This is a genomic window from Acidovorax sp. K2F (assembly GCF_025246485.1).
Lineage (GTDB): Bacteria > Pseudomonadota > Gammaproteobacteria > Burkholderiales > Burkholderiaceae_C > Acidovorax > Acidovorax delafieldii.
Window position 1 is genome coordinate 112384 of record NZ_JAOBSQ010000032.1, and the last position, 57671, is coordinate 170054.

Annotated in this window: 47 protein-coding genes (2 of these 47 only partly in view); 19 read left to right on the forward strand and 28 right to left on the reverse strand. The window is 65.1% G+C overall.

What is annotated here, in order from left to right; translation table 11 throughout:
• Positions 1–812, reverse strand: the 5' portion of a protein-coding gene (locus tag N4G42_RS11195) for a quinone-dependent dihydroorotate dehydrogenase (protein ID WP_108499209.1). Its footprint begins 241 nt before the window's first position; only the first 812 of its 1053 coding nucleotides appear in the window; the start codon lies at positions 810–812; the stop codon falls past the left edge of the window.
• A gap of 36 nt (positions 813–848) precedes the next feature.
• On the opposite strand from N4G42_RS11195, the gene rpiA reads away from it, so the two are divergent.
• Entirely contained in the window at positions 849–1538 is a 690-nt protein-coding gene (gene rpiA, locus N4G42_RS11200; RefSeq protein WP_260667200.1) for a ribose-5-phosphate isomerase RpiA, read from the forward strand.
• Positions 1539–1673: 135 nt separating this feature from the next.
• Here the strand turns inward: rpiA and N4G42_RS11205 are convergent, their stop codons facing one another.
• The 5 genes from N4G42_RS11205 to N4G42_RS11225 form a co-directional block, all read right to left on the reverse strand.
• The gene (locus tag N4G42_RS11205; RefSeq protein ID WP_260667202.1) at positions 1674–2330 is read right to left on the reverse strand and encodes a glutaredoxin family protein; all 657 of its coding nucleotides are present in this window, start codon (positions 2328–2330) and stop codon (positions 1674–1676) included.
• Positions 2331–2389: 59 nt separating this feature from the next.
• A complete protein-coding gene (locus N4G42_RS11210) occupies positions 2390–4435 on the reverse strand; it encodes a M3 family metallopeptidase (RefSeq protein ID WP_260667203.1) in 2046 nt (681 codons plus the stop codon).
• Between the two features lie 69 nt (positions 4436–4504).
• A complete protein-coding gene (gene folD / locus N4G42_RS11215; RefSeq protein WP_056062998.1) occupies positions 4505–5359 on the reverse strand; it encodes a bifunctional methylenetetrahydrofolate dehydrogenase/methenyltetrahydrofolate cyclohydrolase FolD in 855 nt (284 codons plus the stop codon).
• 73 nt (positions 5360–5432) lie between these two features.
• Positions 5433–6059 (reverse strand): response regulator transcription factor, encoded by a 627-nt coding sequence (locus N4G42_RS11220; RefSeq protein WP_007848524.1) that lies wholly within the window; start codon positions 6057–6059, stop codon positions 5433–5435.
• Complete coding sequence (locus tag N4G42_RS11225) at positions 6056–8617, reverse strand: PAS domain S-box protein (RefSeq protein ID WP_056062995.1); 2562 nt, start codon at positions 8615–8617, stop codon at positions 6056–6058. Before N4G42_RS11225 ends, N4G42_RS11220 begins: the two co-directional genes overlap by 4 nt.
• A 167-nt stretch (positions 8618–8784) precedes the next feature.
• On the opposite strand from N4G42_RS11225, the gene aceE reads away from it, so the two are divergent.
• The 6 genes from aceE to N4G42_RS11255 all read left to right on the forward strand — a co-directional run bounded on the left by aceE (position 8785) and on the right by N4G42_RS11255 (position 20577).
• Positions 8785–11493 carry a pyruvate dehydrogenase (acetyl-transferring), homodimeric type gene (gene aceE, locus N4G42_RS11230; protein WP_056744702.1) on the forward strand — a complete coding sequence of 903 codons (2709 nt, stop codon included), beginning with the start codon at positions 8785–8787 and terminating at the stop codon, positions 11491–11493.
• Between the two features lie 19 nt (positions 11494–11512).
• Positions 11513–13195, forward strand: a complete 1683-nt coding sequence (gene aceF, locus N4G42_RS11235) for a dihydrolipoyllysine-residue acetyltransferase (protein WP_260667204.1) — start codon at positions 11513–11515, stop codon at positions 13193–13195.
• Positions 13196–13214: 19 nt separating this feature from the next.
• The gene (lpdA, locus tag N4G42_RS11240; protein ID WP_260667205.1) at positions 13215–15065 is read left to right on the forward strand and encodes a dihydrolipoyl dehydrogenase; all 1851 of its coding nucleotides are present in this window, start codon (positions 13215–13217) and stop codon (positions 15063–15065) included.
• 385 nt (positions 15066–15450) lie between these two features.
• A complete protein-coding gene (locus N4G42_RS11245) occupies positions 15451–16407 on the forward strand; it encodes a substrate-binding domain-containing protein (RefSeq protein ID WP_260667207.1) in 957 nt (318 codons plus the stop codon).
• 56 nt (positions 16408–16463) lie between these two features.
• Positions 16464–18842 carry a putative bifunctional diguanylate cyclase/phosphodiesterase gene (locus N4G42_RS11250; RefSeq protein ID WP_260667208.1) on the forward strand — a complete coding sequence of 793 codons (2379 nt, stop codon included), beginning with the start codon at positions 16464–16466 and terminating at the stop codon, positions 18840–18842.
• Between the two features lie 313 nt (positions 18843–19155).
• Positions 19156–20577, forward strand: coding sequence for an aspartate kinase (locus N4G42_RS11255; RefSeq protein WP_260667209.1), 1422 nt, complete (start codon positions 19156–19158; stop codon positions 20575–20577).
• An 85-nt stretch (positions 20578–20662) separates the two neighbouring features.
• Here the strand turns inward: N4G42_RS11255 and N4G42_RS11260 are convergent, their stop codons facing one another.
• From N4G42_RS11260 to N4G42_RS11290, 7 genes are all read right to left on the reverse strand, one after another.
• Positions 20663–22000 carry a four-carbon acid sugar kinase family protein gene (locus tag N4G42_RS11260; RefSeq protein ID WP_260667210.1) on the reverse strand — a complete coding sequence of 446 codons (1338 nt, stop codon included), beginning with the start codon at positions 21998–22000 and terminating at the stop codon, positions 20663–20665.
• 3 nt (positions 22001–22003) lie between these two features.
• Positions 22004–23281 (reverse strand): ribulose-bisphosphate carboxylase large subunit family protein, encoded by a 1278-nt coding sequence (locus N4G42_RS11265; protein ID WP_260667211.1) that lies wholly within the window; start codon positions 23279–23281, stop codon positions 22004–22006.
• A gap of 74 nt (positions 23282–23355) precedes the next feature.
• Entirely contained in the window at positions 23356–23898 is a 543-nt protein-coding gene (locus tag N4G42_RS11270) for a VOC family protein (protein ID WP_260667212.1), read from the reverse strand.
• A 92-nt stretch (positions 23899–23990) separates the two neighbouring features.
• A complete protein-coding gene (locus N4G42_RS11275) occupies positions 23991–24785 on the reverse strand; it encodes a transporter substrate-binding domain-containing protein (protein WP_260667213.1) in 795 nt (264 codons plus the stop codon).
• A 62-nt stretch (positions 24786–24847) separates the two neighbouring features.
• The gene (locus tag N4G42_RS11280) at positions 24848–25630 is read right to left on the reverse strand and encodes an amino acid ABC transporter ATP-binding protein (RefSeq protein ID WP_260667214.1); all 783 of its coding nucleotides are present in this window, start codon (positions 25628–25630) and stop codon (positions 24848–24850) included.
• 14 nt (positions 25631–25644) lie between these two features.
• Complete coding sequence (locus N4G42_RS11285; RefSeq protein ID WP_121506464.1) at positions 25645–26334, reverse strand: amino acid ABC transporter permease; 690 nt, start codon at positions 26332–26334, stop codon at positions 25645–25647.
• On the reverse strand, positions 26331–27014 hold the full coding sequence (locus tag N4G42_RS11290) for an amino acid ABC transporter permease (protein WP_260667215.1): 684 nt from the start codon (positions 27012–27014) through the stop codon (positions 26331–26333). Before N4G42_RS11290 ends, N4G42_RS11285 begins: the two co-directional genes overlap by 4 nt.
• A 276-nt stretch (positions 27015–27290) precedes the next feature.
• Between N4G42_RS11290 and N4G42_RS11295 the strand changes: the two genes are divergently transcribed.
• Positions 27291–28367: a LacI family DNA-binding transcriptional regulator gene (locus N4G42_RS11295; RefSeq protein WP_260667216.1), complete on the forward strand. Its 1077-nt coding sequence runs from the start codon at positions 27291–27293 to the stop codon at positions 28365–28367.
• A 36-nt stretch (positions 28368–28403) separates the two neighbouring features.
• Here the strand turns inward: N4G42_RS11295 and N4G42_RS11300 are convergent, their stop codons facing one another.
• On the reverse strand, positions 28404–29354 hold the full coding sequence (locus tag N4G42_RS11300) for a DMT family transporter (protein ID WP_260667217.1): 951 nt from the start codon (positions 29352–29354) through the stop codon (positions 28404–28406).
• Between the two features lie 179 nt (positions 29355–29533).
• Between N4G42_RS11300 and N4G42_RS11305 the strand changes: the two genes are divergently transcribed.
• On the forward strand, positions 29534–30439 hold the full coding sequence (locus tag N4G42_RS11305; RefSeq protein WP_260667218.1) for a LysR family transcriptional regulator: 906 nt from the start codon (positions 29534–29536) through the stop codon (positions 30437–30439).
• 8 nt (positions 30440–30447) lie between these two features.
• Here the strand turns inward: N4G42_RS11305 and N4G42_RS11310 are convergent, their stop codons facing one another.
• Positions 30448–31209, reverse strand: coding sequence for a DeoR/GlpR family DNA-binding transcription regulator (locus N4G42_RS11310; RefSeq protein ID WP_260667219.1), 762 nt, complete (start codon positions 31207–31209; stop codon positions 30448–30450).
• Positions 31210–31367: 158 nt separating this feature from the next.
• Here N4G42_RS11310 and N4G42_RS11315 point away from each other — a divergent pair, with 158 nt between their 5' ends.
• Positions 31368–32000 (forward strand): NUDIX domain-containing protein, encoded by a 633-nt coding sequence (locus N4G42_RS11315; protein ID WP_260667220.1) that lies wholly within the window; start codon positions 31368–31370, stop codon positions 31998–32000.
• A 22-nt stretch (positions 32001–32022) separates the two neighbouring features.
• Here N4G42_RS11315 and N4G42_RS11320 read toward each other — a convergent pair whose 3' ends face one another.
• Complete coding sequence (locus N4G42_RS11320; protein ID WP_260667221.1) at positions 32023–34395, reverse strand: penicillin acylase family protein; 2373 nt, start codon at positions 34393–34395, stop codon at positions 32023–32025.
• A 138-nt stretch (positions 34396–34533) separates the two neighbouring features.
• Here N4G42_RS11320 and N4G42_RS11325 point away from each other — a divergent pair, with 138 nt between their 5' ends.
• Positions 34534–35631: a GlxA family transcriptional regulator gene (locus N4G42_RS11325; RefSeq protein WP_260667222.1), complete on the forward strand. Its 1098-nt coding sequence runs from the start codon at positions 34534–34536 to the stop codon at positions 35629–35631.
• 158 nt (positions 35632–35789) lie between these two features.
• Entirely contained in the window at positions 35790–36755 is a 966-nt protein-coding gene (locus N4G42_RS11330) for a class I SAM-dependent methyltransferase (protein ID WP_108499198.1), read from the forward strand.
• Positions 36756–36764: 9 nt separating this feature from the next.
• Here N4G42_RS11330 and N4G42_RS11335 read toward each other — a convergent pair whose 3' ends face one another.
• Positions 36765–37268, reverse strand: coding sequence for a flavodoxin family protein (locus N4G42_RS11335; protein WP_108499197.1), 504 nt, complete (start codon positions 37266–37268; stop codon positions 36765–36767).
• A 152-nt stretch (positions 37269–37420) separates the two neighbouring features.
• Here N4G42_RS11335 and N4G42_RS11340 point away from each other — a divergent pair, with 152 nt between their 5' ends.
• Positions 37421–40225 (forward strand): PAS domain S-box protein, encoded by a 2805-nt coding sequence (locus N4G42_RS11340; protein WP_260667223.1) that lies wholly within the window; start codon positions 37421–37423, stop codon positions 40223–40225.
• Between the two features lie 38 nt (positions 40226–40263).
• Here N4G42_RS11340 and N4G42_RS11345 read toward each other — a convergent pair whose 3' ends face one another.
• A complete protein-coding gene (locus tag N4G42_RS11345) occupies positions 40264–40716 on the reverse strand; it encodes an EVE domain-containing protein (RefSeq protein WP_260667224.1) in 453 nt (150 codons plus the stop codon).
• A 378-nt stretch (positions 40717–41094) separates the two neighbouring features.
• Between N4G42_RS11345 and N4G42_RS11350 the strand changes: the two genes are divergently transcribed.
• Positions 41095–42207: a DUF3592 domain-containing protein gene (locus tag N4G42_RS11350; RefSeq protein ID WP_260667225.1), complete on the forward strand. Its 1113-nt coding sequence runs from the start codon at positions 41095–41097 to the stop codon at positions 42205–42207.
• A 53-nt stretch (positions 42208–42260) separates the two neighbouring features.
• On the opposite strand, the gene N4G42_RS11355 is transcribed toward N4G42_RS11350, so the two are convergent.
• From N4G42_RS11355 to N4G42_RS11380, 6 genes are all read right to left on the reverse strand, one after another.
• On the reverse strand, positions 42261–42995 hold the full coding sequence (locus N4G42_RS11355) for a hypothetical protein (RefSeq protein ID WP_260667226.1): 735 nt from the start codon (positions 42993–42995) through the stop codon (positions 42261–42263).
• A 324-nt stretch (positions 42996–43319) separates the two neighbouring features.
• On the reverse strand, positions 43320–43973 hold the full coding sequence (gene alkB, locus N4G42_RS11360; protein ID WP_260667227.1) for a DNA oxidative demethylase AlkB: 654 nt from the start codon (positions 43971–43973) through the stop codon (positions 43320–43322).
• 55 nt (positions 43974–44028) lie between these two features.
• A complete protein-coding gene (locus N4G42_RS11365; protein WP_260667228.1) occupies positions 44029–44784 on the reverse strand; it encodes a 2OG-Fe(II) oxygenase in 756 nt (251 codons plus the stop codon).
• Positions 44781–45914 (reverse strand): bifunctional DNA-binding transcriptional regulator/O6-methylguanine-DNA methyltransferase Ada, encoded by a 1134-nt coding sequence (gene ada, locus N4G42_RS11370; RefSeq protein ID WP_260667229.1) that lies wholly within the window; start codon positions 45912–45914, stop codon positions 44781–44783. Before ada ends, N4G42_RS11365 begins: the two co-directional genes overlap by 4 nt.
• A 227-nt stretch (positions 45915–46141) precedes the next feature.
• A complete protein-coding gene (locus N4G42_RS11375) occupies positions 46142–48952 on the reverse strand; it encodes a DEAD/DEAH box helicase (protein ID WP_260667230.1) in 2811 nt (936 codons plus the stop codon).
• 38 nt (positions 48953–48990) lie between these two features.
• Positions 48991–49863: a helix-turn-helix transcriptional regulator gene (locus tag N4G42_RS11380; protein ID WP_233193752.1), complete on the reverse strand. Its 873-nt coding sequence runs from the start codon at positions 49861–49863 to the stop codon at positions 48991–48993.
• A gap of 162 nt (positions 49864–50025) precedes the next feature.
• Here N4G42_RS11380 and N4G42_RS11385 point away from each other — a divergent pair, with 162 nt between their 5' ends.
• From N4G42_RS11385 to N4G42_RS11395, 3 genes are all read left to right on the forward strand, one after another.
• A complete protein-coding gene (locus tag N4G42_RS11385; RefSeq protein ID WP_260667231.1) occupies positions 50026–50502 on the forward strand; it encodes a DUF3237 domain-containing protein in 477 nt (158 codons plus the stop codon).
• A 70-nt stretch (positions 50503–50572) separates the two neighbouring features.
• Positions 50573–51610, forward strand: a complete 1038-nt coding sequence (locus tag N4G42_RS11390) for a Bug family tripartite tricarboxylate transporter substrate binding protein (RefSeq protein WP_260667232.1) — start codon at positions 50573–50575, stop codon at positions 51608–51610.
• 189 nt (positions 51611–51799) lie between these two features.
• Complete coding sequence (locus tag N4G42_RS11395; protein WP_260667233.1) at positions 51800–53479, forward strand: tannase/feruloyl esterase family alpha/beta hydrolase; 1680 nt, start codon at positions 51800–51802, stop codon at positions 53477–53479.
• 80 nt (positions 53480–53559) lie between these two features.
• On the opposite strand, the gene N4G42_RS11400 is transcribed toward N4G42_RS11395, so the two are convergent.
• From N4G42_RS11400 to N4G42_RS11410, 3 genes are all read right to left on the reverse strand, one after another.
• Complete coding sequence (locus N4G42_RS11400) at positions 53560–54075, reverse strand: hypothetical protein (RefSeq protein ID WP_056065019.1); 516 nt, start codon at positions 54073–54075, stop codon at positions 53560–53562.
• A 105-nt stretch (positions 54076–54180) separates the two neighbouring features.
• Positions 54181–54432: a GlsB/YeaQ/YmgE family stress response membrane protein gene (locus tag N4G42_RS11405; protein ID WP_056062936.1), complete on the reverse strand. Its 252-nt coding sequence runs from the start codon at positions 54430–54432 to the stop codon at positions 54181–54183.
• 55 nt (positions 54433–54487) lie between these two features.
• Entirely contained in the window at positions 54488–55222 is a 735-nt protein-coding gene (locus tag N4G42_RS11410) for an adenylate/guanylate cyclase domain-containing protein (RefSeq protein WP_260667234.1), read from the reverse strand.
• Between the two features lie 169 nt (positions 55223–55391).
• On the opposite strand from N4G42_RS11410, the gene N4G42_RS11415 reads away from it, so the two are divergent.
• Positions 55392–55832 carry a hypothetical protein gene (locus tag N4G42_RS11415; RefSeq protein WP_260667235.1) on the forward strand — a complete coding sequence of 147 codons (441 nt, stop codon included), beginning with the start codon at positions 55392–55394 and terminating at the stop codon, positions 55830–55832.
• A 44-nt stretch (positions 55833–55876) separates the two neighbouring features.
• Here N4G42_RS11415 and N4G42_RS11420 read toward each other — a convergent pair whose 3' ends face one another.
• The gene (locus tag N4G42_RS11420; protein ID WP_260667236.1) at positions 55877–56464 is read right to left on the reverse strand and encodes a C40 family peptidase; all 588 of its coding nucleotides are present in this window, start codon (positions 56462–56464) and stop codon (positions 55877–55879) included.
• Positions 56465–56659: 195 nt separating this feature from the next.
• On the opposite strand from N4G42_RS11420, the gene N4G42_RS11425 reads away from it, so the two are divergent.
• Positions 56660–57671, forward strand: partial view of a PQQ-dependent sugar dehydrogenase gene (locus N4G42_RS11425; protein WP_260667237.1) — the 5' portion only. The gene runs 161 nt beyond the window's last position; 1012 of the gene's 1173 nt are visible here — the first part of the coding sequence; its start codon is at positions 56660–56662; the stop codon falls past the right edge of the window.

The window sequence follows — 57671 nt, forward strand, 5'->3', positions numbered from 1 at the left end:
TCTGCGTGGCGCATGCCCTGCACCGCAGCGCGGCTGATGGTCGTGTTGGTGGCAATCACACCGTCCATGCCGTGGCGCTGCAGTGTGGCGGCGATCACTGCCACCTGGGCTTCATCCAGGTCCGGTGCAATCTTCACGAAAACCGGCACGCGCCGCTGGTGCTGGGCGGCCAGCGTCTCACGGCGCTCGGCAATCGCTCCCAGCAGTGCATCCAGTGCGGCATCGCTTTGCAATGCGCGCAGGTTCTGGGTGTTGGGTGAGCTGATGTTGACCGTCACATAGTCGGCATGGGGGTATACGCCCTCCAGGCAGATCAGGTAGTCGCTGGTGGCGTTCTCTATGGGCGTGGTGGCGTTCTTACCGATGTTGAGACCGAGCAGCATGGGGTGCTGACGGTTCTGCTTGCGAAACTGCGCCTGCTGCACATTGCGCAGGAAGGCATCCAGGCCTTCGTTGTTGAAGCCCAGGCGGTTGATGAGTGCGCGGGCCTCGGGCAGGCGAAACATGCGCGGCTTGGGGTTGCCCGGCTGCGCTTTAGGGGTCACAGTGCCCACTTCCACAAAACCGAAACCCATGGCGCCCAGCGCGTCAATGCAGCGCGCATTCTTGTCCAGGCCCGCCGCCATGCCCACGCGGTTGGGAAACTTCAGCCCCGCCAGGGTGATGGGGTCGTTCACAGTTTCGTTGCACCAGGCCCATTGCAGCGGCGTGCGCTGCCCGCGCGCCAGCATGTCCATGGTGAGTTCGTGAGCGGCCTCGGCATCCATGCCGAAGAGAAAGGGGCGGGTGAGGGCGTAGGGGATCAGGGACATGGGGAGATAATTCAGGATTACCCCCGATTTTCTCCCATGACGACCACCACTCCCCTGACCCAAGACGAACTCAAGACCCTGGTAGGCCAAGCCGCGCTGCAATACGTGGTGCCTGGCGAGATTGTGGGGGTGGGCACCGGCTCCACCGTTAACAAGTTCATTGACGCCCTGGCGGGCATGAAGGACCAGATCAAGGGCGCTGTATCCAGTTCCGTAGCCAGCACCGATCGCCTGAAGGCACTGGGCATCGCCGTGTTCGATGCCAATGAGGTGCCGTCGCTCTCCGTCTATATCGACGGCGCGGACGAGATCGACGGCCAGGGTTACATGGTCAAGGGCGGCGGCGCTGCACTGACACGCGAGAAGATCGTGGCAGCATTGGCCGAGCGCTTTGTGTGTATTGCCGACGAATCCAAGTTGGTGAAGGCCCTGGGCCAGTTCCCGTTGCCAGTGGAGGTGATCCCGATGGCTGCCAATCACATTGCGCGCCGTTTTGCCGCCATGGGTGGACAGGCCAGCTTGCGACTCAAGGACGGACAGCCACTGGTGACTGACAACGGCCAGCACATTCTGGACGTGAAGGGCTTGTCCATCACCGACCCGCTGGCGTTCGAGTCAGAGATCAACCAATGGCCTGGCGTGGTGACCGTGGGTGTGTTTGCCCACCAGAAGGCATCCGTGTGCCTGCTGGGTACGGCGCAGGGCGTGAAGACCATCACCTATTGAGGAATGGTGGTGGGGCGGGTGACAAGCCCACCCCCATAGTTCACCAATACAAAAGGGGCCTCTGGAGGCCCCTTTTATGTTGGGTGGATGTGAATGGAAGGACCAGCCGCCTGGAGGCGGCTACGTCACAGAGTGTCAGAACCGGATACCGGCGGGATTGCTTGGTGTTGGGCCGTCATTGACCGGTGGAGGGAGCGCGGGCCGCGCCGGCGCTTTCGGTTCAGCGGCGGGTGCGGACTCCACCGGCTTGGCCGCAACCAGCGGGGTGGGCGCTGGCTGGCGGTAGTTGCTGGGCAACTGGGATTGTTTGGGGTAGCCCGCTGCGTCGAGGTATTGGATCCACTCCGCGTCCGAAAAGCCCACCAGTTGCTGGCCGCCAATGGTGCCAAAAGGCAGGCTGGTGCTGCCACTCAGGCGTTGCAGTGCGGCAATGTCCTCATTGCTGGCCACTGTGCGCTCGGTGTACGGCACACCGCGTGATGTCAGCATGTTGCGCAAGCTTCCGCAGGGTGCGCAGTCATTGCCGGTGTAGATGGTCACCGGGTACCGGTTGGCCACCTGGCGCAGTTCGAAAGGCAACGCTCCATTGGCCGCTGCTGGGCTTGCGGTCGCGGCAGCCGGGGCTGCAGGGCTTCGCGCGGGCGGTGCAGTGGTTTCGGCCGGAGGGCGGTCCGAGAAAGTCACCTTGCCGTCGGGCCCGACAATGCGATAGACATTCTGCGCCTGGGCCCCCACTGAGGCGAGGGCCATCAACAAGGAGGCAGCGGCAGGAGCGAACGTAGTACGGGGCATGCGGGTTCTCCTCATTCTTGTGGGGCTGTGGTTTTTAGGGGCCAGGCGACAGACCGCACTCAGGCGGTCAGTTCTTCCGCCATGCCCTGGTGGCGCAGCAGGGCATCCAGACTGGGCTCGCGGCCACGGAAGGCCTTGAAGGACTCCATGGCGGGGCGGCTGCCACCCGCTTCCAGAATGGCCTCACGGTAGCGTCTCCCGGTTTCGGTGCTGGGCAAGCCGTCGGTACCGGCGGTTTCTTCAAAGGCGGCGTAGGCGTCGGCGCTGAGTACCTCGGCCCATTTGTAGCTGTAGTACCCCGCTGCATAGCCGCCGGCAAAGATGTGGCTGAAGGTGTGGGCCGTGCGGCTGAACGCGGGCGGCTGCAGCACGGCCACTTCCTGGCGCACCTGGGTCAGCAGGGGCATGAAGTCCTGGGCCGGGTCGTGTTCGGTGTGCAGCAGCATGTCGAACAAGGCAAACTCGATCTGGCGCAGGGTCTGCATGCCGCTCTGGAAGTTCTTGGCGGCGATCATCTTGTCAAACAGCGTGCGCGGCAGCGGCTCGCCGGTGTCCACGTGGGCCGTCATGTGTCTGAGCACATCCCATTCCCAGCAGAAGTTTTCCATGAACTGGCTGGGCAGCTCCACGGCGTCCCATTCGACGCCGCCAATGCCAGAAACATCGCGTTCGTTCACCTGGGTCAGCATGTGATGCAGTCCATGGCCAAATTCATGGAACAGCGTGATCACGTCGTCGTGGGTCAACAGTGGCGGCTTACCGTCCACGCCGTCCGCGAAGTTGCAGACGAGGTGGGCAATCGGCGTTTGCAGCACTCCGGTGTCGGGGCGCTGCCAGCGCGTGCGCACGTCATCCATCCAGGCGCCGCCCCGCTTTCCGGTGCGGGCGGGCTGATCGAGGTAGAACTGGCCCACCAGTTGACCGTTGCGTTCGATGCGATAGAACTCCACCGCAGGGTGCCACACCGGTGCCGTGTCGCGGCGGATGGACACTTCAAACAGCGTCTCAATGATCTTGAACAGGCCTGCCAATACCTTGGGTGCCGTGAAGTACGCCTTGAGCTCCTGCTCGCTGAAGGCGTAGCGGGCTTCCTTGAGCTTTTCAGAGATGTAGGGCCAGTCCCAGGGCTGCGGATCGGCCAGGCCCAGGTGTTCGGCCGCAAAGGCGCGCAGGTCGGCCACATCCTTTTCGGCATAGGGCCGGGCCCGGCGGGCGAGATCACGCAAGAACTGGACAACCTCGGCGGGTGACTGGGCCATCTTTGGCACCACGGACACTTCACCGAAGTTGGCGTACCCCAGCAGCTGGGCTTCTTCTCGGCGCAAGGCCAGGATTTCGCCAATCAGCGCGGTGTTATCGAATTTCTGGCCTTCGCCTTCGGCCTGGTCCGAGGCACGGGTGACATAGGCGCGGTATAGCTTGGCGCGCAGGTCGCTGCGGGTGGCAAACTGCATCACCGGCAGGTAGCAAGGCATTTTCAGGGTGAGCTTGTAGCCTGGTTTCCCGTCCGCCTGTGCGGCCGCCAAAGCGGCTTGCTGCACATCGGCCGGTACACCGTCCAGTTCCTCAGCGGTGGCGTAGTAGGCATACGCATCGGTGGCGTCCAGCGCGTTTTCGCTGAACTTCTGGCTCAGCTCGGCCTGGCGTTCCTGGATCTGGGCGAAGCGCTCTTTGGCCGCCCCGGTCAGCTCAGCGCCGCTAAGCACAAAGTTGCGCACTGCGTTGCGGTGGGCTTGGCGTTGCTCGGGCGTCAGGGTGGCGGGGTCGATGGCCTTGTACTTGGCATAGAGGCGTTCGTCAGCGCCCAGGCGGGTCCAGAACTCCGTGACGCGGGGCAGGGCGGCGTTGTAGGCCGCGCGCAGTTCCGGCGTGTCGGCAACGCTGTTGAGGTGGCTGACAGCCCCCCAGGCGCGGCCGAGCTGTTCGGTGGCTACATCCAGCACCTTGGCGATGGCATCCCAGCGGGCAGGGAAGTCGGGCGCCGTGACGGTCTCCAGAGCCTGATTGGCACGCTCCAGCAGCACATCAGCCGCAGGGGCTACGTCCTGTGGGGTGATGCGGTCAAAGGCGGGGAGGTCGGAGAAGTCGAGAAGGGCGTTGCTCATGCGGGATTAGATGGCGCCAGGCGGCGCAGGTTCAAGTTGCAAAGCGGCTGGCGTCTTCCCCGGGCGCTGTCAGCGCGCGGCAGCCCGCTCGGCGGCTTCGATGGTGTTCACCAGCAGCATGGTAATGGTCATGGGTCCAACCCCGCCAGGGACGGGGGTGATCCAGCCCGCCACCTCTTTGACGCCCTCAAAGTCCACATCGCCACACAGTTTGCCGTCGGCCTTGCGGTTGATGCCCACGTCGATCACGATGGCACCGGGCTTGACCATGTCGGCGGTGAGCGTGTTGGCGCGGCCGACCGCAGCCACCACGATGTCTGCCTGGCGGGTGTGGTAGCCCAGGTCGGGGGTGCCGCTGTGGGTGACGGTGACCGTGGCATTGGCCTGCAGCAGCAGCAGGGCCATGGGCTTGCCCACGGTATTGCTGCGCCCGATGACCACGGCATGTTTGCCCTTGATCGACTGGCCCGTGGACTCGATGAGCTTCATGCTGCCGTAGGGCGTGCAGGGGCGGAAACCGTCCAGCCCGGCCATGAGTTCGCCAGCCGACAGCACCGAGTAGCCATCCACATCCTTGGAGGTGGCAATGGCCTCGATGACCTTGTGCGGGTCAATGTGCTTGGGCAGGGGCATCTGCACCAGGATGCCGTGTACTGTGGGGTCGGCATTGAGGGCTTCGATGCGTGCCAGCAACGCAGCCTCGCTCAGATCGGCGTCGTACTTTTCAAAGATGGAGCGCACGCCGCTGTCCTCGCAGGCCTTGACCTTGTTGCGCACATACACGGCCGAGGCTGGGTCTTCGCCCACCAGAATCACCGCCAGGCCAGGCTGGTGGCCACGGGCGGTGAGGGCGGCAGCGCGTTGCGCCACCTCGCTGCGAAGTTGGCGGGAAAGGGCGTTGCCGTCAATGAGTTGGGCTGTCATGTCAGAAAATACAAGTCAAAATGGCTGGTAGCGCTAGTGCAATACGCGCTGGTAGCTATCAAAATGGGAGCGATCAGCCCTTGGGCGCGTTCTGCCCCAGAGCGATCTTGAGCAGGTCGGCCACCGTGTTGGCGTTGAGCTTTTCCATGATGTTGGCGCGGTGTGCCTCCACCGTCTTGATGCTGATGCCCAGGTCGTCAGCGATCTGCTTGTTCAGGCGACCGGCCACGATGCGTTCGAGCACCTGCGCCTCGCGGCTGGTGAGCTTGGACAGCAGGGCGTCGCGGCTGGCGGCCTGCTGGTAGCCCGCGAAGGCTTCGCGGGCGTGGTCCAGCATGCGCTCTACCAGGCCCACCAGCTCTTCTTCGTCAAAAGGCTTCTGGATGAAGTCCAGCGCGCCTTTCTTCATGGTGTTCACGGCCATAGGCACGTCGCCGTGGCCGGTGATGAACACGATGGGCAGCGGTGATTTGCGCTCGATCAGGCGGTCCTGCAATTCCAGGCCGGTCATGCCGCCCATTCGGATGTCTACGATCAGGCAGGCCACCTCGCGCGGATCGTAGCGTGAGAGAAACGTCTCGGCCGAATCAAAGCAACGCACCCGGTAGTCCTTGCCTTCCAGCAGCCACTGCAGGGAATCGCGAACTGCTTCGTCGTCGTCCACAACGTAAACAGTGCCTTTTTTCGGAATCAAGCTCATGCAACAGTCCTTGGGTTTTGTTCGTTTGCTACAGAATTTGTAGTGGCATCAGCAGGCTTGGCAAGCGGCAGCCAGAAGGAGAACCTGCAGCCTGTAACCTCCGAGCCATTGTAGAGGTTCTCCGCCTGCATCCGGCCCTGGTGGGACTCGACGATGCTGCGGCACAGATTGAGGCCCATGCCCATGCCTTCCTGCTTGGTGGAGAAGAAGGCCTCGAACAGGCGCTCCAGCACTTCGGGGGCCAGCCCCTTGCCGGTGTCCTGCACCGAGAACTCGACCACCTGGCGGTCATCGATCTGCTTGGGCACCACGCGCAGCTCCACGCTGCGGTTGGGGGCGGGGCGGTCGGCGTGCTGGATGGCCTCGGCGCCGTTCTTCATCAGGTTGACGAGCACCTGCTCGATCAGGATGGTGTCGGCCATCACTTGCGGCAGGCGCGCGGCGACGTAGTGCGTCAGGCGCACGTTGTGTCGGCGCAGTTCGATGTCGGCCAGCTCGACGGCTTCGTTGACCATCGAATGCACATCGGCCAGCGTGCGGTTGGGCTCGCTCTTTTTCACGAACGAGCGGATCCGCTGGATGATCTGGCCTGCGCGCTGCGCCTGGTGGGCTGTCTTTTGCAGGGCGGTGAGCAGAGCCTCTTCGGTGAGCTGGCCGCTCTGGATGCGCGAAACCATGCCGCTGCAGTAGTTGTTGATGGCGGTGAGCGGCTGGTTGAGTTCGTGCGCCACGCTGGATGCCATCTCGCCCATGGTGATGAGGCGGCTGACCGACTGCGCGCGCTCGGCCTGCCGCTGGGCCTGCTCTTCAGCCAGGCGGCGGGGGGTGATGTCCGTGGCAATCACCATCTGGGCCAGGCGGCCGTCCACCCAGTTCAGATAGCGCGAGCGCACTTCCAGCCACTTGCCCAGGTCGGGCAGGTAGATCTCGGCGTTTTCACTGCGGGCGCTGGTCAGCGTGTCGGTGGGCAGGCCCATCAGGCCGTCCTCATCGTCCATGCCACTTTGCTCCTTGCCCGCAATCGGCACCACACCTGCCTGCGCCACCAGTTGCAGGTGCCCGCCGGTTTGCGACCCGAACCACTGACGGTAGAGCTTGTTGGCAAACAGCAGCTCTTCGCTGCCCAGTGGTGCCACCGACACCGAGGCGTCCAGCGATTCCAGCACGATGGTGAAGCGTTCGTGCGACGCCGACAGCTGTTCACGAATGCGGTTGGGCTCGGTGATGTCAGTCATCGACGTCATCCAGCCTGTCTGCTGGCCATGGGCATCGATCAGCGGAGACACATAGAGCCGGGCGTCGAACAGCGTCCCGCTCTTGCGCTTGACGCGCACCTGAAAGCCGCCTGCCATGGTGTTGCCACGCAGTTCGTCGCGCAGCTTGGCCTGCAGGGTTTCGTGATCGGCCTCGGGCCAGTAGGGGAAGGGGGCTTTCAGGCCCACCAGCTCTTCGGCACTCCAGCCCGTCATCTGGCAAAAGGCGGCATTTACATAGCTGATGCGGCCTTCCATGTCCAGGGCGCGCATGCCGGTGAGGATGGAGTTTTCCATCGCCCGGCGAAAGTTGGTCTCGGCCACCAGGGCCTCTTGCGCCTGCATGCGGCGACGGGTGTGGCGCCAGGTGGCGATCAGCATCCAGGCCGTCATCGCGCTCAGCGTGCCCACCAGCCAGAACAGCCCGCTGCCCACCACGCCAAGCGACGTGCGGTAGGCCTGGGCGCGCAGCACCAGACCGTTGCCGACGGGGGAGACCGGTACCTCGTACTCGTTGGCCTTGGGCGTCCAGGGGAGCAACTGCGTGGCCTTGTTGCGCGGGCCCAGTGGCGTGCCCGCCAGCACCTGGTTCTTGCTGTCGAGCAGCGTCACCGCGTAGCGCGCCAGCACTTCGGTGGGGGTGCCGTAGCGCAGCAGGCTGTCGATGGAATATTCACCCAGCACCACGCCGCTGAACTTGCCCTGGTTGTTGAGCGGTACCTGCAACTGCAGCAGTGGTGTCGCATCGCCCGACGTGGCGGCCGGCTGCGCGTACACCGGTTGCTGCAGGTCCCGCGCCAGGCCAAAGGTGTCGGCGGTGTCCCCGGGCTTGAGGACTTCGCCTGCGATGCGCAGCTCACCACTGGCCAGTGTCGGGGCGGCCTGGCTTGCGCGGATGCGTCGGCGGTCGTCAATCCAGGTGATGGCCTGCAGCTCAGGGTACTGGCTGATCAGTGCCTCGGCGCGGCTGATGAACTCCGCCTTACCCAGGTCCTGGTTGGACACATCGCGTGCGATGCGCATGAGTTGCTCTTGCCGCTCCAGCAGGCGCAGGCGTACGCGCTGCTGGGCGTATTCCACGTCGCGCCGTAGGGCTTCTTGTTCGCGCTCGGCTTCTTCGGCGCGCAAGTACCAGAACGCCGCAACGATGGCGGCCAGGAACATCAGCACTGCCGCGAGGGGGGCAAGTGCGGCAAAACGGTCTTGCCGGGTGGGCGACAAGCCGCGCCACCACTTGCGCCACCAGCGTATCGGCGCTGCCACGGTCGTGGCCGTGGGGGAGGGGGTGGTGGGCATCGAATCCATGTAGGGAGTGTAGAGGAGCCCCGGGAGCGCTCAGGCCTTCCGCATCATGTGCGTCTGCAGCAAATTATTGCAATATGAAATGAATAGGCACCATTTGAAATTACGAAAAAATATGCGAAACTAGAGCCAACGTACTAAATTGCTGCCACACCTACAGGAGACAAAGCATGTCAGCTCAGCCCGACCCTCAGGCCGGTTTCGGCATCGGTTCCGATACCGACCAGCAAGAAACCCGTGAATGGATGGACGCGCTGTCCGCCGTGATCGACAAGGAGGGCCCAGAGCGCGCCCACTTCCTGTTGGAACAACTTCTTGAACACGCCCGTCAGAGCAGCATCGACCTGCCGTTTTCTGCCAACACGGGTTACGTCAACACCATCGAGCCGGAAAAAGAGGCGCACTGCCCTGGCAACATCGCCATCGAAAAGCGCCTGCGCGCCTACATGCGCTGGAACGCCATGGCCATGGTGGTGCGTGCCAACCGCCTGAACCCTGCCGACGGCGGCGACCTGGGCGGTCACATTGGTTCATTTGCCTCGGTGGCCAGCATGTTCGGTGCGGGCTTCAACCACTTCTGGCATGCCGCCAGCGAAGACCACGGCGGTGACCTGCTGTACATCCAGGGCCACAGCGCCCCCGGCATCTATGCGCGCGCTTACCTCGAAGGCCGCCTGAGCGAAGAGCAGCTCGACAGCTTCCGCCAGGAAGTGGACGGCAAGGGCCTGTCCAGCTACCCGCACCCCAAGCTGATGCCCGAGTTCTGGCAGTTCCCTACGGTGTCCATGGGCCTGGGGCCATTGATGGCCATCTATCAGGCCCGCTTCCTCAAGTACCTGCACGCCCGTGGCATTGCCAACACTGAGAACCGCAAGGTGTGGGTGTTCTGCGGCGACGGTGAAATGGACGAACCCGAATCCCTGGGCGCCATCGGCCTGGCCGCGCGCGAAAACCTCGACAACCTGGTCTTCGTGATCAACTGCAACCTGCAGCGCCTGGACGGCCCGGTGCGGGGCAACGGCAAGATCGTGCAAGAACTCGAAGGCGAGTTCCGCGGCGCGGGCTGGAACGTGATCAAGCTGCTGTGGGGCAATGGCTGGGATGCCTTGCTGGCCCGCGACAAGACCGGCAAGCTCAAGCAGCTGATGATGGAAACGCTGGACGGCGACTACCAGGCCATGAAGGCCAACGACGGCGCCTTCGTGCGCAAGAACTTCTTCGGCAAGTACCCCGAGACGCTCAAGCTCGTCGAGCACATGACCGACGAAGAGGTTTTCGAGCTGCGCCGTGGCGGCCACGAGCCCGCCAAGGTGTACGCCGCCTTCCACGCTGCCAATGAGCACAAGAACCAGCCCACCGTGCTGCTGGTCAAGACCGTCAAGGGTTATGGCATGGGCAAGGCCGGTGAAGGCAAGAACACCGTGCACCAGACCAAGAAGCTGTCGGACGAGGACATCAAGTACATCCGCGACCGCTTCAACATCCCGATCCCGGACAGCCAGCTGGCTGACATTCCGTACTACAAACCGGCCGATGACACCCCGGAGATGCAGTACCTGCACGAGCGCCGCAAGGCCTTGGGTGGCTACCTCCCCAAGCGTCGTCCCAAGGCGGACGAGCACTTCACCGTGCCCGCCATCGAGACCTTCAAGGCGATCCTGGAGCCCACGGCCGAAGGCCGTGAAATCTCCACCACCCAGGCCTACGTGCGCTTCATCACGCAACTGCTGCGCGACCAGGCCCTGGGGCCGCGTGTGGTGCCCATCCTGGTGGATGAGGCCCGCACCTTCGGCATGGAAGGCCTGTTCCGCCAGATCGGCATCTACAACCCCAAGGGCCAGCTGTACACCCCGGTCGATCGCGACCAGGTGATGTACTACAAGGAAGACAAGGCTGGCCAGATCCTGCAGGAAGGTATCAACGAAGCCGGCGGCATGGCCAGCTGGATCGCTGCCGCCACCAGCTACAGCACCAACAACCGCATCATGGTGCCGTTCTACGTGTACTACTCGATGTTCGGCTTCCAGCGCATTGGCGACCTGGCCTGGGCTGCGGGTGACATGCAGGCCCGTGGCTTCTTGCTGGGCGGCACCTCGGGCCGTACCACGCTTAACGGTGAAGGCCTGCAGCACGAAGATGGTCACAGCCACATCCTGGCCAACACCATCCCCAACTGCGTGAGCTACGACCCCACCTTTGCCCACGAAGTGGCGGTGATCATGCACCGTGGTCTCAAGCGCATGGTCGAGCAGCAGGAAAACGTCTTCTACTACATCACGCTGCTCAACGAGAACTACCCGATGCCGGGCCTCGTGGAAGGCACGGAAGAGCAGATCATCAAGGGCATGTACCTGTGCAAGCCCGGCGCGGAGGGTGACAAGCGCGTGCAACTGCTGGGTTCGGGCACTATCCTGCGCGAGTCGCTGGCCGCCCAAACCCTGCTGGCCGCCGACTGGGGCGTGCAGGCCGATGTGTGGAGCTGCCCGAGCTTCAACGAACTCACCCGCGAAGGCCAGGACGTGGACCGCTGGAACCTGCTGCACCCGCTGGAAACCCCGCGCGTGCCGTTTGTGGCGCAGCAGCTGGGCACCAGCACGGGCCCCGTGGTCGCATCCACGGACTACATGAAGGCCTATGCCGAGCAGATACGTCCCTTCGTACCCAAGGGCCGCAACTACAAGGTGCTGGGCACCGACGGTTTTGGTCGCAGCGACTTCCGCAGCAAGCTGCGCGAGCACTTCGAGGTGAACCGCCACTACATCGTCGTGGCCGCCCTCAAGGCGCTGAGCGAAGACGGCGTGCTGCCCGCCACCAAGGTGGCCGAGGCGATCGCCAAGTACGGCATCAATGCTGACAAGATCAACCCGCTCTACGCATAAAACGAACGGAGACAGAACAATGGCATTGGTCAACATTCAAGTCCCGGACATCGGGGACTTCGACGAAGTGGGCGTGATCGAGTTGCTGGTCAAGGTGGGTGACACCGTGAAGGCCGAGCAGTCGCTCATCACGGTCGAATCGGACAAGGCATCGATGGAGATCCCATCCAGCCACGCAGGCGTGGTCAAGGAACTCAAGATTGCATTGGGCGACAAGGTCAAACAGGGCTCGGTGATTGCCGTGGTGGAGTCCGCTGACGCGGGCGCTGCGGCAGCTCCGGCGGCTACACCGGCTCCTGCCGCAGCTGTTTCCGCGCCCGCCCCCGTGGCGGCACCTGCGCCAGTTCCTGCTGCTGCAGCCCCTGCGGCCACAGGCCCGGTCGAAGTGCGCGTGCCCGACATTGGCGACTTCAAGGACGTGGCCGTCATCGAGATGCTGGTCAAGGTCGGCGACACCATCAAGGTCGAGCAGTCCCTGTTCACTGTCGAATCCGACAAGGCCTCCATGGAGATCCCGTCGCCCGCCGCTGGCGTGCTCAAGGAACTCAAGGTCAAGATTGGCGACACCGTCAACATTGGTGATCTGGTGGCTCTGCTTGAAGGTACGGCATCTGCTGCAGCGCCTGTAGCAGCACCGGTTGCGGCCGCTGCGCCGGCACCAGCCCCAGTGGCTGTGGCCGCTCCTGCGGTGGCAGCCGCAGCACCCGCCGCTGCCACCGCCTCGGTGGCTGTCCCTGCCCACCAGCCCGGCACCCCCACGGCAGGCCTGCCCCATGCATCGCCTTCGGTGCGCAAGTTCGCCCGCGAATTGGGCGTGCCCATCGACGAAGTCAAGGGCACCGGCCCCAAGGGCCGCATCACCCAGGACGACGTGGCAGCCTTCACCAAGCAGGTGATGGCAGGTGCGGTGCAGACCAAGGCCCAGGCCGCCAAGGCGCCCGCTGCGGCATCCGGCGGCTCCGGCGTCGGCCTGGACCTGCTGCCCTGGCCCAAGGTGGACTTCACCAAGTTCGGCCCGGTGGAGCGCAAGGACCTCTCGCGCATCAAGAAGATCAGCGGCGCCAACCTGCACCGCAACTGGGTCGTCATCCCGCACGTCACCAACCACGACGACGCGGACATCACCGACCTCGAAGCCTTCCGCGTGCAGTTCAACAAAGAGAACGAGAAGAGCGGCGTGAAGGTCACCATGCTCGCCTTCATGATCAAGGCCGCCGTGGCCGCGCTCAAGAAGTTCCCCGAGTTCAACAGCTCGCTCGACGGCGACCAGCTGGTGATGAAGAACTACTTCCACATCGGCTTTGCGGCCGACACGCCCAACGGTCTCGTTGTGCCGGTCATCCGCGACGCTGACCAAAAGGGCATCGTCCAGATCTCGCAAGAGATGGGCGACCTGGCCAAGAAGGCGCGCGACGGCAAGCTCGGCCCGGCCGACATGACCGGCGGCTGCTTCTCCATCAGCTCCCTGGGCGGCATTGGCGGGCGTTACTTCACGCCCATCATCAACGCTCCCGAAGTCGCCATCATGGGCGTGTGCAAGAGCAGCCTGGAGCCCAAGTGGGACGGCAAGCAATTTGCACCGCGCCTCATGCTGCCCCTGAGCCTGAGCTGGGACCACCGCGTGATCGACGGCGCCGCTGCTGCGCGCTTTAACGTGTACTTTGCCTCGCTGCTGGCGGACTTCCGTCGCATCGTGATGTAACGAAAGGGCAAGACACACCATGGCAATCATCGACATCAAGGTGCCCGACATTGGCGACTTCGCCGAAGTGGCCATCATCGAAGTGCTGGTCAAACCCGGCGACACCATCAAGGCCGAGCAAAGCCTGATCACCGTGGAGTCCGACAAGGCCTCCATGGAGATCCCGTCCAGCCACGCTGGTGTGGTCAAGGAACTCAAGGTCAAGCTCGGCGACAAGATCGCCGAAGGCTCGGTGGTGCTGACGCTGGAAGTGCAGGGTGCAGGCGCAGCCGCTCCAGCGCCTGCCGCATCCCCAGCGCCTGCAGTTTCAGAGCAGAAACCGGCTGTAGCGCAGGTAAATAATGTGTCTGCAGCTATCAATCCCGTAGCATCCAGCTTTGCTGGCTCCGCTGATCTGGACTGCGACGTGCTCGTGCTCGGCGGCGGCCCCGGCGGCTACAGCGCCGCTTTCCGCGCGGCCGACCTGGGCCTCAAGGTCGTCATCGTCGAACGCTACGCCACCCTGGGCGGCGTGTGCCTGAATGTGGGCTGCATCCCCTCCAAGGCGCTGCTGCACGTGGCAGCCGTCATGGACGAGGTCAGCCACATGGCCGACCTGGGCGTGGACTTTGGCGCGCCCGCCGTCAACATCGACAAGCTGCGTGGCCACAAAGAGAAAGTCATCGGCAAGCTCACCGGCGGCCTCGCCGCCATGGCCAAGATGCGCAAGGTGACCACCGTGCGTGGCTACGGTGCCTTTGTGGGTGCCAACCACCTCGAAGTGGAAGAAACCACCGGCACCGCGCAAGAAAAGACGGGCACCAAGAAGGTCATCGCCTTCAAGAAGGCCATCATCGCCGCCGGCAGCCAGGCAGTGCGCCTGCCGTTCATGCCCGACGATCCACGCGTGGTCGACTCCACCGGCGCCCTGGCGCTGAAGGAAGTGCCCAAGCGCATGCTCATTCTGGGCGGCGGCATCATCGGCCTCGAAATGGGCACCGTGTACAGCACGCTGGGCGCGCGCCTCGATGTGGTCGAGATGATGGACGGCCTGATGCAGGGCGCCGACCGCGACCTCGTCAAGATCTGGCAGAAGATGAACGCCAAGCGTTTTGACAACATCATGCTCAAGACCAAGACGGTGGGTGCCAAGGCCACGCCCGAAGGCATTGAGGTGACGTTTGCGCCAGCGGAAGAGGGCGGTACCGCCCCCGCACCCCAGGTGTACGACCTCGTACTGCAGGCCGTGGGCCGCACGCCCAACGGCAAGAAGATCGCTGCCGAGAAGGCTGGCGTGGCCGTGACGGACCGTGGCTTCATCAACGTCGACATCCAGATGCGCACCAACGTGCCGCACATCTTCGCCATCGGCGACATCGTGGGTCAGCCCATGCTGGCCCACAAGGCGGTGCATGAAGCGCACGTGGCGGCTGAAGTCATCGCCGGTGAACTGCAAGGCAACAAGGAGCTGGCCGCGGCCGCCTTCAACGCCCGCGTGATCCCGAGCGTTGCCTACACCGACCCCGAAGTGGCCTGGGTCGGCCTGACCGAAGACCAGGCCAAGGCCCAGGGCATCAAGGTCAAGAAGGGCCTGTTCCCCTGGACGGCCTCTGGCCGCGCCATCGCCAATGGCCGCGACGAGGGCGTGACCAAGCTGCTGTTCGACGACTCGCCCGAAGCCCATGGCCACGGCAAGATCCTGGGCGGCGGCATGGTCGGCACCCATGCGGGCGACATGATCGGCGAGATTGCCCTGGCCATCGAGATGGGAGCCGACGCGGTGGACATCGGCAAGACCATCCACCCGCACCCCACGCTGGGCGAAAGCATCGGCATGGCGGCGGAGATTGCGCACGGCAGCTGCACGGATGTTCCGCCGCAGAAGAAATAAAGTGCTTTAACGCTTGCCTGCATGGAAGCCCGAACCCGCAACGGTTCGGGCTTTTTGCTTGGCGCGCCAGATCAATGATCGGCCGCCGATATGGCGGTGGCCATCGTCGTCGATACCGAGACGCCCAAGCATGCGCAGAAGCGGCCTTCCATCCCCCACTTTTTTATCGACGAAATCGGCCTCCAGCGCTTATAGATAAATGGTGAGGTGCTATCAAAACAGGGCGTTGAGGATGGCCCTTCAGTGTTTCTCCGGGATTTTGCAGGCAAGGGTATGTTCTTGCGGTGCTCCGCTTTGAATCGTGTATCTTCTGGTTACAAGACGCGCATTGGGGCCCCGTCTTGGTAGGCACAAGTGTGCGGCTAGCCCCACCAAGGGGATACCAATGAACTCGTTCTTTCGTACCGTGTTGGTTGGCTGTTGGTTGCTTGCGCTGTGCACGGCACAGGCGGCAGAAAAGGACGTCAACATCGTCTTCATCCCCAAGTCCAGCGACCAGGTTTTCTGGGAGCTGATGCGCATTGGGGTCGATAAAGCGGTGAAGGAAGACGGTCACGTCAAGCTCACATGGCGCGGACCAGAGCACAACGACGACATCGATTCCCAGATCAAGATCGTCCAGCTCTACACCAAGCCCGGGGTGGATGCAATCCTGATCGCGCCCACCGACAGGGCGCGCCTGGTCGAGTCTGTGCAGAAGGCCGTGGCCCTGGGCATCAAGGTGATTGCGGTCGATTCGGGGTTGGACGGTAACCAGCACCTCAACTTTGTCACCTCCGACAACTACGCGGGCGGGCAACTGGCAGCCAAGACCCTGGCTGGCTTGCTGAACAACCAGGGGAAGGTGGCCATGCTCCGGACCGTGGCCGGCAGCGCGTCCACCGATGAGCGAGCCCGGGGCTTTGTCGACTACCTGAAAGAGAAGGCTCCGAAGGTCACGCTGGTGGCCGACGTCTACGGCGGCGGCTCGATTGGCAAGGCGCGGCACAGCGCTACCCAGCTGCTGGCGGCGCATCCGGGCATCGACGGCGTGTTTGCGGTCAACGAATCGTCCACCGACGGCATGCTGCGCGCGTTGCGCGACAAAGGCCTGGCCGGCAAGCTGCGTTTTATCGGCTTTGACTCCACCGACTTTCTGCTCACAGGCCTGGAGCAGCAGGAGATCCATGGACTGGTGATTCAAAACCCCACCCAGATGGGCTACAAGGGCATACAGGCTGCCGCTGCAGCGGCCCGCAACCAGGCGATCCAAACCCGAACCATTTTTACCGACATCACCCTGGTGACGCGCGCCAACTACAAGACCCCCGAAATCCAGAAGCTGATGTGCAGCCGGTGTTGACACCCATGGCCCATGGGTTCACCGTTCCCTGCTCATTGCAAAGACCGAGAAAGTCCATGTCCAAGCTGGGTGACCGGCTGAGCAGCCTGAGCGTCGGCATGGTGGTTGCCATGGCGGCCGGCCTGTTCGTGCCCGCCCTGATTGGCATCATGACCCTCAGCTACCTACGCCAGGAGCAGATCAATAAGGAGCTGTCTGCCTACCTGGACGAAAGGGCTCTGCAGCTGTCCAACAGCCTGGCGGTACCAGTGTGGAACTACAACACCGTCAGTGTGCGCACCATCGGGCAGTCGGCCTTGCTGGATCCGCAAGTGGTGCGAATCACGGTGAGCGATTCCGACAAAGTGCCTATCGTGGTGCTGGAGCAAGCCCAGCGCAGGCTGGGGACGTCCCAAGTGGTGCAGCGGCCGCTGCTGATGCGTGGCAATGGCACCGAAGAGCTGGCGGGCTTTGTCGAGATCGAGGTCGACGATGGTCTGAAGCAGCAGGAGTTTGCCCGGGACCGCAGGGCTTATGCGTTCATCTTGCTGGGTCAGTTTGTGCTGTCTCTGGGCTGTATTCTGGTGGCGCTGCACTTGCGCGTGCTGCGGCCGTTGCACAGGTTGACGCTGTTTTCGAACCGGCTGGCCGGTGGCGATTTTGAGCAGTCCATAGGCTGGGAGCGGCAGGACGAAATCGGCCACCTGGCCCATCAGATGGACCGTATGCGCAGCGACCTTAAAACCTCGTTCGCCGAGCAGCAGGTCATCTTGAGCAATGTGCAGGTGGGCGTGCTGTTCGTGCGCGACGGCAAACTGCACATCGCGAACCGCCATGCCGAGCAGATTTTTGGCTATGGCCACGGCACCATGGCGGGTTTGCCGGCCAGCGCACTCTATCCGGCAAACGGACCGCTGCCCGACACCCGGTTGGACGAGGAATTGCGGTTTTTGCAGCGGCAGGACGGCACGCACTTCTGGGCACAGGTTCGCAAGCGCACCCTGGATCCTCGGTTGCCGCAGGCCGGCAGCATCTGGGTGATCGAAGACTTCACTGCGCGCAAGGCGGCCGAAGATGAGATCAACAGCCTGGCTTTCTACGACCCGCTGACCCGGTTGCCGAACCGCCGCCTGCTGATGGACAGGCTCAAACAGGCCCTGGTCGCAAGCTCCCGCAGCGCCAAGTGCGGCGCCTTGCTGTTCATTGATCTGGACCACTTCAAAACCCTGAACGACACCCTGGGCCATGACAAAGGCGATCTGCTGCTGCAGCAGGTAGCGAGCCGCCTGGTGACCTGTGTGCGCGAGGGCGATACCGTGGCCCGCTTGGGCGGTGACGAGTTTGTGGTGATCCTGGAAGACCTGGGCGAGAACCCGGAGGAGGTGGCCGCCCACTGCCGGGTCGTGGGCGAGAAGATCTTTTCGGCGCTGAATCTGTCTTACTCCTTGGCAGGGTACGATGTGCGCAGCACCCCCAGCATTGGCGTGGCACTGTTTGACGGGCCGCGTGACTCCATCGACGAACTGCTCAAGCAGGCTGATCTGGCGATGTACCAGGCCAAGACAGCAGGGCGCAACACCTTGCGGTTTTTCGATACGGCAATGCAGGCTGCGGTCAGTGAGCGCGCGGTGCTGGAGTCCGATCTGCGCGAAGCCTTGCGGCAGCAGCAGTTTGCGCTGCATTACCAACCCCAGGTAGAGGGCCAGAGCCAGATCACTGGAGCCGAGGTGTTGCTGCGCTGGCGGCACCCACAGCGCGGCATGGTGAGTCCGTCGTACTTCATTCCTCTGGCCGAGGAAACCGGCTTGATCGTGCCGCTGGGCTACTGGGTGATACATACGGCCTGCGCCCAGCTGGCGCGATGGGCCTTGCGCCCGGAAACGGCGGGACTCTGCATCGCGGTGAACGTCAGTGCCAAGCAAATGCAGCAGGACGACTTCGTGCCACAGGTGCTGGCGCTTCTGCGCGACACCGGCGCCCCGCCACACAGGCTCAAGATGGAGTTGACCGAGAGCGTCCTCGTCGTCGAAGTAGAGAACACCATCATCAAGATGGACGCGCTGAAGGCCCACGGCGTGGGCTTTTCGCTCGACGACTTTGGCACCGGCTACTCGTCGCTGACCTACTTGAAGCGCCTGCCGCTGGACCAGCTCAAAATCGACCAGGGCTTCATCAAAGACATCCTGGTCGACCCGAACGACGCAGCCATCGCCCGCATGGTGATCGCCCTGGCGGAAAGCCTGGGTCTGCGCGTCATTGCCGAGGGCGTGGAACAGGAGGCTCAGAGGGCCTTTCTGGCCAACTGCGGCTGCCATGCCTACCAGGGGTATTTAATGGCGCCCCCAGTACCGATTGCGGATTTTGAAGCCATGCACGACCCTTCCGTCTGCAGGACTGGAGACGCAGCTTGCGATTCCAGCGCCCCCCGCTCAACAGCAGATGCTTCGCGACCTTGATCAAGTGTTGCAAACCAGAAGTTCGTCTCATACAGACGCCGAGAATTGCCGCCGGCCCAGGGCTGCTGCGCTGAGTTTTGCGGGCCCTTCGTGATGGAGTCAGCGTGCCGGGCAATTCGCCTGGTCCTTCAACTGCGATCACAGATCGCAATGAGGGCTTCTTTTGCCACGGTACGTGCCTTGCACCCGTCTGTCGGGCTTGCCCCAAGCTGCCCTAACAAAAGTCGTGGAAAATAGAGGGTTTCCTGCCGTTGAGCCCCTTGGCAGAGCATTCGTTCAGCTTTCCAACCTTTTTGCTCCCCTGAGCCTGTCCATGCAAGACGTTCAAAACTCCAAGATCTCTGTCGAGAAGATCGGCGGCACTTCCATGACCGCCTTTGGCGATGTGCTGCGCCACATCGTGCTGCACGACCCCAAGCGCATTAACGGCCGGATCTACGTGGTGTCTGCCTATTCGGGCGTGACGAACCAGCTGCTGGAGCACAAGAAGACGGGCGAGCGCGGAATCTATGCCCTGTTTGCCGAAGGCAAGGGTTACCAAGATGCGTTGACCCAACTGGCGGTCAGCCTCAAAAAACTGAACGCCGGCTACGCCGACCTGGGCCTGCCGCTGGATGTGGCCGATGCCTTTATTGACCAGCGCATTGGCCAGGCGCGTGAATATCTGAACGCCATGCAGCACGTGCTGGCCAGCGGCTATCTCAGCCGCAAGGATGTGTTGCTCGCGGCGCGCGAAGTGCTGGCCTCGATTGGCGAGTCGCACAGCGCGTTCAACTCGGTCGAAATCCTCAAGGCCAATGGCGTGAATGCCATGCTGATGGACCTGGCCGGTTTTGACGACAACGAAGCCTGGACGATTGACGAGCGCATTGCCAACAGCTTTAAAGGCATCGACCTGAGCGACAAGGTGGTGGTGGCCACCGGCTACACCAAGGGCACCGAAGGCATCATGCGCGAGTTTGACCGGGGCTACTCCGAAGTCACTTTCAGCAAGATCGCCGTGGAAGTGCGCCCCGCAGAGGCCGTGATCCACAAGGAATTCCACCTGTCTTCTGCTGACCCCAACCTCGTGGGCCTGGAAAACGCCATCGTCGTGGGCGCCACCAACTACGACGTGGCCGACCAGCTGGCCGATGTGGGCATGGAAGCCATCCACCCCAAGGCCGCCAAGCCCATGGAACTGGCGGGCATCCCCATCCGCCTGAAGAACACGTTTGAGCCCGACCACCCCGGCACGCTCATCACCAAGGACTTCGTGGGTGAGCGCGCGCGTGTGGAGATCGTCACCGGCACTGACAAGGTCACGCTGATCGAGATCCACGACCCCAGCATGGTGGGCACGGTGGGCTTTGATGCGGGCTTGATGAACGTGTTCTGCAAGCACGATGTGAGCTACATCCTGAAGGCCACCAACGCCAACTCCATCGCCCATCTGGTGTGGGACAACCAGGTCACGCCCGAGCTGGTGGCCGAGCTGCAGGAGGGCTACCAGGTCGTGACGATCAAGCCCAGCGCGATTGTGTGCACCATCGGCTCCAACATCGGCATCCCTGGCGTGCTGGCCAAGGCCGCGCAGGCGCTGGCCGATGCGCGGGTCAACGTCAACTGCGTGTCCCAGACCCTGCGGCAGGTGAACATGCAGTTCGTGATCGAGCGTGAAGACTACAAGACGGCCATCAAGGCGCTGAACCTTGCGCTGTGCGTGAACTCAGGAACTCCGGTTCCACGCGTTTGAAGGAATAGCGGCAGGCATGCCTGCCGCTAAGCCTTTCCATAAGGAGCCCGCCATGCGCGGGCTTTTTATCGCCTGGATGTCTCCGTCAGGCGGTGCCGAGCAGCCTTTCGAACAGATCCGCTCCTCCCATCTGCCCGCCCTTGAGCATCAACTCGAGCCCTTGGCGCGACGGTTCTGAACTGTGTGCGCGGCTCAGCGTGACCCCTGGGCAGACCGTGGTCTTGTACGACAGCCCCCACAACTGCAGCGCCTGGACTGCGTGGCTTGACGTATCACCTCCGGCGATGCCGATGCGGCGCAGTGGCGCGCCGCGTTCTGCGCGGGCTTGCACCACGCGGGCGATCAGATCGGCGCTGGCCTGGGCAATGTCGGTGGACGAGGCCGCAGCGGCCAGCGGCGCGCCGTCCGTGGGGCCGGTGAAGGCCAGCACGTTCTGCCCGCTGTGCAGCCCCGCGCAGAGGTTGTCCTGCAGAGCCTGCGCGTAGGCCGTGTCGCTGCACAGCCGTTGGGCGTCCACTGCGATGCGGTGGTATGCGGTGGCGGCCTGCACCTGCGCGGCGGTCAGGGGGGACAAGCTGCCCGCCCAGGCCAACACCGGCCCGTCGGTGGGCGCCAGCGGTGCAGCGGCCGTGGACGCCGGCTTGCCCCAGTGGGCGACCAGCGCCTGGGCCACGGCGCTGGAGCCCACGGCCAGCAAACGGGCCTGTTGGGACTGCTGCCACAGCAGGCGGCCCACGGTGGCCAACTGGCCGGGCGTGGTCAGGTCCAGCAAGGTGGGGGCCATGGCGTGGGACGCTGCGCCATGCGCCAGCAGGGCCTGCAGGGCGGCGTCCAGGACGTCGGTGGTGGTGGCGTCGTACAGCGGGTAGTGCAGGGCGGTAATGCCATCGAGCCCCTGGCGCGCCAGATGGAGCCGGAGATCGGCCTCACCCATGGGCGTGACCGGGTGCTGGCGCATGGTGGGGTGCCGGTCGATGCGGTGCACGGCGCCGCCCGTGCCCGCAGCAGCGAACAGGTTGCTGAACGCGCAGTAGCGCCCCAGGCTGGGCTGCCCGCCCACGATGGGCACCCAGCGGTTGCTCACAAACGGGTGCAGGGTCTGAATGCCGCAAGCAATGTTGCCGACATGTGGGGCGCTGTCGAAGGTGGAGCACACCTTGTAGTGCAGCACTGGCGGTGCCAACTTTTCAAAGAAGCGGCCTACAGCCGACATCTCGGCCTGCATGGCCTCTGGCGGCATGGCGCGCGCAGCGCCCGCGATGCCCACCGCATCGAGCGGCCCGGCAGCGGCCAGGGCCTCGGCGCTGGGCACGCCCATGAACAGCATCGAGCGCAGGCCGGCCTGGGCCAGCACGGCCAGGGTGTCGGTGGCGCCGGTGAAGTCGTCGCCGTACCAGCCGTACTGAGGGGCACTCTTCGTCATCGTTTATTTCTTGCCGAAGAATTCGATCGCACGGCGCAGCTCGGAGGCGTGGTTGGCGCGCTGGGCCAGGGTCTCGCCCTTTTGCACTGCGTCCCAGGCCTGCTGCAGGCTGGCCACGCCCGCAGCGGGGCCGTCCGGGTGGGCTAGGATGCCGCCGCCGGACATGAACAGCAGGTCGTTGGACTGGATGCTGTCCCACGTGGCGGGCACGGTGCCGGCCCACTGGCCATTGGAGAACGCGGGCAGCACGCGGTCGTCCAAGCCTTCGCACAGCGGGGCCAGGGTGTCGTGGGCCGACTCGATCACTTCTTCATCGGTCTGCGAGAACTTGCCTTGCAACCCATGCACGTGCATGTGGTCCACACCGGCCAGGCGCCACAGCGTCTGCCAGGCGTTGAACGAGAAGCCCAGCAACGGGTGGCGCGACAGTGCGCCGTAGCCGTTGCGGTGGCCGTGCAGCGCCAGCGGGGTGTGGCGGCGCAGGGTTTGCACCGCCGAGTAGCCGCACCAGTTCAGGCTGACCATCACGCAGCTTCCGCCTTCGGCGGCAATCAGGTCGGCGTGGCGGCGCATGGCGTCGGTCTCGTCGGTGATGTTGAAGGCCACCATCACCCGCTTGCCGGTCTTGTCCTGGTGGGCGCGAACCCGGCGCATCACGGCTTTGACGCGGTCGGCCAGCGGCGCGTGCACCGGGTTGGCGCAGACCTCGTCGTCCTTGATGAAGTCCACCCCGGCAGCGCACAGGCGGCCGGCTAGGTCGCCGGTTTCTTCGGCCCACAAACCGACGTTGGGCTTGATGATGGTGCCGATCAGCGGGCGGCCCTGCACACCCGTCAGTGCGCGCGTGCCGTCAATGCCGTGGCGGGGCATGTCGAACTGCGCGCGGTACGCGCTGGGCAGTTTCATCGACTCCAGGCGCAGGCCGGTGACCTCGCCCAGGTCGTACAGATTGCCCGAAATCGTGGCGGCCAGCGTGGGCAGGTTGGGGCCGATGTTGTCGCACGGAAAGCTCACGCGCAGCCGGGCGCGTTGCCAGGTCTGCTGCGTGTCGAACATGCCGCGCCGCTGCATCCAGCCGTTGGGCAGCGAAGGGGCGGGCGCCACGTCCAGCAGCTCGACCGATTCGACCGTGGCGCGGGCGCGTTCGCGCAACGCGTCGGTCTCGCCCTCCACCCGGGTGAAGGTGCCACACGATTGTTCGCCCGCCAGCACCTCGGCCACGTGGGCCGGGTCCAGCGGGGTCTCGATCAGGTAGGTGGCTTCAAAGCGGTCTAGGGACATGGGTGGCTTTTGCTATGTTATTGATAGCTGCAGGTGCATATTGAATAGGCGCCTGAGGGCTATCTGGCTTGAAATCAGATCTTGGAGAGGTCTGGGAAGGGCCGCACCGGGCCCGTCGTGCCGTCCCAGGTTTCTGACTCCGCGCGGATCAGGTCGAACATGCGGCCCTTGGGGCCGGCCACTTCCGACAGCTCGATCACCGTGCCCGGGTGGTACTCGGTGTCGAAGTAGACAAAGCGGCCTTTTTCGCCCACTTCGCCGCTCATCACCGTCTTGAAGCCCTGGGCCGTCAAACGCGCCAGGTCGGCGTCGTAGTCGCTGGTCCAGTACGCCACATGCTGCAGCCCGGTGCGCCCGGCCTGCAGAAAGTCGCGGTACATCGACGGCACGTCGTTGCGCGTCTGGATCAGCTCGACCTGCACGTAGCCCGAGTTGGCCAGCGCCACCGAGTTGTGCGGCTCGTACGATTCGCCCTTGTAAACGTAGTTCTTGATCGGAACCTTGGGGTTGTAGAACCACGGGCCCACGCCCAGGGTCTTGCTCCAGTAGTCCATGGCGGCTTCGATGTCGTGGACCACATAGCCAAGTTGGCGGATGGCGCCGAAATGACGGCTCATAAAAATTTCCTTTGGTGGTGATGCGTCAGGGCAGGGCGCAGCCGGGCGGGGTCCAGCAGGCGCCGCCCAGGTTGCAGGCTTGCTTTATTTGCTTACTTGGCGCCGTCGATGATTTCTTTGGGGATCGGCACGCCTGCGTACTTCACATGGATGTCGTTGAGCTTGCCGTTGGCCAGGTTGGTCTTGATCCAGCCGTTGACGGCGGCCATCAGCTCGGGCTGGCCTTTGCGCATGGCCACGCCCAGCTGGTACGACTGCAGGATGAACTTGGTCTCGAAGTCGCGTGCCGGGTTCTTCTTGGCGATGGCCGCGATGATCGGCGGCGTGATAGCCACGATATCGGTCTGGCCCGTGGCAGCGGCGGTGATGGAGGCAGATTCGTCGTCAAAACGCACCACCTTGGCCTGCGGCGCGCGCTCGGTCACGATCTTGTCCTGCGGGCCACCGCGGGTCACGGCCACGGTCTTGCCTGCCAGGTCTTCAATGCTGGTCAGCTTCAAGCTCTTGGGCGCGCCCACGGCAGCCTGGATGGCGCCGTAGGGGATGGAGAAGTCCACCGCCTTCTGGCGCTCGGGCGTGATCGACAGCGACGAGATGATCAGGTCCACCTTGTTGGACAGCAGGTTGGGGATGCGCGCGGAGTTGGTGGTGTTCACGATCTCCAGCGTCAGGCCCAGATCCTTGGCCAGCAACTCGGCCGCTTCCACGTCCGAGCCCACGGGCTTCATCTTGTCGTCCACAAACCCATAGAACGGCGCGCCAAAGTCAATGCCCACGCGCAGCTTGCCGGCGGACTTGATGTCGGCCAGCTCGGCCATGGCGGGCATGCACAGGGCGGCGGCGCCCACGGCCAGCAAGGTGCGGCGGAAGATGAGGGATACGGTCATGGTGGTTGTCTCCTGGTGGTTTTTGAGTACGGAATCGAAAGGGGCAGGGCTGAAGCTGAAACTCAAAGCCCATGAGAAAGAAAGTCGCGCAGCTCGGCGGTCTGTGGGTTCTTGAGCATGTCGCCCGGGCCCGTCTCCCACACCTTGCCCTCGTGCATGTAGATGATGGTGTCGGCCACCCGGGCGGCAAACTCCATCTCGTGGGTGACCAGCACCATGGTCATACCGCCCTGCGCCAGAGCCTCGATCACGCGCAGCACCTCGCCGGTGAGCTGCGGGTCGAGCGCAGAAGTCACCTCGTCGAACAGCATCACCTGCGGCTCCATCGCCAAAGACCGGGCAATGGCCACGCGCTGCTGCTGCCCACCTGAGAGCTGCTCGGGGTAGGCCTGCGCCTTGTCCGCCAGGCCCACTTGCTGCAGCGTGCGAGCGGCAATCTCGCGCGCCTTGCCTGCGGGCATGTTCTTCACGGCCTTGGGGGCCAGGGTGATGTTCTGCTCCACCGTCAGGTGCGGAAAGAGGTTGTAGCTCTGGAACACGATGCCCACGTCCTGGCGCAGCTGGCGCAGGTCGATGGCAGGGTCATGCACCGCGTGGCCGCAGACGTTGATGGTGCCGCTGTCGATGATCTCCAGCCGGTCGATACACCGCAGCGCCGTGCTCTTGCCCGAGCCGCTCTTGCCGATGATGGCCACGACCTGGCCCCGGGGAATGGCAAACGACACGCCCTTGAGCACCTGGTTGCTGCCAAAGCTTTTGTGCACGCCCTTTAGTTCAACGACTGGCTGCGCAGGCGCGGCCGCTGGCTGGGTGGGTTGCGCGGCAGCGTCTCGGGCGAGGTTCATGGTGTCTTCTCGTTTCATGCGGTGGTCACAGAGGGGGTGGCTGTGCCACGGGTGTTTCCAAACTGCTGGCGCTGCTCCAGCTTGCGGCTCCAGACGGACAGCGGGTAGCACATCGCAAAGTAGACGATGGCGATCAGCAGGTACACGGTAAAAGGCTGAAAGATCGAGTTGTTGATGAGCTGCCCGGCACGCACCAGCTCGATAAACCCCACGATGGACGCGAGCGACGTGTTCTTGACGATCTGCACCATGAAGCCCACCGTGGGCGGCGTGGCAATGCGCACCGCCTGCGGCAGCACCACCAGGCGCATGCGCTGGGTGCGCGACAGGGCCAGGCACTCGGCCGCCTCCCACTGCGTGCGCGGCACCGACTCGATGCACCCGCGCCAGATCTCACCCAGATACGCGCTGACGTAAACAATCATCGCGATGCTGGCGGCCACGATGGCGGGCAGCTCCAAGCCCGCAATGGACAGGCCGAAGTAACACAGGAACAGCACCACCAGCAGCGGCGTGCCCTGGATGATCTGAATCCACGCAATCGTTGCCCAGCGCACTGCCTTGATCGGGCTGACGCGGCACAGCGCAATCACGCCCCCGGCCAGGCCACCGCCCACAAACGCAATCAACGACAGGCCAATGGTCCACAGCGCGCCGAACAGCAGGTACTGCAGGTGATACGAGTTCAGTCCACCGTCAATCATTTGGCGCTCCCCAATTTGCGTTGGCGCGTGAACACGATCTGCCCGAACACCCACAGCCCCAGCCGCATCAGCAGCGACAGCGCCAGATACGCAACCGCCACCAGGATGTAAGCCTCGAACGGGCGGAAGGTCTCGGACTGCACCCGCGCCGCCACGGCGGTGAGTTCCTCCACCGAGATCTGCGAGGTGATGGACGACGCCAGCATCAGCAACACAAACTGGCTGGTGAGCGCGGGGTACACCTTCTCCATCGCCGGACGCAGCACCACATGCCAGTACACCTGCCGGCGCGTCAGGCCCAGGCATTCGGCCGCCTCGATCTGGCCCTTGTGGATCGAATCCATGCCCGCCCGCATGATTTCGCAGGTGTAGGCCGCCACGTTGATCACCAGCGTCAGCAGCGCCGCAGCAAACGCCGACACCTTGAAGCCCAGACTGGCCAGGCCAAAGAACACCAGAAACACCTGCACCAACAGCGGCGTGTTGCGCAGCACTTCTACATATGCGCCGCAGGCCTTGGCCAGCCAGCGCGTGTCGCCGCGCCGCCCAATGGCCAGCAGCGTGCCACCCACAAAACCAATTACCGTGGCCGGGAAGGACAGCAGGATGGTCATCCAGGCCCCTTCCAGAAACTGGGGCCAGTTGGCCAGCACGCTGGCAAAGTCGAACTCGTACGTCATGGGTTGGGCAGCCGTGCGCGTCAATCAGCGAGTGCTGGCGCGGCGGCCAAAAGCTGGCGGCTTGCCTTGTGGGCGCAAGCGAGCGTGAACGTGAGCGGAAATACCAGGCATGTCTTTGTCTCCTGCGTGATCGGCCTGGCGAGCGTGCCAGCCGTCACAACCTAGGGTTTGTACTGATGGTTTCTGATGCCTTTGAGCATCGAACGCCGAGTGATAGTATCCGCAGAATCCATCAAATACCAGCAAGCTGGATGATGGTTTTTGATTGAATTGCACATGGCCCAAACCCCGCCCCACCCAAGCAATCCCGGCAGTCCCCGCAGCCCGCGCATCCCCGACATCGCCCAGCTGTCTGGCGTCTCCACCGCCACGGTCGACAGGGTGCTGAACCAGCGTTCGGGCGTGCGCAACGCCACCGCGCAGCGGGTGCTGCAGGCCGCCGCCACCCTGGGCTACCTGCCGCAGGCCGAGCTGCATGCAGCGCTGCAGCCGCAGCCCTTGCGCCTGATGGTGCTGATCCCCGAGGGCAGCAACCGCTTTCTGCAGATGCTGGGCGACGTGATCGGCTATGCCCAAGACCACTGGGCCCCGTTCAATGTGCGTTGCCAGGCGGCGTACATCGAAAGCTTCAACCCCGACGCTTTGGCCAAAGCGCTGCTGCACTACGGCAAGCGCTGCGACGGCATCGCCTTCATGGCGCTGGAGCACCCGGTGGTGCGCGAGGCCGTGGCCCAGCTGGCAGAGCAGGGCGTGCCCACCGTCACGCTCATCTCCGATTTATCCAACTCGCGCCGCGTGGCCTATGTGGGCCTGGACAACCGCGCCGCGGGCCGCACCGCCGCCTACCTCATCGCCCGCTTCATGGGCCCCCTGGCCCACAGCCGCAAGGCGCATGTGGCGATGATTGTTGGATCACTGCGCTACCGCGCCCACGAAGAGCGCGAGGCGGGTTTTTTGCACCTGTTCGAAGAACAGTTCCCCTTGGTGCAGGTCGTGGGCGTGCGCGAAGGGCAAGACGACGCCGAACGCAACTACCGCCAGGCCCGCGCGCTGCTGGAGCAGCACGACGATTTAGCTGGCATCTACAACATCGGCGGCGGGGCCGAAGGCATCGGCCGGGCCCTGAAAGAGGCGGGGGCAGACCGCAAGATCGTGTTCATCGGCCATGGGCTCACGCCGGATACGCGGGCGCTGCTGATCGACGGGACGATGGATGCGGTCATCACGCAGAACCCGCAGGGCGCGGTGATGAACTGCGTGCGGATTTTTGCCAACTTGCGGGATGGGCGGGAGCCGACGAGTGGGGTGGAGGCCACACGCAGCCAAGTCATCTTTCGGGAAAACCTGCCCTAAGCCCGTAAGGCAGAGCCAGTCCTGCTCGGGATGCGCCTATACCGCCGGCTTTGCAGCCTTCGGCAAGTGTGCAGGCGCGCTGCGGCGCCCGACCAGCATCACACCCGCGAGTACCATCGCCGCGCCGCCCATCTGCCACAAAGTCAACGGCTCGCCCAGCAGCCACACCCCAAAAAAGATCGTGAGCACCGGGCCCAGCGTGCCCACGAGCGCGGTTTTGGATGCGCCGATGCGTCGGATGGCGGCTGACGTCATGAACACGGGCAGCACCGTGGAGAAGATGGCCATGCCCAAGGCGTGCAGGTAGACCGGGGCGGGCTGCACCAAGGAGGCCACGGGTTGCGACACCACGAAATGCAGCAGTGTGGCGCCCGTGGAGACCAGCATGGCCAGGGCGGTGAAGCGTGCAGCGCCCAGCCTGCGGATGGCGGGCTCGCTGCCTGCCTGGTAGAACGCATAGGACACCGCCGAGCCAAACACAAAGCCCGCACCGATGAGCACGGCGCGCGTGTCGCCCGCAATGTGCAGGTCGTGCGCGAAGGCCAAGCCGATGCCCGCGTAGGACAGCAACAGCGCGCCCAGCTCCCGGCGGGAGGCACGTTTGCCCATGAAGAGCACGCCGATCAGGATCGTGAGTGTGGGGTAGGTGAACAGGATCAGCCGCTCCAGGCTGGCGGTGATGTACTGCAGGCCGATGAAGTCAAGGATGCTCGCGCCGTAGTAGCCCAGCAGGCCCAGCGCAATCACGAGCAGCCAGTCGCGCCGGGTGAGTGGGGCCAGGTCGCGGCTGGCGCGCCAGCCGACCCAGGCAAACACCGGCACGGAAAACGCCATGCGCAGGCACAGCAGGGTGACGGAATCCACGGGCGTGGCCTGGGGCACCGCGTAGGCCAGTTTCACGAAGATGGCTTTGAACGAGAAGCCCAGCGCTGCCAGGATGGCAAGGAGGAGGCCAAGGCGTTCGGCGGACCAGTATTTCCAGGGCATGGGGGATGGTGGGGGGGTTGCGTAGAAACTGCCAGACCATGCGAAAACAGCGAACGCAGTGCACATGGGGCAGTCGCAATATGAAAGGATGCGGCGATGGTGCCTTGTAGGCACGGCAGGCACAATTGGCATTGCCGCAACCATGCGTTCGTCAAAAACGAACGTGAGAGGGGCCTCCATTGACCTATGACCTGATCGATCTGCGCCTTTTTGTCGCTATTGCCGAAGAGCGCAACCTCACGCGCGGCGCTGCACGAGCCTACCTTGCGCCGTCGTCGGCCAGCCACCGTCTGCGCCGGCTGGAGGAGGCGCTGAACACCTCGCTGTTCGAGCGCCAGACCCGGGGCCTTGCGCTGACCCGGGCGGGCGAGGCCCTGCTGCGCAATGCGCGCCAGGTGCTGGCCAGCGTCGAGCAGATGCATGCCAACCTCTCGCCCTTTGCCAGTGGCATCCGGGGCCATGTGAGCCTGTGGGCCAATACCCATGCCACGCACACCTTTCTGCCCGACGACCTGGCGGGTTTCCTGAGGCAGCACCCGCAGGTCAGCGTGAGTCTGGAGGAGCGCACCAGCGCAGAGATCGTGGTCGCAGTGGCCAGTGGCGAGATCGAGGTGGGTGTGCTGGCCGACAGTGGCACGGGCGCGGGTGTGGAGTTGTCACCCTACCGGCAGGACCGCCTAGTGCTCATCGTGCCCGCAGGCCATGCGTTGGCAGGGCGTGGCCGCGTGGGTTTTGCCGAGGTGCTGGACCAGGCCTTTGTGATGCTGCACGCGGGCTCGGCCATCCACACCTTCACGACCAACGCCGCTGCCGCGCTGGGGCGGCATCTGGACGTGCGCATTCAGGTGCGCAGCTTTGAAGCAGTGTGCCGCATGGTGGGGGCGGGCGTGGGCATTGGCCTGGTGCCCCGGGGAGCAGCCCTGCAGGTGGCGGGCCTGAGCGAGCCGCCGGTGCTGGTCGAGCTGGACGAGTCCTGGGCGCAGCGCGACCTGCAGATCTGCGTGCGCAAGGGGGCGGTGCTGACGGGCTTTGCTGCGGCGCTGGTCGCGCACCTGCACCAGGGCGCTGGCGCCGCCACTGCCTAGTTGCCTGATCAGGCCACTGCGATCTCCACCTTGGCGCCACCGGCCTGCAGCTTTTTGCGCAGTGACTGCGGTGTGGCGGCAGGCACCACCAGCGCGGCCAGTTCGTGCAAGGGGGCCACACTGAACGGCGATGCCGTACCCAGCTTGTCAAGCGAAGCCAGCACCACCGTTTCTGCCGCCCGCTGGTGCAGGGCGCGTTTGACAGCGGCTTCTTCAAAATCTCCCGTGGTCAGACCGGCCTCGGCATGCACGCCGGTCACGCCCATCAGGTACAGGTCGGCCCGCAACTGGGCTGCGGCCTCGACCACGCTGGCACCCAGATTCACCATGGAGTGGCGGAACAACCTGCCTCCCAGCATCAGCACCTCCACCTGCGTGTGCCCAGCCAGCGCCGTCGCTACGGTGGGGCTGTGCGTGACCACAGTGGCGCGCAAGTCCAGCGGCAGGTGCTGCACCACCTGCAGTGAGGTGGTACCCCCATCCAGGATCACCACCTGGCCGGGCAACACCAGCGCGGCCCCGGCGCGGCCCAGGGCGCGTTTGTCTTCGGGGGCCAGTTGCCCACGCAACTGCAAGCTGCCCACTGCGGCCGAGGCGGGCAGGGCGCCGCCGTGCACGCGCTGCAAGCGGCCCTCCGCAGCCAGTTCGCGCAGGTCGCGCCGCACGGTGTCTTCCGAGATGCCCAGCTCCTCGCTGAAGGCCTTGGCCACGATCTGGCCGTCCCGACGCAGGCGGTCGAGCAGGAGCTGTTTGCGTTGGGTGGTCAGCATGAAGAGTTACACGAATTGATTGCACGAATTTGCATGTTTGTGCATGATATTGCGTAAATCAATCTTGTCAAAACCATGCACTCATTACCCGACCACACTGCCTTCGCGCTGGCGCTTGCCGTGCGTCGCTACCCAAGCCCGCTGGCGGGGGGCATTGCATGAGCCGCCCTGTGCCTGAAGTCCCCATCGGTGAGCTGAACGCCCGCACCGAGCATGTGAAGCTGCTGGATGTGCAGGTGCTCTCCGACAACTGGTACGTGCTGCGCAGGGTCACCTGCTCGCTGCGCCGGCGCGACGGTCAATGGCAGACGATGAGCCGCGAGGCCTACGACCGGGGCAATGGCGCCGCACTGCTGTTGTTTGACCCGCGTCGCAGCACCGTGGTGCTGACGCGCCAGTTCCGGCTGCCCGCCTTTCTCAACGGTTGCGCTGACGGCCTGCTGATCGAGACCTGCGCGGGCCTGCTCGACGGCGACGACCCCGAAACCTGCATCCGTCGCGAGGCCGAGGAAGAAACCGGCTACCGCGTGCGCCAGCCGCGCAAGGTGTTCGAGGCCTACATGAGCCCTGGCTCGGTGACGGAAAAGCTGCACTTTTTCGTGGCCGAGTACGAACCGGGCGACCGCATCCGCAGCGGCGGCGGCCTGGAGGGAGAGGGCGAGGACATCGAGGTGATCGAGATGCCGCTGGCCGACGCCCTGGCCGGCATTGCCAACGGCACGATCCAGGACGGCAAGACCATCATGCTGCTGCAGTATGTGGCCTTGGACCTGCGAGGCACCGCCCTGTAAAAAAGGCGGTGCTCGCAGGTGCTCAAGGCCGCACCAGCCGCAGCGGCTCGCCCACGCGCGCCTTCACCACATCGTCGCGGTGGAAGGGCAGGGTGTGCCAGCGCTTGGCCGAGAACTCGCGCATCTGGTCGTTGGCGTGGGGCGATGCGGGGTTGGTGGACTGGCCATAGGTCAAGATGGCCTGGGCCACTGGGCCCTTGGCGTCGAAGGTCACGGTCTGCACATAGCTGGTGCCGTAGTCGATGCGCAAGCCTGCCTTGTTGATGGGTGCGGGCTCCTGGCGGCCCAGGTTGTTGAGCACGCCTTCAAACTCCTCGCCGCCGTGTAGCGCAATCGCTTCTTCGGTGATGGCGGGGCGCTGCACGCTGCCCAGCGTGGCGTCGAGCGTGTAGCCGCTGGTGCGGATGGCCTTGACGGCGCCGTCCAGCGCCTCCCACACCTTGGCGGCGGTGGCGGCGTCCTCCATCTTCAGGCCTGCAGGGGTGGCCACGGGTTGCGCAGGGTCGAAGGGCACGCGGTGCACGCCGGGGATGTTGCGCGCAGTGCGCCAGAACTCTCGGAACACATGGGCGCCGCGGGCATCGACGTTGTTGCGGCGGTCCCAGCCTTTCAGGGCCGCACAGCCGTCGCGCGATTCGGCCGTGGGCGCCTTGTCGCAGGCGGCCAGCAGGTCGGGTACCACCACCTGGGCCATGAAGTTGCGGTTCTCAAACAACTGGCCCTGGATGGCCTGCAGCGTGACCTTGCCCCGGCCGAGCATTTCAGGAATCTCGGCCAGACCGGCGCGGGTGCGTGGCCGGGTCAGGCTGGCGTCGCCCACCAGGGGCGAGATGCCCTCAAACTTCTGGCCGGGGTGGGTGTAGACAAAGCTGTCATTGCTGTTGTGGACCCAGTCCGTGCGGAAGGCCACGGGCATGCGGCCGATGGGGATGAGTCCCGGCACGGGCGATGCGCTGTCGCGGCGCCAGTCGCAGTCAGCGCGTGATCCGTTCAGCACCACCAGGCCGGCAGCGGCGCGCAGCGCGGCGGCGGGCTGGCTGGGTGCGCAGCGGGCGAGCTGGACGGCATCCACATCGGGCACCACGCTCACGTCGGCATACATGGCCTGGCCGCTGCGGTCGGCGGCCAGCGTGTTCACCCAGGGCAGGCCCAGGTTGGCGTGCGCCTTGTGCAGGTCCTGCACCGAGCGGGCGCGGGCAAAGGCCAGGGCCGCGTCCATCATGCGGGTGTTGCCAGTGTTGGCGTCGCGCAGGGCGTAGGCGGTCTTGGCGTTCCAGGTCAGGCCCGCGCGGGGCACCACCACCAGCGGGCCCCAGCGGGTGGACCACACCGTGTGCTCTTGCGTCTGCAGCTTGCCGTCCGGGCCGGGGATCTGGGCGTTGACCTTGCGGGCGGTCATCTTCTCGGGCTTGCCGTCCACCAAGTAGGTGGTGGGGTCGCCCTCGGCCAGCGTCACTTCGTAGAAGGTGAAACGCTTGCCGGTGGACACCGTGTGTGACCAAGCCACGTCCTTGTTGAAGCCGATGGAGACCATGGGGTAGGTGCCAATGCCCACGCCCATCACGTCCATCTGGCCGGGCATGGTCAGGTGCATTTCATAGAAACGGTTGGGGCCGCTCCACGGGAAGTGCGGGTTGCCCAGCAGCATGCCGCTGCCGTTGGCCGTCACGTCCTTGCCAAAGGCCCAGGCGTTGGAGCCGAGGGGCGAGTCGAGCAGGCCCACGTCGCGCAGCGCCTGCGCGGCATCGGCCAGGTTCACGTCAGAGGAGGGCGCCTGCGCGGCCTTGGCGGCGGGAGGCTGGGCGCTCAGCATGCCATCGGCCAGCGCGGCAATACCGGCCTGCACGGCCACCACCTCGGCCATGCGGCGGTATTGGGCCAGGGTCATGGGCTGCACCCAGGGCTTGCCCCGGCAGGCATCGGGCAGGGTGGCGGCGTTGTCGGCCAGGAAGCGGTTGTAGCCCGCCACATAACCACGCGCCAGGGCCTGCGTTTCGGCACTGGTCTTGGCCCAGGCGCGCTCCAGCATGGCGTCGTCCATGTGGGCTGCCATGAACAGGTCGATCTGCGCATTGGGGATGTAGCGGCGGCCCAGCAGCCCGATGGTCTGGGCGCCGAAGGTGCTGCTGCGCTGGCCGCGCGCGGTCACGAGCTGGTCGGCTGTCATGCAGACGTTGTCTTGCGCGTAGGCATAGGCCACGCCGTAGGCCAGCGATTCGGGGTCGTTCGCGGTGATGTGTGGAATGCCGTAGGCGGTGCGCTCAATGGTCACGCTGCGATCTGCGTGTGCAGCGCCTGGCTGGCTGGCGCAGCCCGCCAGAAAGAGGGCGGTGCAGGCCGCGCCCAGGGTGGTCAGGGCCATCGAGAGGCCGCGATGGGTTGAGGGTTCGTGCATGGGTGGGTGTCTCCGTTTGTGTGGGCCCGCAGCGCAGGGCCATGGCTGCGGGGCGCTGTCGTCGCACGGTCATGCTACTGCCCGGTAACACCGAGAAGCGGTGGCGTTTTGGCCACAAAGGGTGGCAAGATCGCCACCATGCCCACTGCCAAAACTGCACTGCCGTCCTGCCTGAACGTGGGCATCCTCTGGGGGCACGGCAGCATTGCCAGCACCGCCGCCGCTGCGGTGGACGCTCTGCGCGCCATGAACATGCTGGCGGCGATGCGCCCCGGGGGCGCGCAGCCCGTGGTGCGCTGGTTGTGGCTGCAGATGCCGCACGAGCGCGACGCCACCCCACCGCCAGTGCCTGGCGCGGAACTGGGCTCGGAGCCGCTGGATGTGGTCGTCATCCCCGGCTGGCTGGTCCCCACGGGGCCGCAGTTGCGTGAGATCAGTCGGCGCTACAGCGAGCACTTTGGCGCCATGCTGCAGGGCCACCTGCAGCGGGGCGGGCTGGTGGCTGCGCTATTCAACGGGTCCAGCCTGCTGGCGCACTGTGGCTTGCTGGCTGGGCGCAAGGCGGCGCTGCCGTGGGTGTTTGCGCCGTCCATCGTGCTGCAGTCCAGCGAGAGTGGGGCAAGGACGGCCGATGTGGCCGAGGTGGCCTGGCAGCGGGAGCGAACCTGGCAGCGTGACGGTGCCCTGTGGACCACCGCATCCCTGCAGGACACCCTGGCCGCCATGCTGGACCTGCTGGCCCAGACACCGGCGGCCGAGCTGGCGCAGGCCGCATCGCACGCGCTGCTTTTTGACCCGCAGCGCCAGCTGACCGCCACCACCGCCATGGAGACCCCCACGGGCAACCCGCTGGCTGCGGGCGCACTGGAGCAGGCGCGGCGCTGGCTGCAGGACCACCGCAACGAGCCCTACAGCCTGCAGGCCACGGCCCGCGCCGCCGCCACCAGCCCGCGCACATTGCTGCGCTGGTTTGCCCAGGTGCATGGCGAAACACCTCAGGACTACCTGCACCGGCTGCGCATTGCCCAGGCCCAGGCGCTGCTGCAGACCACCTACCTCACGGTGGACGATGTGGCGCAGCAATGCGGCTACAACGACACGGGCAGTTTTCGCAAGGTGTTCACCCGCGTGGCCGGGGTGACGCCAGGGGCGTACCGCCAGCGCTTCAAGCTGCGCACATCGCGCAAGCAGTGGTTGGGGCGGCAGGGGCTGCCTGGCACCGACGGGCTGGTGTAGCCGGGCCCACGGCAATTCGCTGTCTCTGGTGGGTGTCTGCGCCAGTGCTGGCGGCGATAATGCTCAATTGCTATTGAATCAATAGCTGCCCAGGCATGCTGGACTAGCGCATCGTGCCGTTTTGATTCTGAAATTGTTTTTTGTCAGCCCTTTTCTCCATGCAAGCCCTGCTCGACGCCATTGCCTCCATGCCCCTGCCCACCGACGCCCAGCGCGTCTTCCACGGCCGGGGTGGGCTGTTCCCGGGCTGCGAGCAGTGGGTGCTGGATGCGTATCCGCCAGTGTTCGTGCTGACGAGCTTTGCACCAGCCAGCGACGCTGAGCTGGAGACCATCGGCGCGGCGTTGCAGGCACGCTGGTCCCAGATTGCCCCGGAAGGCCAGCCGCTGAACTGGGTCTTCCAGCACCGGGGCGAGGCCTTGCGCATCGAGGGGCGCAGCGAAACCCGCCTGATGGCAGGGGCGGTGCCCGACCCCCATGTGGTCACCGAAGCGGGCGTGCGCTACCGCGTGCATGTGCTGCGCGGCCAGAACCACGGCCTGTTTCTGGACATGGCCGCAGGCCGCCAATGGGTGCGCAACTACGCCGCAGCGCGCAGTGCAGACCGCTACGGGCTCAAGGTGCTGAACCTGTTTGCCTATACCTGTGCGTTTTCGGTGGTGGCGCTGCAGGCGGGCGCCAAACAGGTGGTCAACGTGGACATGAGCCACGGCGCCATCGGCATCGGGCAGCAGAACCACCAGCTCAACGGCATCACCACGGGCGCCGCCTTTTTGCCGCACGATATCTTCAGCAGCTGGGGCAAGATCAACCGCAGCGGCCCTTACGGCCTGGTCATCGTGGACCCGCCCAGCTACCAGAAGGGCAGCTTTGTCGCCACCAAGGACTACGCCCGCCTGATGCGCCGGCTGCCCGACCTGCTGGCCCCCGGCGGCCACGCGCTGTTGTGCCTCAATGCTCCCGAGCTGGGCTTGGCCTTCTTGCAGGACCAGATGCAGGAGCTGGCGCCCGATCTGCGGTTTGTGGAGCGCGTGGCCAATCCACCCGTGTTTGCCGACGTGGAGCCGGAGCGGGCGCTGAAGGTGCTGGTGTACCAGGCGCCTGAGCTGGCGGCGCCGGCCTGAGAACCTGTTCTAGAACACCCCGATCCCCAACCCTGCCGCCATGGCCTCACCCAGCGCCCGGCAGCGCTCCAGGTCGGCCGATGCAATCTGTTTGGGGGCCAGGATGGCTTCGGGCGTTTGCGCGTGGGTGCAGACAATCAGCGGGTCCGCCACGGGCCGCAGACGCCAGCCCGTGGCGATGCGTGCGATCTGGCGGGCGGCATTGGTTCCGTCGCTGCCAGCGCAGACCAGGGTGGCGTAGGGGCGGCCATTGATCTGGTCGAGCGCCGCATAGTAGGTGCGGTCAAAAAAATCCTTGAGCAGGCCGCTGACAGCTGCAAGGTTTTCTGGGGTGGCAAACAGATAGCCGTCCGCCGCCAGCACATCGGCGGCCTGGGCCTGTGGCGCGTGCAGCAAGCGCACCGCCACACCGCTATCGGCCGCTGCTGCGCCTGCGCAGGCCGCGTCCACCATCTGCCGGGTGCCGCCGGTGTGGGAGTGGTAGACGATCAGCAGGGTTTTGGCAGCGGTCATGGGGGCAGCATAGAGGCAGCGGCACTGGCAGCGAAGCAGGGCGCGTCACCGAACGGGTTTCTACCACCCTGCAGCGTTGCCGGGCGGCGACTTGCACAGCGCTTTCGATGCCAGAATCGACGGCTGTCAAACACTGAAATGCCCGCTGCCTCATGACCCTGATGCCTGCTGTGTCTTCATGGCTGCAGACCACACGCTCGCGGCTGACCTTGCTGTTTGGCGGTACGGCCGTCCTGGCGGGGTTGGCGATTGGCTTGGTGGCCGACCAGGTGCTGACGCGGCACCTGACCGAGCTGAGTGGCCAATCACTGGTCAGTGCCAGCCAGCCCATCGCGCTGGCGCTGGCCCAGGGCATGCAAGAGCGTGAGCGCGAGATCGCGTTGCTCAGCTACCTGCCCATGCTGACCCGTGACGACGGCTACGCACCCCAACTGCAGGCGCACCTGGAGCAAATCCGCCAGTCCTACCCGTTTTACTCATGGATTGGCGTGACCGACGCGCAGGGCGTGGTGCAGGTGTCCACCGGCAACCTGCTGCGGGGACAAAACGTGTCGCAGCGCCCCTGGTTCAGCGCGGGCCAGCAAGGACCCTATGTGGGCGATGCCCACGATGCGGTGTTGCTGGATAAACTGCTGCGCGCACCCGGCAGCCCGGTGCCTCTGCGGTTCATGGACTATGCGTCGCCCGTCCGGGGACAGGACTCGGTACTCAAAGGCGTGGTGTCGGCCCATGTGAACTGGGCCTGGGTGCAGGACATCATTCGCCGCGCCACACCGCAGTCCCCGATGACAGGCGGGCTGGAGGTTCTGCTGGTGAACAAGGATGGCGTCATCAACACCGCAGGCGCGGTCGAGCAGGCCCGTGCGGCGCTGCCCATCCTTCCGTCGCAGGGTACGTTCCAGGTCATGTCCTGGGGCGATGACCCCAAGGAGACCTACCTGACTGCCGTGGTGCCGGTACGCGCACAGACGGTCACGGACCTGGGCTGGATGCTGGTCACGCGGCAGCCGCTGGAGATGGCGCTTGCGCCCATCAACCGCTTGCACACGCTGCTCGCGCTGCTGCTGGGGCTGATGGCGGCCCTGCTGGTGGCTCTGGCCTACTGGGCGGCGCGGCGCTTTAGCCAGCCGGTGGAGCGGCTGGCCGAGGCGGCACGCCAGGTGCAGGCCTCGGGCCAGGTGGCGGCGCTTGATTTTGAAATGGACACGGTGGAGTTCCAGCATTTGCGCTCCGCCCTGCAGAACATGACCCAGGGCCTGATAGATGGCAAGGCCGCGCTGGAGCAGGCCAACGCCGAGCTGGAGCATCGCGTGATCGAGCGCACCCGGGCCCTGCAGCAAAGCGAGCAGCGCTACCTGTCGATTCTCGAAGACCAGACCGAGATCATCTGCCGCTTTGATGCCGACAACCGCATGACGTTTGTGAACGATGCGTTCTGCAGGCTCTTTCATCTTCGCCGCGAGGATGTGCTGGGGCGGGTATGGTCGCCCATCGTGTACCCGGATGATTTGCCCTTGGTCACACAGAAGCTCGCCGCCATCCACCCTCGCAATCCGCTGGTGGTGATCGAAAACCGCGTGGTGTCGGGCGATGGTTCCATCCGCTGGTGCCAGTTCAGCAACCGTGCGCTGTTTGACGATGCGGGGCAGCTGGTGGAATGGCAGTCTGTGGGGCGTGACATCACCGAGCGCCGCCAGCTGGAGGCCGAGCTGGCAAAGGCCTCAGAGCAATTCCAGGACCTGTACGACCACGCGCCCTGCGGGTACTACGCGCTGGACCGCCAGGGCAAATATGTGCACCTGAACCTGCTCACCCTGCAGTGGTTGGGCCTGCCGCGCGAGGAGATCATCGGCAAGCTGGGCCCCGCAGACTTTTTTGATGACGAGGGCAAGGCGCTGTTCACCGCGTGTTTTCCGGTGTTCTTGCAGACGGGCAAGATCGGACCGCTGGAGTTCAACCTGTGTGGCCGTGGCGGCGTCCACCGGCGGGTGAGCGTGTCGTCCACTGCCATCCTCAATGCGCAGGGCGACTATGTGATGAGCCGCTCCATCATGTACGACGTGAGCGAGCTGCACGCCGCGCGCCAGCAGCTGCACACCCTGAACCTGGAGCAGCAGGCGATGCTGGACAACGACCTGATCGGCATCGCCAAGGTCAAGGACCGTGTCATCGTCTGGCGCAACCCGGCGCTGGAACGCATCTTTGGTTATGCGCCCGGCACGCTACAGGGGCGCACGACCGAAGAGATGTACGTGGACCAGGAGGACTTTCTGGCTTTTGGCCGCGATGCTTACGCGGTGCTGGCCTCAGGCCAGCACTACCGGCAGCAGCGCCGGATGCGCAAGGTGACGGGCGAGATGGTGTGGATTGACGTCAACGGTGTGCTGCTGGAGGGGCAGGGCGAGTCGCTCTGGCTTATGCAGGACATCACCGCCATGAAGCAGTACCAGGAGCAGGTGGAGCACATCGCCTTCCACGATGGGCTCACCCACCTGCCCAACCGGCTGCTGCTGGCCGACCGCATGGCCCAGGCTTTTGCCCTGAGCGACCGCACCCAGACCCAGGCGGCAGTGTGTTATCTCGATCTCAACGGCTTCAAGCCCATTAACGACCGCTACGGGCACGACATGGGCGACGAGGTGCTCAAGGTCACCGCCCGCCGCCTGCTGAAGCAGGTGCGGGGCAACGACACGGCGGCCCGCATCGGTGGGGACGAATTTGTGCTGGTGCTCACCACCGTGAAGGACCCGGCCGAGGTGGACCAGGCGCTGCGTCGGGTGATGGCGGCCATCGAGCAGCCCATCGATCTGAGTGAGGGCCGCGTGGTGAGCGTGTCGGCCGCCGTCGGCACCGCCCTTTACCCCCGCGACGGGACCACCACGTTCGAGCTGCTGCGTGCGGCGGACCAGGCCATGTACGCCGACAAGGGACATGTGTCGGCCGAGCGCAGCTTGTGACTGCCATTGTCAGGCGCTAGGCAGGCCAGCGACGCGCGTCAGTCGCCCTGCAGCAGCACTTCGGTGATGTAGCCCCACTCAGCTGCCTCTACAGGTGTGATGGACAGGCGGCTGCCTTTTTGCAGCACCCGCATGTCCGCCAGCGCCGGGTGTGCGCGCAGCTCGGCCAGGCTGATCAGCCGCGTCTTGCGCAGCGCCTGCACGTCTAGCAGCAGCCAGCGGGGGTTGTCTGCCGGGGATTTGGGGTCGTGGTAGGGCGATGTGGGGTCGAACTGCGTGGGGTCGGGGCGGGTGCCGCTGGCCACGCGGGCCAGGCCGGCGATGCCGGGCTCGGGGCAGCTGGAGTGGTAGAACAGCACGCCGTCACCCACCTGCATCGCATCGCGCATGAAGTTGCGGGCCTGGTAGTTGCGCACGCCGGTCCAGGGGACGGTGGCTTTGGGCGCGGCCAGAGCGTCGTCGATGGAGCACTCGTCCGGCTCGGACTTCATGAGCCAGAACTGGGCCGGGCGGCCCGCGGCGGCGTGCGAGGGGTGTGAAGGGGGGGGGAGCGGTGACCATGGGCGCATTCTGTCAAAGATGCCGCAGGTGGTGGCGGGCGCCGCAGCCCAAGTCGCGGACAGCGAATTGCTATCTATATGATAGCTATCCAGGCATGTTCCACTAGCGCTTGTGGCCAAAAACACCATAAATCGGCTGCCAACGCGTTGAAATGGCCTGCTGTCCGCATGGCAGATTGCGCAGCCCGGGGACGCGCCGCAGAATCTGACCGTGCAAGGCTGGTCGCACCGGTCCAGGCCGCATGTGGCGGCACTCACCAGGGCCATCGCCGCGTCGGTTTGTTGTCTTATTTGCCCTGAACTTTGTCCATGACCAAACGCTCTCCCTCAACCCATGCGCAGGGTGCACGCGACCCGGCTGCCCGTGGCGGCAAGCGCGCTGGGGGCTGGCTGCTGGGCCTGTTTGCCCTGCCATTTGCAGCCGTAGGTGTGGGCATGCTGCTGCTCAGTGTGCTGCCCACGCTGTACGACTGGGCACGCATGCAGTGGTGGCAGCCCGTGCCCGCCACGTTGGTGGCTGCGCGGCTGGAAACCAGCCGCAGCAGCAAATCCAGCTCCTACACCGTCAAGGCTACCTACCGCTATCAGGTGGCGGGCCGTGAGTACCAGGGCGAGCGCGTGGCGATCAGCGGTGGTGGCGACAACGTGGGCGATTTTCAGGAAGCGCTGGGTGTGCGGCTGGAGCAGGCACTGCGCGACGGCGCGCTCGTTCAGGTCTGGGTCAGTCCGTCCGATCCTGCGGACGCCGTCATTGACCGCAGCCTGCGGCCCGGCCTGCTGGCCCTGAAGATGGTGTTTGTGGTGGTGTTTGGCGGCGTGGGCTTCGGTCTGCTGATGTATGTGCTGCGCCCCACCCGCGCCCCGCAGGGCCGTGCGGGCAGTGGCGCCCAGTCGCTGGCGCCAGGCATGCCCGGGCGGGTGGAGCGCACGCCCGGCGGGGTGGCCATGTACTTTCCGGCGGGCCGTTGGTGGGGACTCAAGCTGGCGCTGGCCTTGGTGGGGGCTGTGTTTTTGACCGTCGGGGCGCTGGTGCCCTGGGAGCAGGAATCATCGGGCGATGTGGCGCCGTGGCTGTTCCGCCTGCTGTTTGGCGGTGTGGGCGGTGTGGTGCTGCTGGCCAGCTTCTACGCCATCGCCAACAGCCTGCGCGTGCAGCTGGACCACACCGGCCTGCGCACCGAGCGTCGCCTGCTGGGCCTGATGCTGCGCTGGCACCAGGTGCCTCCCCACGATATCGTCCGGCTGTGTGTGACCGAAAGCTACTCCATGGAGCTCAACAACCGCCGCGAGGTGTATTTCCGCATTGAAGCTCTGCTGCACAGCGGCAGGAGGATCACGGTGGCTCAGGATCTGCGGGGGCGCAAGGAAGCGGACCGGATGCTCGCATCCATCGGTAGCGCCACAGGCTACAACGTCCGCTAACCGCATATACAGACCGCGGGACCCCTGGCCTTGTTACCTGCGCCGCCGGTGTGTCACAGCTTGGGCTTGTTATCTTTCATGGCATCCAGCGCCTTTTTCCGCGCGGCTTCTTCTTCATTGTTTTTCTTTTCCAGCACGTCGTAGCGAACCTTGTGGTCAACGATTTGGATCGCTGATCCGGTGATCATGTCGGAGCCATAGTGGCGATTCAATTTTGCATTCATTTGAATCCCACAGTTTGGCTCAAAGGCCGCTGGTACGGCCAAGTTAATGCTGTCGCCTTTCAATCTGGATAAATCTGTGCGTGGCGTGGTGACGTTGCCGCCCGCTCCAAAGGGGCACATGGTAGATCCCTTAATTGTCGTCAAGGCATAATTTCTGTCATAAGCCCACAGCATGGACAGCTGATCGGGTGTAACGTCAGAAGGGGCACCATATTTCTGCTTCAGTGCTGAAATAAAAGTTGCTGTGGGAATATAGCCCCCTTCTGGGTATTTCTGAGCACGTCCCAGAAACCAAATTTTTCCAGAGTCATCCTGCAGCGCAATCATGTGGTCATTGACTCTGTTTTCCTTGCTTTCTGCAATTCCTTGAATTCCAACCACTTTGCCTTCGCGGGTCTTGATCTCGCTGAATTTGTAGTCTGCATTCACCTTTTCCATCAGCGGTTTTTGTGTGGCAAGCAATGCCCCAATTTTCACCCCTCCAATGTCTGGGAGTGATTGTGCGAAAGCGGACGATGCAGTGATGACTAAGCTGGTAATAATGGTATGTTTGAAAAATTTCATGGCTACTAAGACGTTGATTTGTATTTGGCGCGAGCCATGTTGTAAAACATCTGCCCGCACATATTGCGTCACCCGAAATGGAACTCTCTTGACTCTACAGGGCGAACGAATCTTATAGGCGTCTCGTTGCTGGTGATCGGTGCCAAGTTTTTAATTTGTTTCAAATCATTGCTTCGGTGTGCTTGTGTATTTATCGATCGCACGTGCGATTTTTTCCTGATCATTTGGGCTGATTGCGTACGGCCTCACTGGGAAAAAATGAATCGACTTTTTCCATGCCGTTAGCAGCCGCACCTTGGCAGGCGTGAAGCATGCGCCAGTAGTTCAGCCTGCTGCGCGAAAAGTGAGGTTCATGCGGTGTGCACCCGTCAGCGGGTGGTGTGCTTCGGGCAATGGCAGCACACCATGAAACCGCAAGCGCGCAGGCCCGCCCCAGACCACCACATCGCCGTGCAGCAGCGCAATACGGCGGGTCTTGTCCACCCGTTGCGCACCACCCCACAGAAACATCGCCGAAACACCCAGCGACACCGACACGATGGGGTGGGCGTAGTTGCCTTCGTCGCGGTCCTGGTGCAGTGACAGGCGTGTCCCAGGGGCATAGCGGTTGATGAGGCAGGCATCGGGTGCAAAGTGGGCAAAGCCTGCGGCCTGCGCTGCATCGAGCGCCAGCTGGCGAAACAGCGGCGGCATGGGGGGCCAGGGCTGGCCGGTCTGCGGGTCAATGGGGTCATAGCGGTAACCGCTGCGGTCACTTACCCAGCCCAGCGCGCCGCAGTTGGTCATCGCCACCGACATGCGCAGGCCGCCCGGCGTGATGAGGTGCCTGAAGGGCGCCTGGGCGGTGATCTGCTGCACTGCAGCCAGCAAGTCCGCCGCCTGCGCCAGCGCAAAGCCGCGCAGCACCAGGGCGCCGGGCTCCAGCACCTCGGGTGGCCGGGCGGGCTGGGGTGGGTCGTCGAACAGGCTGGCGGTCATGGCATCTGTCATCTTTGGCGAGGGGCTGCCTGCAACGGCTTTGGCGGTGACAACCTCATTCAGCATCATGAAAGATGATGCCCAGCGCGTGCCGCTGCCCGCTGCGCAAGCGGCTCACGCCATGGCGCATCTGTACGCGGTAGGGCCCGCGCGTGCCTTGCGCGGGGCGGTGGTGCACGGCAAACACCACGGCGTCGCCGCGCGAGAGCGGCACCACCTCGGCCCGCGACTGCATGCGCGGGCGCTGCTCGGTCAGCACGAACTCGCCGCCGGTGAAGTCTCGCCCCGGCTCCGACAGCAGGATGGCCACCTGCAGCGGAAACACATGTTCGCCGTACAGGTCCTGGTGCAGGCAGTTGTAGTCGCCCGGCCCGTACTGCAGCAGCAGCGGGGTGGGACGCACCTGGCCTGCGGCGTGGCAACGGGCGATGAAGTCGGCATGCTGCGCGGGGTAGCGTACGTCGATGCCCATCGCGGTGTTCCATTGGTTGGCGATGGGGGCCAGATGTGGATACAGCGCCCCGCGCAGACCCGCCACCAGGTCGGGCAGCGGGTAGCTGAAATACCGGTATTCGCCCTGGCCAAAGCCGTGGCGCTGCATCACCACGCGGCTGCGAAAGGTGCCCTCTTGCGCGTGGCCGTACAACTGCGCCAGGGCGGCGCACTCGGCAGTATTCAGCAACTGGGGCAGCACGGCATTGCCTTGCTGGCGCAGGGCCTCGCTGGCGGTTTGCCAGTCGATGGTGGCCGCGCGCTGGTGCCACACGCTATCCGCCAGCGTGCCCGGGCTGGAAAAAGCCGCCACGCTCATGCCACCTGCTCCGCCGGCAGCGGGGCCGCTTCTGCATCGCACTCGCGCGCCAGCAGGGCGCGTTTGCGCTCCACGCCCCAGCGGTAGCCCGACAGCGCGCCATCGCTCTTCACCACCCGGTGGCACGGGATGGCCACTGCCAGCCCATTGGCTGCACAAGCCTGGGCCACGGCCCGCACGGCCTTGGGGCTGCCAATGCGCTGGGCCACCTCGGCATAGCTGGCCGTCTGCCCGGCCGGGATGGCCTGCAGCACCCGCCACACCCGCTGCTGGAACGCGGTGCCGCGCACATCCAGCGGCAGGTTCAGCCCCAGGCCCGGGGCTTCGACAAACGCCACCACCTGCGCCACCAGGGCTTCAAACGCGGCGTCGCCGCCAATCAGTCGGGCCTGCGCAAACCGGTCCTGCAGCTCGCGCAGCAGCGCGTCGGGGTCGTCGCCCAGCAAGATCGCGCAGATGCCCCGGTCGCTCTGCGCCACCAGAATCGCGCCCAGCGAGCACTGGCCGATGGCAAAGCGGATGTCTTGCGATGCGCCCCGTGCGCGATATTGGCTGGGCCGCATGCCCAGCACCTGGGCCGACTGTTCGTAAAACCGGCTGCTGGACTGGTAGCCCGCGCCATAGATGGCGTCCGTCACCGAGTCCATGGTCGGGCTGTCGAGCGCACTGCGAAGCCGCTGCGCGCGCTGGGCTACCGCATAGGCCTTGGGGGTGAGGCCCGTGGCCTGCTTGAAGATGCGGTGCAGGTGCGAGGCACTCAGCCCCACGCGGGTTGCCAGTGCATCGAGGGTGGGGGCCTCACCGGGCGCGGCGCTTTCGATGATGCGGCAGGCTTCCGTCACCAGCGCCGCGTGGTGCGACAGCGCGGTGGCCTGGCGCGGCTTGCAGCGCTGGCAGGGGCGGAACCCGGCGCGCTCCGCATCGTCGCAACTGGCATGGAACAGCACGTTCTCTGGCCGGGGTGTGCGCGATGCGCAGCTGGGGCGGCAGTACACGCCCGTGGTCTGCACCGAGTACCAGAACGTTCCATCGGCCTCAGTGCTGCGCGCCACCACTGCCGCCCAGCGCGGGTCGGCCTGGGTGGCGGCTGCCTGCTCGGCTTTGGTGTTGGGACGGTGGCGGGTGGGCATGGGGGTGCTGCGGGGAAGAAGGGCGGTCACATTCATCATGGTGCAGGGCTCACAAGGTGGGTTGCAATGCCATGCACTCTAGGGACGGAGGCCGAGGGGCGCACTCCGAAGCTTGCTTTTGAATTCTGCGCTTTTGCGCAAGGCTCCCCGCACGGATGAGTGCGCTCATTTATTGATAGCTGCCAGCGTGTGATTTACTAGCGCTACAAGGTAAAAACGCCCCAAACTCAGGTTTCAGGTGGCTGCAGCGGCCGGGGCCGCCGTTTGCCCGTGCCACCCCAGCGCAGCGCGTCTTCGCCGGGTATGCCCAGCGGGTTGTTGGCCGGTTCGGTCAAGGGGGCCAGCAGCGCGTGCAGGTCGGCCTCGCTGAACTTGACTGCGCCTTCGGCATCGTGCCCCAGTACGCCCTGGGCCAGCGCGCCCTTGCGGGCCTGCAGCTCCAGCATGCGCTCTTCGATGCTGCCTTCCACCACTAGCTTGTAGACAAACACCGGCTGGTCCTGCCCGATGCGGTGGGCGCGCGCGGTGGCCTGTTCTTCTACGGCGGGGTTCCACCAGGGGTCCAGGTGTATCACGGTGTCGGCGGCCGTGAGGTTCAGGCCCAGGCCCCCGGCCTTGAGGCTGACCAGCAGGATGGGGGCGCTGGTCTCTTCCTGCGTCTGGAACTGCCGCACCACCGCGCCGCGCTGGCGGGGTGGCGTCTGGCCGGTGAGGGTGAGGTAGGGCAGGGCCAGGGTGTCGAGCAGCTCGGCTGCCAGGCCCAGCATTTCGGTGAACTGCGAGAACACCAGCACGCGGCGGCCTTCATCGACCAGGGCGGGCAGCAGGTCGGCCAGCAGTTCGAGCTTGGCGCGCTCCATCGAGTGCGCCGTTTTCGTGGTGCCTTTGACCAATCGTGGGTCGCAGCAGACTTGGCGCAGCTTGAGCAACGCGTCCAGGATGGCGATTTGCGAGCCTTCAAAACCCTGCCGCTCCAGTGCGCGGCGCACCTGTTTGTCGGCGGTGGTGCGCACGGCCTCGTACAGCTCACGCTGTTTGCCTTGCAATTGCACGCGCAGGATGGTTTCGGTGCGCGGCGGCAGTTCGGTGGCCACGTCCTGCTTGCGGCGGCGCAGGATGAAGGGGCGCACGCGCTGCGACAGCAGCTGGGCGCGCAGGGTTTCGCCGTTTTCCTCGATGGGCTTGCGCCAGCGGGCGTTGAAGCTGCGCACATCGCCCAGAAAGCCGGGCATCAAAAAGTCGAACTGCGCCCACAGCTCGCCCAGGTGGTTCTCCAGCGGCGTGCCGGTCAGGCACAGCAGGTGCGGCGCCTGCAGCTTGCGCAGGGCGCGGGCGCTGCGGCTGCCGGCGTTTTTCACCATCTGGGCCTCGTCCAGGATGAGCAGGTGGAAGGGCTCGGCGGCCAGCGCCTCCACATCGCGCCAGAGCAATGGGTAGGTGGTCAGTACCAGGTCGTGGTCAGCGATGTGCAGGTAACGTTTGTCACGGTCCGCGCCATGCAGGGCCAGCACGCGCAGGCTGGGCGCCATGCGCGCGGCCTCGGCCTGCCAGTTGAAGAGGAGCGAGGTGGGTAGCACCACCAGCGCCGGGCGCTTCAGCCGCCCGGCCTCCTTTTCGGTCAGCACATGGGCCAGCGCCTGTGCGGTTTTGCCCAGGCCCATGTCGTCGGCCAGGATGCCGCCCAGGCCCTGGGCGCGCAGGTACTGCAGCCAGGCCAGGCCTTCAAGCTGGTAGGGGCGCAGCTGCACCTGCAGGCCCTGCGGTGCGGCCAACGGCTGGGGCGCACCGATAGAGCGCAGGCGCTTGGCGAGCTGCGCCAGGCCCACGTCGCCTTGCAACTGCCAGTTGTTGTTCCAGCCATTCACCGTGCCCACGCGGTGCACCTGCACGAGCCCGGCGCGCAGGGCCTCAATGCGGCGCGCCTCCCACGCGCCCAGGCGCAGCGGGTCGCCGTCCTTCAGCTGTTTGCGGGTGGGGTCGGTCAGCAAGTCCACCATGGCGCCCACGATGGCCTTGAGTGGCCCGGCAGGCGCCTCGATGCGCTTGCCGCCGGGCGCACGCAGCGAAATGATGGCGATGTCATCGATGGCGGCCATCTGCCGCGCGTTGAGCCAGCGGGCGTCGCGGCGTAGCAGGTCGGCCAGCATGGGGGCCAGATCCAGCGTTTCACCGTCGATCTCGATGCCCAGGCTGAGCAGCCAGGCGCCCTCGCGCTCGGGCAGCATGAGCTTTTGCACGGGGCGCTGGCGTGTGCCCAGCGGGCCATCGACTTCCTTGGCCAGCAGCTCGCCAGTGTCGGGGGCGATGACCAGCTTCCAGCGCGACACGGGCACGCTTTCGTGCGCAAAGCCGGGGTGTACCACCACGCTCCAGCCCTCGGTTCGCAACTGGGGAACCACGTCGGCCCAGAAGTCGCCAAAGTGCGCCTCCTGCGCCAGCGTCCACACAGGGCCCAGCGTGGTGGCGGCTGCGCGGTGGCGCCACTGCAGGCTTTTGGGGTCTACAGGGGTCAGGCCCAGGTCCCACACGCGGTCCATGGCGTCGGCTTCAGCCGCCAGGTTGCGCTGCATGCGCACGACCGGGCCACCGGTGTCGAAGAGGTCTTGCACCGGGGCCGGGCGCGCGTTGAGGATGGAGGTGGGGGCCGGCGTCTGCCAGGTGGCGCCATCGTCGGTGCGGTAGGTCCAGTCAATCTGCACCAGCGTCACGCTGTCACCACGCGGGCCCAGTTTGCCCTGGGGCGCCATGCCCAGCAGACCATCGCCCCGACCCAGCGTCATGAGGGTGATGCGCGGGCGAAAGTGGCCGGGGACGACGCCATCGGGTATGTTGGGCGCCGGGCTGTGGCCCGGCGGGTGGCTGCCATCGCCCCGCAGCTGCGCCATGACCTGCGCGGCCTCGGCGTCGGTCAGCGGGGGCAGCTGCTGCAGGGCGGCACTGTCAGCCCGGTTGCGCAGGGCCTTGGCCCATTGCGCGACCACATGGGCACGGCCTGCGGGGGGCGTGGGCGGAACGGGTGACTGCGGCAGGCTGGGCATGGGCTGGCATTGTGCCCATGCGTGGCGTGCCCTTTCGTCTAAACGCTGCGTTGGGTGCCCAGCGCCAGTGCAAACAGCTCGTTGCGAAAGTGGATGCCCAGGCGGCTGAATGCGCGGTTGCGGTAGGTTTTGACAGTGGGAAGGCTCAGGCCCAGGTCGCAGGCAATGCCCTCCTGCGTCATGCCTTGCAGCAGGCGGGCGCACACGTCCAGCTCGCGCTCGGTCAGCCCCGCGTGGGCGCGCAGCAGGCGTTCGCGCAGCGCGGGCAGGCTGTGGGACAGCGCGGGGGCCGTGGCCTGTGGCGGGGGCTGCAGTGCGGGTTGCAACACCCCGGGGCGCTGGGCCAGGGCGATGTGCTTGCGGGTCAGCGCCAGCAGCACCGGGGCCATGCCCTCAAAGTCGCTGATCTGCCGGTCCTGGAACGGCTTTTGGTGCTGGTGGCGGTAGAAGTTGACGGCAAAGACCGAGCCATCGCTCTCGTGTTCGACCACCGACACCCGCTCGGCCACGCCATGGGCCTCGTATACGCGGGCGCGGTGTTCTGCGTCCACCTCGGGCGCCGTCAGGTGGCACAACTGGGTGGGCGCTTCGGCCGGGGCGGCTTCGTCCAGCGAGCGGCCCCAGGTGCGGTCGGTGCGGTAGGGGCCTGACAGGTAGGCCCACCAGCAGTCCTGCGTGGTGTCGGGAATGCCGTAACTGGCCGACATGAACAAGGTGGGTTTGCAATGGCGCCCGGTGCGGTACACCGACCACGACGCTGCGGGCAGAACGGGTGCCAGCTCCTGCAGCATGCCGCAGGCAAACCCGTCATCGCCCAGCTGGTGAACCATGGCGCCCAGGGCCGAGCCCGTGAGGTTGGGCGGGGGCGTGATGCCGCCGCCGGATGTGCTTGCAGGGAGCCAGTGCCTCATGGGTTGCGCGGGGTATGCCGGGTGGGCTTTGTCATTGCTGTCATCTTCAGGGATGACAGGGGTCAAGCGCCACGGGATTTACGCTAGGTGCAACCCCGCAAGCAGGCTGGGTGCACGCCGCCCCTGGCCGCTTGCCTGCCAGACACCCGAAAGATGGAGCCCATGACCGAACCCGTGCCCTTTGTGGAACCCCGTTTGCGATTTTTTGCCGACCTGCGCGTGGAGGTGGGCGTGCCCCAGGAGGTGGGCCGCACCGTGCACGGCCTGCGTCGGCTCATCCCCATCCTGGGCGGTAAGGCCCAAGGCGATGGCTGGCAGGCCCGGGTGATGCCCGGCGGGGCGGATTTTCAGCTCATCGTGAGCGACACCCTGGCCGAGCTGGACGCGCGCTACACGCTGGAGGCGGATGGCGGTGACTTGATCTATGTGCAAAACCGCGCCGTGCGGTCCGGCCCATCCGAGCTGATGGCGCGCCTGGTGCGTGGCGAGGTGGTGGACCCGGCGCAGATCTACTTTCGCTGCAGCCCCCAGTTCGAGACAGCGTCTCCCGCACTGCGATGGATCGGGGAGCGCATGTTCACGGGCACCGGTGCGCGGTTTCCCGATGCAGTAGCCATGCGGTTCTGGGAGCTGATGTAGTCGCACAGCAGTCCCGCATTTCGCTTTTTTGATGACCGACAGCACACAACAACACCCTGGAGACCTTGTCATGACCTCTTTTTCCACGCTCACCTGCACCCTGTCCCGCAACTTCTCTCGTCGGCATGCCCTGCGCAGCGTCTGCCTGGCAGCCACGGTGGTGGCGGGCCTGGCCCCCGCCACTGGTGCCCTGGCGCAGACGGCGGGCTACCCCAACAAGCCGGTGCGCATCATCGTGGGCTTTCCGGCAGGCACCGGGCCGGACATCGTGGCGCGGTTGCTGGCGCAGAAGCTGTCGGAAGGCTGGGGCAACCTGGGCGTGATCGTGGACAACAAGCCCGGCGCCGGGGGGCTGATCGCTGCGACCGAGGCCGCACGCGCCACCCCTGATGGCTACACGCTGATGCTGGGCGAAACCGGACAGCTCAGCATTGCGCCCAGCAGCTACAACAAGCTGCCCTACGACCCGCAAAAGGACTTTGCGCCCGTGAGCCAGGTGGTCACCGCCGACTTCGCGTTGCTCGTCAACCCACAAAAGGTGCCGTCGCGCAATGTGAAGGACTTTGTGGCCTGGACCCAGCAGCAAAAGGGCCTGTTCCTGGCCACCTTTGGCGCGGGTACCCCGGGGCACTTTGGCGCCTTCATGTTTGGCGAGGCCGTGAAGCTCAAGCCCGAACCGGTGCACTACAAGAACACCACCGACGCGCTGGGCGGCCTGTTCAGCGGTGATGTGCAGGGCGTGTTTGCCAGCGTGGGCCTGGCTGCGCCCAACGTGAAGGCTGGCAAGCTGGTAGCGCTGGGCACCACAGGCGGCACCCGGTCCAACGCACTGCCCGATGTGCCCACCATCAAGGAGCAGGGCTACCCCAGCCTGGAGTTCAACTCCTGGTTTGGCATCGTGGCCCCGGCCAAGACGCCCCCCGAGATCGTCGCCAAGCTGAGCGCCGACATCATCAAGGCCGTGCAGTCGCCTGAGGGCAAGGCCAAGATGGAAGAGGCTGGTTTCCGCGTGACGGGCACCAACCGCGAGGAGTTCGCCCGCATCATCGCGGCCGACACGGTGACCTGGGGCAAGGCCGTGGCCGCCACGGGCTTCAAGGCCGACTGAGTCGGCACTGCCCAGTGATTGCCGGGCGCTACGCATTCCGCTCGCAGGGCGGCGCCAGGCGATAGGGGCAACGCCGTCCGATTACCAAAAAATCCGCGCACCTTCCTCAGCGACGCCCTGACGGCCGTCGCCGGGCGTTGCTGCGCCAAAGGTTCAACCCCACAAGACCGATCAACCGAGGAGACCACCATGCCGTCCCTTTCGCTGGATACCCCCATCGCGCAACGCGTTGCGCTGCCCGCCGCCGTGCTGCTGCCGTTATTGCTCAGTGCCTGCGGCGGCGGCAACGCTGTGCTGGTGACCGAGAGCGCCAACCCGGCCGCCGCTTGCGCCGCATTGAGCACCAACGCGCAGCTCAGCAACACCAACTTGTCCACCAGCTATGTGCCGCCGGGCACGCGCCGCCCCGGCGGCGCTGCCACGGGCGACTTTTTGCCCGGGCACTGTGTGGTCACGGGTGCCATCAATCCGCGTGTGGGTGTGGATGGCAAGAACTATGCAATCGGTTTTCAGTTGAGCCTGCCCGACCGCTGGAACGGACGCTTTCTGTTCATCGGCGGGGGTGGCAACGACGGCATCCTGCGCGACACCTCGCTCAGCTCCAGCATTTCGGGCGGCACGCCATCGCCACTGGGGCAGGGCTTTGCGGTGGTGTCCACCGATGCGGGCCATACCGGCACCAGCGCCAGCTTTGGCGCCGACCCGCAGGCGCGCACCGACCATGCCTACAACTCTTACGACAAGACGGCTGTGGCCTCCAAGTCGCTCATCAGCACGCGCTACGGCCGCAAGCCCGACTACTCTTATTTCTCTGGCTGCTCCGGCGGCGGGCGCCAGGGCATGATGTTCTCGCAGCGGTTCCCGGACTACTTTGACGGCATCACCGCCGGAGCGCCCGCTATGCGCGTGTCCAGCGGTGCCACGGTGGCCGCCATGTGGAACACCATCCAGTTCAACGCCATTGCGCCCCAAGACGCCAGTGGCAACCGCATCCTCTCCAAGGCCTTCAGCAACAGCGACCTCAAACTGGTGGCCACTGCAGTCAATGCCACCTGCGACGCGGCCGACGGCGTGGTGGACGGCCTGGCCCAAAACGTCAATGCCTGCAAGGCGTTTGACCCCGCCGTGCTGCAATGCACGGGCGGCAAGACCGACAGCTGCCTGTCGTCCGCCCAGGTGGGTGCGCTCAAGAGCGTGTTTGCCGGGCCCCGCAACTCCGTGGGCAAGGCGCTGTACACCGGCCAACCGTGGGATGCCGGGCTGGCGGCTCCCGGCTGGCGGTCCTGGACGCTGGGTAACTCGACCACGGCCACGCCCGACGCACGCTACATCACACTGATGGTGGATGCCCTGGTCAACGAGTTCTTCACACCGCCGGATCTCTCGTTCAACCCGCTGGCCTTCAACTTTGATACCGACCCCGCACGCATGGCCGCGTACTCTGCCGTCTACGACACCTATGCCGACGACAAACTGGCGGCCTACAAGCAGCGCGGCGGCAAGCTGCTGTTCATCCACGGCATGTCTGACCCGATCTTCTCGGCGTTTGACACGGTGGACTACTACGAACGCCTGGCCGCGAACAACGGCGGCATGGCGGCCACGCAGAACTTTGCGCGGACCTTCCTCATTCCGGGCATGAACCACTGCTCGGGCGGCCCGGCCACCGACAACTTCGACTCGATCCAGACCATGGTGGACTGGGTGGAGAAAGGCATTGCCCCACAAAGCGTCGCGGCCAAGGCGCTGCCCACCAACGCCGACTTCCCCAACCGCACGCGTCCGCTTTGCCCCTACCCGCAGTTTGCCAAGTACAAGGGCTCGGGCAGTGTGGAAGACGCCAGCAGCTTTGTCTGCTCGGCCAGCTGACGCGCGGCCTGAGCGACGCTGCAATAAAGCGGAAAGGGCCCTCGGGCCCTTTTTTGGGTCTGTACACCCGGGTCCTGGGGTCAGCGCTTGACCGTTGAGGACTCCACGGGCGGCGGCAACCGCAGCTGGGCTTGTTGCACCACGCGGATGCAGTCGCGCAAATGCTGCTCGCCCAGGTAGCGCAAGGTGGCGTAGCCAAGGGTGGCCGCGATGGCCTGTCCCGCCAGGGGCACGTACTTGGCCGCCTGCTTGGTGCTCAGGCGCAAGCCCACCGTCTGGGTGGCACGGATGACCAGTTCGCGGGTGATGAGCTTGCCGATCAGCACCGAACCCACCAGGCCCACCGCCTTTTGCACCTGCTCCCGCTTTTTTGGATCCAGCTGGTCGATCTGCTCGGCCGACAGGCCGAACTCGGTATTGATCTGTGGAATCAGGCGGGAAAGCAGGGCAGCATCGACCGCCCAGTCCAGCCCCGGCACCGGGACCACGCTGGCCGCTGCCGCCACCATGGCGCGGCGGTGCAGCAGCTTGCGGGCGCGGCGTACAACCGCGGCCAGTTCAGGGTCTCCAGCGGCCATTTGCAATGAGGTGGGCATGGGTGACAACGTGATGGAGGGTGATTGGACGAAAGTGTGTGATTCAAAGCGCAGATGGCGGGCAGCTCAGCGAGCGGGGCAAGATCCACGATCTCTCAGGACCTCTCAGGACTTGCCCTTGACCAGGCCGTACACCACCAGCAGAGCGACGGCGCCCAGCACTGATGCAATCCAGCCAGCGCTGTCGCCCTGCGCATACCAGCCCATGGCCATGCCCACGTAGCTGGCCAGAAACGAGCCCGCTACACCGAGCAGCGCCGTCATGATCCAGCCCAGTTTGTCGTCCCCGGGTTTGACGGCACGGGCAATCAAGCCCACCACCAAACCAATCAGCAACATCCCCAGAAGTGACAGCATGTTTTTCCCCTTGATAGTTGGTTCAGACGATAGAGTCACTTTACAGATGGGGCAGTCAAAGCGCTGTCGGACAATGCCCCCTGTCAGCGTCCCCAGGCAAAGCGACGCGGTGGGACGTGGAGTCCCACGGATGCAGGGGGCGTTCAAAAAGGCAGCGCTCAAAGCGGTGCGCATGTAAGTCCATGCCCGATATCTGGTGGTCGGTGCGCGAGCACACGTAGCGCCCGTTCGGCAGGCTGGCCCAAGCCGCCTCGGTGAGCAGGATCTCGTTGGCCGTGGCAATGTCTTCGCCCAATTTGCAGGCGCAGTTCATCTCGGGGCCAAACAGGTCCTCGCGTGCAATCACCAGGGTGGGCCCAAAGCCAATGCCTGCGCTCACGTTCAGCGTCCGCTCGGGCGGTAACACGGTATTCATGGCGCCCAGGGCGCGCAGGGTGTCCAGCGCGGCCTCCAGGGCTTGCTCGGGCGTGGCGAACACCGCAAACAGGTTATCGGCCTCCTGCTTGATGACCTCACCGCCGTTGCCTTCGATCGCAGGGCGCGCTGCCTGCTCCATCTGGTGGATCATCGCCAGGAAGTGAATGATGCCGTGGCGCTGGGTGATGCGGGAGAAGCCGCACATGTCCAGCACCAGGATGGCGACACTGCGCACAAACGCCTGTTCAATGGCGGCGTCAATCGCCCCGGTGCCGCTGGTTGGGGTCTGGTTGCGCTCTGACAGCAGGCGCCGGAGATAGCCCTTGTCGTGCGCAGTCGCAGCATCGGGGGGCAGCGCGGGGGTGTGGTGCATGGCAACGCCCTGTGGGTGGTGTCCGACATGGTAGCGCGGCCGGTGCTGGCGCCGCGCAGGTTGCGCCCGGGGCTACAGTGAGGCTCGCAAAGGGTGGTGGGGTGCTTGTCGTCCCCACAACTGCCGCAGACTTCTTTCAAGAGAGAAAGGTGTACCCACCATGTTCACTATGTCATCCACCCCATTCATTTCGTACTCCGTTGCACCGGCCGGGGCCCAGCGCTCGTCATGGAGCCGGTTGGTGGCTCGCCCGGCCGCCGTATTGGTGGCCGCCATGGCCTTGGGTGGTGTGTTGTCGTTTCCCACTGCCGCCCAGGCGCAAAGCGACGAGGCATCCCTGGCGCGCGGTGCCGTGCCTGACACCACGCCGCAGCAGCGCTACCAGTCGGCCATTCGTGAAGCGGGGGGCGGGCTCAAGGTGAGCATGGAAGAGTGCCGGGCCATGCCGACGGCGGAGCGTAAGCGGTGTGAGTCCGAGGCCCGGGCGCGTTATCAGGCTGACATGGCAGCAGCCAAGGCGCTGCTGCGGGGCGATCCGTCTGCCGGGCCGGTCAATGTCACCGGCGGTCCGATTCGCAGCACCGAGACGGTGTACGTGGTCAAGCCCTGATCACCACGGCCCACCAATGAAGGAAGCCGGGAGCGTCTTACGATTTATTTCTGCGTCTGGGGTGCCTGGGCGCTCTCGACACCTTCGCCCGGCGTCACACGGCGCGCGCCGTTGAAACGGCGTGCCCAGTAGGCGACGCCCATGTCTTCCACCCGGATCTCCGAGCCGCTGCGGGGCGAGTGGATGAACTTGCCGTCCCCCACATAAATGCCCACATGGCTGAAGTTGCGGCGCATGGTGTTGAAGAACACCAGGTCGCCGGGTTGCAGCTCTTTCTTGTCGATGACCTGGGTGGCGGCTGCCTGCTGATCAGCACGGCGGGGTAGCAAAAGCCCCACCGTCTGCTCATAGATAGCGCGCACAAAGCCGCTGCAGTCAAAGCCGGTCTCGGCACTGTTGCCGCCACGCTTGTAGGGCACGCCCAAAAAACCCATGGCGTTGACCACCAGGTCACCCGCGCGGCCTGCTACGGTCTGGGCCTTGTCAGCCACCTTGTGGCTCACGTCTTCGAGTCGGGTAAACAGCCCTTTGTCCGCGAGCAAGCGGTCCATATCGTCAGAATTGGTGCCCTGGGGCGCCGCATGCGCAGCGGTGGCGCAGGCAAGGATGAGGATGCAAAACCATCTGGACATGGGGGCGAAGGGTAACACGGTATGGTTATTTATCAAAAATAAGCATTTTTGCAAGCTGTTGATTTGATTCAGATAAATCGATGGGCGCAGTGTTTTCACAGGCAAAAGCCGCTTGCAAGATGCGCGCCAGACCGGCTTGCCTCCGCCCCAGGTGAGGTCGGCGGCAAGGCTATGGGCCAAAAGGAGCTTGAGAGCATGGGTTGGACTCTAAATCGGCAGGTAGTGCTAGTGAACAAAGCACGGGTAGCTATATTTTTGATAGCAGCCAGTGCGCACGCAGGCAGCCAGGCCCAAGGCGTCCCCGTGCCGCCGCCGGCGGTGTCGCTGGTGCCGGTGGCCACCGGCCTGGTCCACCCCTGGGCGGTGGCCTTTTTGCCGGGCGGTCAGTTCTTGGTGACCGAGCGGCCGGGGCGCCTCCGCGTTGTCAGCGCGACGGGACAGGTGGGGCCTGCGCTGGCGGGAGTGCCGCAAGTGGCGGCAGGCGGGCAGGGCGGCCTGCTGGACGTGGTGACCGACAACGACTTTGCCCGCAACCGCCGCATCTACTTCTGTTTTGCCGAGCCCGCAGCGGGTGGCGCGGCAGGCAACAGCACGGCGGTGGCGCGCGCCACCTTGTCGGCCGACGCCAGCAGCCTGCAGGAGGTGCGCGTCATCTTCAGCCAGCGGCCCAAGGTGGAGAGCGCGCTGCACTTTGGCTGCCGCATTGCCCAGGCCAGCGACGGCAACCTGTTTGTGGCGCTGGGCGAGCGCTACCACCGCAAGGACGACGCCCAAAAGCTCGACAACCACCACGGCAAGGTCATCCGCATCACGCCCGACGGAGCAGCGCCGCCCGACAACCCTTACGTGAAGCAGCCCGGGGCCTTGCCCGAGATCTGGAGCTACGGCCACCGCAACCCCCAGGGCGCCACGATGGGCCCCGACGGCAAGCTGTGGATGCACGAACATGGCCCGCAGGGCGGCGACGAAATCAATCTGCCCCAGCCCGGGCGCAACTACGGCTGGCCTGTCATCACTTACGGCGAAAACTACGGCGGCGGAAAGATGGGCGAGGGCACGGCCCGCTCCGGCATAGAACAGCCACTGCACCACTGGACACCGTCCATCGCCCCTTCGGGCATGGCGTTTCTGACCAGCACGCACTACGGCACGGCGTGGCAGGGCAGTTTGTTCGTCGGGTCGCTCAAGTTTGGTACCCTGCACCGGC

Bases quoted from the DNA above. Each gene is read 5' to 3' on its own strand.
- rpiA (WP_260667200.1), top strand. From the start codon at position 849: ATGACGACCACCACTCCCCTGACCCAAGACGAACTCAAGACCCTGGTA.
- N4G42_RS11205 (WP_260667202.1), bottom strand. From the start codon at position 2,330: ATGCCCCGTACTACGTTCGCTCCTGCCGCTGCCTCCTTGTTGATGGCC.
- N4G42_RS11210 (WP_260667203.1), bottom strand. From the start codon at position 4,435: ATGAGCAACGCCCTTCTCGACTTCTCCGACCTCCCCGCCTTTGACCGC.
- folD (WP_056062998.1), bottom strand. From the start codon at position 5,359: ATGACAGCCCAACTCATTGACGGCAACGCCCTTTCCCGCCAACTTCGC.
- N4G42_RS11220 (WP_007848524.1), bottom strand. From the start codon at position 6,059: ATGAGCTTGATTCCGAAAAAAGGCACTGTTTACGTTGTGGACGACGAC.
- N4G42_RS11225 (WP_056062995.1), bottom strand. From the start codon at position 8,617: ATGGATTCGATGCCCACCACCCCCTCCCCCACGGCCACGACCGTGGCA.
- aceE (WP_056744702.1), top strand. From the start codon at position 8,785: ATGTCAGCTCAGCCCGACCCTCAGGCCGGTTTCGGCATCGGTTCCGAT.
- aceF (WP_260667204.1), top strand. From the start codon at position 11,513: ATGGCATTGGTCAACATTCAAGTCCCGGACATCGGGGACTTCGACGAA.
- lpdA (WP_260667205.1), top strand. From the start codon at position 13,215: ATGGCAATCATCGACATCAAGGTGCCCGACATTGGCGACTTCGCCGAA.
- N4G42_RS11245 (WP_260667207.1), top strand. From the start codon at position 15,451: ATGAACTCGTTCTTTCGTACCGTGTTGGTTGGCTGTTGGTTGCTTGCG.
- N4G42_RS11250 (WP_260667208.1), top strand. From the start codon at position 16,464: ATGTCCAAGCTGGGTGACCGGCTGAGCAGCCTGAGCGTCGGCATGGTG.
- N4G42_RS11255 (WP_260667209.1), top strand. From the start codon at position 19,156: ATGCAAGACGTTCAAAACTCCAAGATCTCTGTCGAGAAGATCGGCGGC.
- N4G42_RS11260 (WP_260667210.1), bottom strand. From the start codon at position 22,000: ATGACGAAGAGTGCCCCTCAGTACGGCTGGTACGGCGACGACTTCACC.
- N4G42_RS11265 (WP_260667211.1), bottom strand. From the start codon at position 23,281: ATGTCCCTAGACCGCTTTGAAGCCACCTACCTGATCGAGACCCCGCTG.
- N4G42_RS11270 (WP_260667212.1), bottom strand. From the start codon at position 23,898: ATGAGCCGTCATTTCGGCGCCATCCGCCAACTTGGCTATGTGGTCCAC.
- N4G42_RS11275 (WP_260667213.1), bottom strand. From the start codon at position 24,785: ATGACCGTATCCCTCATCTTCCGCCGCACCTTGCTGGCCGTGGGCGCC.
- N4G42_RS11280 (WP_260667214.1), bottom strand. From the start codon at position 25,630: ATGAACCTCGCCCGAGACGCTGCCGCGCAACCCACCCAGCCAGCGGCC.
- N4G42_RS11285 (WP_121506464.1), bottom strand. From the start codon at position 26,334: ATGATTGACGGTGGACTGAACTCGTATCACCTGCAGTACCTGCTGTTC.
- N4G42_RS11290 (WP_260667215.1), bottom strand. From the start codon at position 27,014: ATGACGTACGAGTTCGACTTTGCCAGCGTGCTGGCCAACTGGCCCCAG.
- N4G42_RS11295 (WP_260667216.1), top strand. From the start codon at position 27,291: ATGGCCCAAACCCCGCCCCACCCAAGCAATCCCGGCAGTCCCCGCAGC.
- N4G42_RS11300 (WP_260667217.1), bottom strand. From the start codon at position 29,354: ATGCCCTGGAAATACTGGTCCGCCGAACGCCTTGGCCTCCTCCTTGCC.
- N4G42_RS11310 (WP_260667219.1), bottom strand. From the start codon at position 31,209: ATGCTGACCACCCAACGCAAACAGCTCCTGCTCGACCGCCTGCGTCGG.
- N4G42_RS11315 (WP_260667220.1), top strand. From the start codon at position 31,368: ATGAGCCGCCCTGTGCCTGAAGTCCCCATCGGTGAGCTGAACGCCCGC.
- N4G42_RS11320 (WP_260667221.1), bottom strand. From the start codon at position 34,395: ATGCACGAACCCTCAACCCATCGCGGCCTCTCGATGGCCCTGACCACC.
- N4G42_RS11325 (WP_260667222.1), top strand. From the start codon at position 34,534: ATGCCCACTGCCAAAACTGCACTGCCGTCCTGCCTGAACGTGGGCATC.
- N4G42_RS11330 (WP_108499198.1), top strand. From the start codon at position 35,790: ATGCAAGCCCTGCTCGACGCCATTGCCTCCATGCCCCTGCCCACCGAC.
- N4G42_RS11335 (WP_108499197.1), bottom strand. From the start codon at position 37,268: ATGACCGCTGCCAAAACCCTGCTGATCGTCTACCACTCCCACACCGGC.
- N4G42_RS11340 (WP_260667223.1), top strand. From the start codon at position 37,421: ATGACCCTGATGCCTGCTGTGTCTTCATGGCTGCAGACCACACGCTCG.
- N4G42_RS11345 (WP_260667224.1), bottom strand. From the start codon at position 40,716: ATGAAGTCCGAGCCGGACGAGTGCTCCATCGACGACGCTCTGGCCGCG.
- N4G42_RS11350 (WP_260667225.1), top strand. From the start codon at position 41,095: ATGACCAAACGCTCTCCCTCAACCCATGCGCAGGGTGCACGCGACCCG.
- N4G42_RS11355 (WP_260667226.1), bottom strand. From the start codon at position 42,995: ATGAAATTTTTCAAACATACCATTATTACCAGCTTAGTCATCACTGCA.
- alkB (WP_260667227.1), bottom strand. From the start codon at position 43,973: ATGACCGCCAGCCTGTTCGACGACCCACCCCAGCCCGCCCGGCCACCC.
- N4G42_RS11365 (WP_260667228.1), bottom strand. From the start codon at position 44,784: ATGAGCGTGGCGGCTTTTTCCAGCCCGGGCACGCTGGCGGATAGCGTG.
- ada (WP_260667229.1), bottom strand. From the start codon at position 45,914: ATGCCCACCCGCCACCGTCCCAACACCAAAGCCGAGCAGGCAGCCGCC.
- N4G42_RS11375 (WP_260667230.1), bottom strand. From the start codon at position 48,952: ATGCCCAGCCTGCCGCAGTCACCCGTTCCGCCCACGCCCCCCGCAGGC.
- N4G42_RS11380 (WP_233193752.1), bottom strand. From the start codon at position 49,863: ATGAGGCACTGGCTCCCTGCAAGCACATCCGGCGGCGGCATCACGCCC.
- N4G42_RS11385 (WP_260667231.1), top strand. From the start codon at position 50,026: ATGACCGAACCCGTGCCCTTTGTGGAACCCCGTTTGCGATTTTTTGCC.
- N4G42_RS11390 (WP_260667232.1), top strand. From the start codon at position 50,573: ATGACCTCTTTTTCCACGCTCACCTGCACCCTGTCCCGCAACTTCTCT.
- N4G42_RS11395 (WP_260667233.1), top strand. From the start codon at position 51,800: ATGCCGTCCCTTTCGCTGGATACCCCCATCGCGCAACGCGTTGCGCTG.
- N4G42_RS11400 (WP_056065019.1), bottom strand. From the start codon at position 54,075: ATGCCCACCTCATTGCAAATGGCCGCTGGAGACCCTGAACTGGCCGCG.
- N4G42_RS11405 (WP_056062936.1), bottom strand. From the start codon at position 54,432: ATGCTGTCACTTCTGGGGATGTTGCTGATTGGTTTGGTGGTGGGCTTG.
- N4G42_RS11410 (WP_260667234.1), bottom strand. From the start codon at position 55,222: ATGCACCACACCCCCGCGCTGCCCCCCGATGCTGCGACTGCGCACGAC.
- N4G42_RS11415 (WP_260667235.1), top strand. From the start codon at position 55,392: ATGTCATCCACCCCATTCATTTCGTACTCCGTTGCACCGGCCGGGGCC.
- N4G42_RS11420 (WP_260667236.1), bottom strand. From the start codon at position 56,464: ATGTCCAGATGGTTTTGCATCCTCATCCTTGCCTGCGCCACCGCTGCG.